The following is a 51,363-nucleotide window of genomic DNA, read 5'->3' on the forward strand; positions in this document are numbered from 1 at the left end:
GAGGCTGCGCTGCGGAGTGCGCCCGCGGGAGGCTCCGCCGCGGCGCGGCAGGCTTCGGGGTGGGCGTGTTGCACTGGGAGCGGGCCCGCAGTTCGGCGGCGCACCGCCGTCGACCGCAGATTCGCAGGGTGGTGTTGGTTTGGGTGCGCTCCCGGCATACCACGCACAGCGCCCGCGTCTTCCGCGGCGCCGCGGCCTTCTTCGCGCCGGTGGCCTTCCGGGTGGTTGCGCGCTTGGGCGCGGCTTTGCGCGCGGTGGACTTTCTGGTGGGCTTGGGCTTCCTCTTGCCGAAACCGAACATGGTGGTGGCCTTCCCGGTCTGAGGGTCAGGAACGGACACCCCCGAACCCGAAGCGCAGGCGCGGGGGCGTCCACAGTGGTCAGTCGGAACGTGAGTGGCACCGACCGAGCAGGTCCGGGCCGGGCCTCACTGGTCCGCGGGCACGGCGGTGACGGTCATGGTCGAGGTGACCGCCGGGCACGGCCACCCGCGCGTCGGGTGGGCCACCATGCCCGCACCGCCGCCGGACGGGGTCGCGGTGGCGGTCGGGGCGAGCGTGGTCGGCGGCGGGCACGTGCTGGTGCTGGGCGCCAGCGGCGCCGGGTCCGGCGGCGCGGTGACGCGGTAGCCGATCAGGTACAGCACCCACAGGGTGATGAACACGATCAGGCCGATGATGATCCGCAAGCGGCATCAGTCCTTTCGGGATGGTCAGGTGGTTGGGACGTAGAGGAACCGGAACAGGGCCTGTTGCAGATGGACGTGGTCGTCTCCGCCGTCGGACAGCGGCGGGTAGCCGTGTGCGGCCAGGACGTCGGCGACGTCGAGCACCAGGCCGATGGTGAACCGCGGGTCGTGCTCCGGTTGCGGAAGTGGGTAGATGCGGGGCGGGCGGTCCACGGGCAGTCCTCCGAGGTGTCGCGAGTAGACAGCGGGCACGGGTGGTGCCGGGTTCCGGGCGGGCATCGTGTGCGCCGCCCGGAACCCGGGGCTTGCGGCGGGGTGGTGCGGGGTTCAGCGGGAGGACTTCGTCTTGGCCTTGCCCGCGAAGAGGAACAGCAGCGACACGACCGCGACCGCACCCAGCGCGAGCGGCAGGGTGGTGCCGTAGTGGGTGGGGTCCTTCTGGTGCAGGCTGAACGCGCCGAAGGCGAGCCAGGCGGTGACGGCGGCGACGACGAACGCGATGAACTTCGACATGGTTTTCTCCAGGGTTGTTTTTGTGGCAAAGCAATTGCCGAGCGGGGGAACCGAATTCGGTTGGGATGGCCAGCGAGCGTTGTAGCTATTTTCGTGGCGGCTGGCACCGGTGGGAATGCCCTGCTGCCCCAGCGGTGCCATGGCGGTGCCCCAGTCGCCCGTTACCTGTCTGTGATCGGCGGCGCTGGGTCAGCGCCGGGCCTTGGCGTCGGACTTGGTCTTGGACACGACGCCCGCGAACAGGAACATCACCGCGACCACGGCCAGCGCGAGCGGCAGGATGAGGCCGTAGTGGGCGGGGTCCTTCTGGTGCAGGCTGCTGGCGCCCCAGGTCAGCCACGCCGAAACCAGGGCGGCAGCGAACGCGATGATCCTCATGGGATTTCCTCCAGGGTTGTTGGTGTGAAACGGGAACGTGGTGCCGGTGAAGCGCGGGCCGCGGGCAGCACGGGGCCACCCGCGGCCCGTCGAGCGGCGGAGCGGGTGAAGCCGTGGTGCGGTGGGGGTGTGGCCGGTGAGCCCGGCCACGAGCAGGGTGGTGCGGCTCAGGCGCGGCGGTAGGCGGTGGCCTGGTCCTGGACCTTGTCGACGTACCAGCCGGCGTGGTTGTAGGCGAAGATCGCCCGCCGGGTATCCCCCGCTGCGAGGCCGGAGTCGCACAGGTAGTGCGCCGCCGCGGGGATCGCGTCGGCCGGGTCGTAGATGTCCGACCCGATCCCCTGGTGGCGCTGGCGGACGCCCGCGAAGGTGGCGGGCAGGAACTGCATCGGCCCGGCCGCTCCGGCAAAGTTCGTCCCGGAGCGCACCCCGGCGGCCTTGAGCCGCCCGTGGTCGGTTTCGACTTTCCCGATCGCGGCCAGCAGCGCCCAATCGAGAGCCGGGCAGGTGCCGGCCGCCGCGCGGTACTGGCTCAGGTACGGGCCGGGAATGTCGGCCACTCCCGGCCCGGCATCGGCAGCCAGCCCGACCCCGTCACCGAAGTCCAGGCCACCGTCGCGGGTGTAGCCGACAGCGACCGCGGCGACCACGAACAGAGCAGCCGCGCCGCCGACCTTGCCCAACAGCGTCATGGGTGTTCACCTCCTCCGCTGCGTGTCGGGTGAACGGCGGTACGGCGGGCGCAGGCGGTCACGAGGCAACCTCGTCCCGCTCGCGCCCGGCCCGCACCGTCACGTCTGCCGCCCCCGTGCGCTCGCGCCGGTCCTGGCGGCGGCGCCACCAGCTGGCGATCGCCGCGGCCAAGGCGGTGATGAGCCGGGCGGACCGGCGGGTGACCGGCCACTCCCACCCGATCCGGACCAGCAGCCCCGCGGCGATCGGCCAGACCAGCCAGCCGATACCGGCCCACAGAACCAGCCCGGCCAGCGCGCCGGCGACCACCGTCTCCGGCAGCCACCACCCCACCCGGGCGATCGCCCGGTCGACGACCGGGCCGCCGCCGGTCTCGGTCACCTCGCCGCGGTCGCGGCGACGCAACGTCTTGCCTGCCATCGTGTTTCTCCCTTCACCCGGTCTCCGGAGACGCCGGAACCGCTCCGACGAAACTTGCGGTGATCCGGGCGTCCAACCCGGACTGAACGACCAGCAGCAGCCGCGCGGCCAGCAGCAGCGGCCACCGCAGCAGCGACAGCGCGCAGAACAGCAGCACCGCCAGCGCGAACCCGGCCAGCCGCCACGATCCGTGCTCCTTCGCGATCTCGAACACGCTCACGACAAACGTCCTTTCCGGACAGTGGATGAGACTGGAAGGTCAGGCGGCGGCGGGCCCTGTGAGGCGTGCCCACTCGATCGCCCAGTCGATGTACTCGTGACCGGCGGGCACCAGCGAGTCCGCGGTGTCCAGGAAGCTTTCGACGTCGCCGCGGGGCACCGCGACCTCCGCCAGCCCCGTCGGCGAGGACAGCGTGATCACCATGCGGCTGACGTCGCCGCCGGTGTCCGGGCGGACTTCGACGTCGCCGTCCCCGGTCGGCTCGTTGCAGCCCGAAGCGAGCAGGTCCCGGGCGAACAGCCATGTCCGGCCGGCGACGGTGAACCGCACGGCCCACGGGTCGGCGGTGTCGTAGACCAGCTCCAGCGCGAGTTTCACGTTCGGTCCCAGCAGCACGCCGGTGGCCGGGTGGGTCGCGGTCGTCATCGCCCACCGCCCACGCCCGGCTCCATCGGCAGGCCGAAGCGGGCCGCCGCGTCGTGCAACATCACCGCGTGGTCGAAGGCGAACCCGGCCCCGGCGGCGATCCGCGCCGCCACCCGTAGCGGTAGCCACGCCGCGAGCCGGGCGTCGTCTCCTGCGACCACCGCGGGCATGTTCTCGAGTGCGGCGCCGTAGGCGACCGACACGTACCGGCCGCGGGCGTCCCGGCCGGGGGCGTCGTAGATGCCGATGCGGTCCAGCGCGACGTCGGTCAGGTCCAGGCCGGTTTCCTCCGCCGCTTCCCGCCGGGCCGCCTCCGCCGATGTCTCGTGCGGGTCGACGTGGCCGCCGGGGAAGGCCAGCCGGCCGCGGTGCGGGGGCCAGCCGCGTTCGATCAGCAGCACGTGCCACACCCCGTCGGCCGGGGCGAACAGGACCACGTCGGCGGCGTAGAAGACGGGGTGGCGGTCGTCGAGTCGGGCGGCCAGTTTGGCCGCGAACGAACTGAGCAGGCTCATGGTCACTGTCCTTTCCGGATTTCGAGGGCGAGCCGGTACAGCTCGTCCGGAGTAACCGACTCCCGGCCTCCGGCCCGGAGGGCCACGTAGCCACGGGCGAAGTCGAACGGGATCGAGCCGTAGACCCGGATCCGGACCCCGCCGGGTCCGCGGCCGGCGAAGCTGACGTGCAACTGCTGGTCGTCGGTGTGGGTCCACCTGCCGGTGATGCCGGTCAGCTGGTGGGTCCACACCAGCAAGGTCCCCAGCGCCGCGACCGGGTCGCGCTGGTGCGGCGGCTGGAAGGTCAGCTCGTTCTGGCTGGGGTAGATCGTGATGACGCTCGGTTCGGGCGCGGGGGTGTCGCGGACGACCTGGCGGGCGACGTCGGCGAGCTTGTCCAGCCCGGTCAGCGTGTCGAGTGCGGCGCTCATGGGCACAACTCCTTTGCAGGGCAACGGGTTCAGGTCAGGTGGTCGCGGCGAGCAGCAGCGCGACCGGGGCCAGGCACAGGCCGGTGGTCAGCAAACGGATCGCGGTGTTGGTTCGGGCGTACTTGCCCACCGCGATCCGCCCCAGCACCGCGACGTCGTCGGCGACCCGGTCGGCCGACGCGGCGACGTCGGTGTGCAGCAGCGCGGCGGGGCCGTTGCGGGCGGCATCCAGCCAGGTCCCCGGGACCGGGATGTTGTTCACCCGGGCCCGCAGGGCCGACAGCAGCACCAGCACCGCCGCGAAGATCGGTGCCGCCGCCAGCCACAGCGCGACCGCCGCGGGCACCGACGCGGCCCGGGGGCTCAGCGCGATCACCCCGGCCAGGGCAGCACCGACCAGCGAAAGCAAGATCTGGGCCTTGGTGTCGGCCCGGCGGATCTCGTCCCGGGCCTGCTCGTGAGCGTCCTTGACGTGCTGAGGGACGGTGGTGGTGCTCGGTGCCGCGTGGTCGGTCGTGGCCATGCTGGTCTCCAGTTCCACAGTGGATGAGCCGGACGGGCGGGGAGGTCAGGCGGCGCGCACGGCGCCGGGGCCGGCCAACTGGCTGGTGACGTAGGAGACGAACGACCGCTGAGCGCACGGGTGCACCAGGTCGGTCTGCGGGTCCCGCAGGCTGGTCCGCAGCCACAGCGTCAGCCGCGCGACCGACCAGTGCTGGCGTCGCCGGGCGGCGATCGCGGCCACCAGCGACTCAAGGAACACCGCCCGCACCCGCGGCGCCCGGGTCGCGGCCTTCACCACCACCGGGCTCAGCGGCGCGGCGTTCGACAGCGGCGGCCGGCTGGTCCGCGGGACCGCCGTCACCGCGGCCTCGCGCTGGTCAGCGGCCAGGATTCGCAGCTGGGCGGCCACGTCTCGATAGACCCCGGCGCGGCGGTGCATCACCAGGTCACGAGTGCGGCGGACCAGCAGCCGGGCGTTGGCCGCCAGCAGACCGGCCAGCGCCTCGAACTCCCCCGCCACGCCAGCCGCCACCGCCGCCGCGTCGTCGACCGTCAGCGCCACGCTCAGGGGGTTGCCGGCCGTCTGCGGGTCCGTCTCGATCCACAGGCGCAGCTGGGCGGCCACGTCGGTGTACACCGCGGCACGCACGCCCGTCACGACCTCCGGCAGCCCCGCCCCGGTCAGCACCGCGGCGTTGCGGGTCAGCGTGTCGGCCAGGCCCGACAGCCGGGCCGCGATCACCTGAGTCAGCGTGCAAGACATGAGCGGAATCCCTTTCAGGCCAGGCGATCCGCGACCAGGAGCGGGCATAGCTCTGCCCCGGGACGAATGCCGAAGATTTGTGGATCAGGCGCGGAAACTGCGCAGAGAGCGAAGAACAGTGGTGATCAGGCGGCCGGGTTGAGTTCGGCGGCGACGTCGGCGAGTTCGGCCCGGAACACCTGGGCCAGGCGCATCGCCTCCAGCCCGTGCGGGCCGGGGAACTCCGCGCGCATCGTGCGGTAGGCGACGTCCAGCCAGTGCGCCCGGTCTGCCGCGATCGCCGACACCGGCGGCATCGTGGCCAGCACACCCGCGAACACTGCCGGGACGAACAGACGGTCAATCATCAGGCCACCTCGTCCAGCCACGCGGCGGCCCGAGCCTGCTCCGCCCGGCTCCTGCGGTCGGCACCGGAGAGCAAGTCCACCGACACGAATCGCAGCGGCACCAGCTCGCCGTCCGCGGTCCAGGCGGTGCCCGGCTGTGTGTTCAGCTCCGTGTCGAACCGCGCCAGCAGATCGCGGCAGTCGGCCAGTTCATCCACCGACACGAAGCGGGAGACGTCAGCAGCCAGGCTGCCGGTGTCGGCGAACACGTCGAAGTCCAGTTCTTCGGCGGACATCTCCACCTGGCGGCGGCTGGGGTGTGCGTACCTCATTGGGTTGGACCCTTCCTTGCGGTTGCCCTACTGACACATACCAATCTAGATCGGTATGTGTCAGTTGGCACTACGTCGTTCGGGTGATGTAGGTCAGATTGAGTCGGTCTAGCTAGACTTGCCCTATGGACGGCAGCGCGGCGGCAATGGCTACCTACGAGCGAGTGGCCGAACAGATCCGGGCGGACATCCGGCGAGGTGTTCTCAAGCCAGGGGAGAAGCTTCCCGGCAACCGGGTCCTGGCAGACAAGTACGACGTTGCGCTGGGCACAGCGCAGAAAGCGCTGCGGCTGCTACAGGACGAGAAGTGGCTTACGGCGACGCCGTCCGTCGGCGTTTTCGTCAACGAGATCCCGGCGGAGGTGGTCGACCCGTTGAGTGCGATGGCCGGCGAGCTGGCCGAGCTACGCAAAAGGGTCGACGCCTTGGAGAAGTTGGTGGGGGAGCGTTGAGGGCTGGGGTTCCGGTGCGCTGTCATGCCATAAGAGAACCGCAGGTCAGAGGACGGCAGCACCACGTTTCCGAAGATCTTTGGGGACGTCCCAGTGCCGCGAGACATCCTGAGAAAAGTCTGAGAAACGTCCCGACGGGAGGAGAGGCGAGTGGCTAACGACCGTCTGCGCACAGCGATCTTGGCTGCCAACCTGACCGTCGAAGATCTCGCCGCCAAGGTCAACGCGGACCCGAAGACGGTGGACCGGTGGATCAGGAACGAGGTCGTGCCTCACCGCAAGACTCGACACAGGATCGTCGGTGCACTGGGCGGGCGCGAGCAGGATCTTTGGCCCTCTCTCGCGACCGACGCGCGGCCCGCGCCTACCGAGTCGGAGCTAGTGCACCTGTATCCGTCCCGGTCGGCCATCACGGGGCGTGGCTGGGAGGTGTTGCTGGCCGGCGTGAAGAAGCGAATGGATGTGCTGGTCTTCTCCGGGGCGTTCCTGGTCGAGCAGTACGACCTGGTCCCGCTGATCCGCGAGAAAGCCGCGGCGGGCGTGCAATTCCGCCTTTTGGTCGGAAACGAGGCTGCGGAAGCGGTCAAGCAGCGCGCGATCGAGGAGGGCACACCGGGGGGCCTGGAAGGGCGAGTGCAGCTAATGCGTCGCTACCTTGCCGACGTTGTAGAGCTTGACGGCGTCGAGGTTCGAACACACGGTGAAATTCTGTACAACTCACTTTACCGGTTCGATGATGACCTGTTGGTCAACGGTCACACCCTTGGTGCCCTCGCCGGTCAAAGTCCGGTCATGCATTTACGTCGACAGCCAAATGGTCAGATGTGGCAGCACTACATGCGTTCATTCGAGCGGAACTGGTCCGCTGGCGTACCCGAGGAACCATCGGAGATCTCATGAGTCGGATTGACTACTTCAACGACCCGCGTGCGCCGGCCGCAAATAGCGTCGTTCCGTCTGTGACTGTAGCAATTCGCGACGACGCGGGGCGGATTCTCCTGATTCACAAAATCGATAACGGGCTATGGGCGCTGCCGGGCGGTGGGCACGATGCGGGGGAGCGGATCGCCGATACGGCAGTGCGGGAGGTGCAGGAAGAGACGGGACTGCGCATTGACGTTGTTCGCCTGATCGGCACCTACACCGACCCAAACCACGTAATGGCGTACGACGACGGCGAGGTCCGACAGCAGTTCTCGTTGTGCTTCGAAGGACGCTGGATCGGCGGTGAGCCTCGGGAAGACGGCACGGAAACAAAGGCTGTGCGATGGGTCGCCCCGGAAGAGCTGGACGCGCTGAACATTCACCCGTCAATGAGACTGCGGATTGATCACGCACTGGACCCGTCGCGAACGTCGCCCTACTTGGGGTGACTTTCGGGCAGTCGACTCGTTGTGCGGTGCACTGCCTCTTTGAGGATAGGGGCGGCCTTAACCCATGTCCGATGAACGGGGTCGGTGACCGGATATCGCTTCAAGATTTCCGCAATTCGTTCGTCGTAGGTCAAACGCTCACCGTCCGGCCCTGTTGTGAGATCCGCGGTGACTAAGGCGTCTAAGACCGGGTTGTCGGCGAACGGAAATTCGTCTAGTTGCTCGCTCATCCCTCGCTCTGCCGCTTCGAAGCGAGCCCCGGAATGGTGTGCCACGAGATTCACGACGTCAGCCGGCCAGCCGAGGTCTCGGAGGTGGCGCGCGCCGTCGAGAGGATGGAACTTGGTCAGGCCGATCTCGGGTGCGTACCCGATGTCGTGGAGCCACGCTGCCGCCACGAGGTGCTCCGCCTGATCCGGCCGCACAGCGCCGGTCAGTTCGCCCGCGCGTGCTGCCACGGCTTGCACATGCGACCAGCGACGCCCGAGCGGGCTAACGAGCTGCTCCGCAAGCCGTGCGGCGTCCTCAACGAGTGTGGCCATAGTCCTCGACTCTATCGTCCGGTGCGTGGTGCGGCGCGTGCCTCGCGTCGTGCGGTCGCTGGCCCCCGAGCAGGGGGGCCGGAGGTGCCCAAACTGGGTTCCAGTCGTCAGGGTCCGTACAAGTTCACGGACGTACAGCCGCGTCCCTGACCTGCGTCAACGCGCCTGACGAACCGGCGTGAACGAACTACCCGAGACCTGAAAAGCGGAAGGTCGCCGGTTCGACCCCGGCCCTGGCCACGCTTGTAGAAGCCGTCTTGACTCAGGTCAGGGCGGCTTTTTCCATGTCTGGGCCGATCTTGGGCGTGGCCGTCGTCGACCTAGGGTGGCCTTGGTCGACCTTGGGTGACCGCCGTAGGCCGCCGCTGGTCGCACGATGAGAGACGTCTCGGGGCGATCCGGATCTTTCCCTCGCTACGTTGCTGATCAACGGCTGGTCGCCGTTGGCGGAGCGGAATCCAGGAGGGGAAATGCATCGGTTACAGCGATCGCTGTAGTTCGTGGCGGCCTTGGTGCTGTCGTCCGGCGGGTTGGTGGCGGCGACCCAGGAGGCCGCGGCCGCGACCGGTGACGCGGCCAGTGCCGTCGTCAGCCCGGCGGATCCGAAGCCGCCTCTTACGGCCAGCAATCCCGGCCCCCAGACCGGCACCGCCGGCGTCCCGGTCACTCCGGTCCAGCTCTATTGCTACCACCAGAACTACATTTGTGACTGGAAGATCACGGGCCTGCCGCCGGGTCTGACCTACACGTCCTACGGGAACATCAGCGGCACGACGACGGTGGCCGGTTTCTACACCGTCAACGGGACGGTGAAGGACGTCATCGATCAGCGGACCGCCACCACCTCGTTCTCCTGGACCATCAACCCTTAGTCGTGGCCAGGTCGGCAGCTTGGTGCCGTCTCGGTTCGCGTCCAGGCTCCGGCTCCGACGAGAATCCGGGTGTGTACTGCCTTGAAGCGGCCATCGCCGGGTTCTGGAAGGCGCTGGAACTCCGATTTCGCAAGCGCTGCGCGCACTCGGCGTCGAGCGCGGCGCTCACCTCGACGAGTTCGACGCGGTCCGGCTCGGGCGCTTCCGGGAAACGGATCGATGGCTCACCCCGAAGGACCCACTGTGACGCCGAATCCCTGGGACACCGAAGCCGCGACCTTCGACGACCAACCCGACCACGGCCTCCGCGACCCGGTCGTCCGCGCGGCCTGGAAAGAACTTCTCCTCCCGCTGATCCCGGCCGCCCCAGCGAAGATCATCGATCTCGGCTGCGGTACCGGCAGCCTGTCCTTGCTCCTCGCCGAAGCGGGCCATGACGTCTGCGGGATCGACCTCTCGGCCCGCATGCTCGACGTCGCCAGGACGAAAGCCGCCGGGATCGACGTCGATTTCCGGCAAGGCGACGCGGCCGATCCTCCCACCACGCAGACCTATGACGTCGTCCTCGTACGGCACGTGCTCTGGGCCCTGCCCGATCCGGACGCCGCCCTGGGGAAGTGGGTGGGGCTGCTCAATCCCGGGGGACGGCTCGTCCTCGTCGAAGGTCGGTGGTTCACCGGTGCCGGACTCACGCGGGACGAATGCCGGACCCTTGTCGCAGCTCACCGGCAGGAGACAGTCGTCCGCCCGCTTGACGACCCCGCCTTGTGGGGCAAGGACATCGACGATGAGCGGTACCTGCTCCTGAGCCGCTGTTAGGCCGAACGAGTGAACCCCGAAAGCCGGTGTCCGGACGCTGCGGCCGGCGCCGACCACCCGGCGAAAGGCAGCCCATCCGGGGCCGCCGCCCATACCGGGGAGCCGACGTGCGATACCTCCTTACCCTCCACATGAACCCGACCCTCTGGGCCACCCTCACCGACGACCAGAAGAACGGCGTCTACGAAGGCCACGGCGACTTCATCAAGCTCGTCACCGGCACCGGTGAAATGGTCGAGACCAAGGCGCTCGCCGAAGCGTCCGAAACCAAGACCGTCCGCGTCAAGGACGGCGTGACCGACGTCGGCGACGGCGCCTTCGTCGAGTCGGAGGCCTTCCTCTGTGGCTACTACATCGTCGACGTCGCAACCGAAGCGCGCGCTGTCGAGCTGGCCGCGATGATTCCCGATGCGCAGTACACCGCCGTCGAGGTGCGGAAGATCGTCCACGAAGGTTGACCTCCAGCAAGGTCGAGGGTGCACGCTGAACCCATGACCAGCGAGTGGGGCTCCGACGCCGTCGACCTGGACGCCTACCTGACCAGGATCGGGCAACGACGACGGCCGCCGTCCGAAGAAGCGCTCGGGGACCTCGTGCGCGCGCACGTCCGGGCGATCCCGTTCGAGAACGTCGACGTCGTTCTCGGGCAGCACCAAGGGATTTCTCTCGACGTCGTGAGCGCGAAGCTCGTCGGACGGCGGCGGGGCGGCTACTGCTACGAGCAGAGTGGCCTCTTCGCCGCCGTCCTCGAGCAGCTCGGCTACACCGTCCACCGGCTCGCCGCGCGCGTCCAGCCGCGGCGGCCGGGGCCGTACACCCACATGACGCTCGTCGTCGAAGCCGACGGCAACCGCTTTCACGCCGACGTCGGGTTCGGGGCCGGGATCCTCGCCCCGATGCCGCTCGTCGACGGCCAGGAGACCGACCAGGCCGGCTGGCCGCACCGGCTGACCGAGCGGAACGGCTGGTGGACGCTGAAGAAGGGCGACGAGGACCTGCTCGACTTCCGGCTCGACGGCATGCACCCGATCGACTTCGAGGTCTACCACCACTACACCTCGACGCACCCGAAGTCGCCGTTCACCGGGCGGCTGGTGGTCATGACGCTCGAGCCGGGCGTCAGCCGGAAGCTGCTGGGCCGCGAGCTGACCGTCGAAAAGCCCGACGGCAGCAGCGAAACCACCGTCATCGCGCCGGACGAACTCGACGCCACCCTCAAGGACCTCGGCATCGAGCTGACGCCGGACGAGCTGGAGCGCCTGAAAGCCGGCTACTGACCGAACAGCTCGGCCGCCGCGACCGGGCGGCCGAGGTGGTAGCCCTGGGCCTGGTCGCAGCCCAGCGAGCGCAGCAGGTCCACCTGCTCCGCGGTCTCGACTCCTTCGGCGATTACCGTCAGGTCGACGGCGTGGGCCATCGCGATGATGCTCGTGACGATCGCCGCCGCGTCGCGGGATTCGGCGATGCCGGTGATGAACGAGCGGTCGATCTTGAGCGTGTCCAGCGTCAGCCGGCGCAGCTGCGCGAGCGACGAATACCCGGTGCCGAAGTCGTCGATCGCCAGCAGGACACCCAGTGAGCGCAGGGAAGCCAGCACTTCGGCGGCCGCTTCCTGGTCGCGCATCAACGCGCTTTCGGTGACCTCCAGGCAGAGCGCGCCGGCCGGCAGCCCGGTGTTGGCCAGCGCGTCCTGCACCGCGGGCACCAGGTGCGGGTCGTCGAGCTGGCGGGTCGAAAGATTGACCTTCAGCGTGAGGTCCAGACCCTGGTCACGGCGGCGCGCGGCCAGCTCGCGCGTCGTCGCGCGGAGCATCTCCTTGCCGATCACGTTGATCAGGTCGCTCTCTTCGGCGAGCGGGATGAACTCCACGGGCGAGATCGCGCCGTGGCGGGGGTGGGTCCAGCGCAGCAGCGCCTCGACCGCGACCATGTCGCCGGTCTTCAGGTCGACGACCGGCTGGTACGCGGGCCAGAGCTGGCCGTCGTGCACCGCGTCGCGCAGGTCCTGCTCCATCCGCAGCCGCCGCTGCATCCGCTCGCGCAGGCCGACGTCGAAGAAGTGGTGCCGGCCCCGGCCGAGCGTCTTGGCCTGGTACATCGCGACGTCGGCGTCGCGCAGCAGGTCCTCCGCGCTGCGGCGGTCGGCACTGCCGACGAGCACGACACCGATGCTGGCGTCGAGGTGCAGCTGACGGCCGAGCACGCCGATCGGCTCGGCCAGGGCGGCCCGCAGGTGCTCGGCCAGCGCCCGGACCTCGGCGGGTTCGGTGACTTCGCCGGTGACGACGACGAACTCGTCGCCGCCGAGCCGCCCGACCAGGTCGTCCCGGCCGGAGCAGCGGCGCAGGCGCTCGCCGACGATCCGCAGCACCTGGTCGCCGACCGAGTGCCCGAGCGAGTCGTTGATGACCTTGAACTTGTCCAGGTCGAGGAACAGCACGGTGAGCGCGCCGCGTCCGGTGCCGTCGAGCCGGTCGAGCACCAGGGTCCGGTTGGCCAGCCGGGTGAGCGGGTCGTGGGTCGCGTCGTGGGCGAGCCGCGCGCTGATCGCGCGGGTTTCGGTGATGTCGGTGAACGACGTGACGACGGCCAGCGCCGCCGGGTCGTCGGGGTTGAGCAGCCGCGAGGTCAGCGACACCCAGACGTCGCGGCCGTCCGGCCGGCGCAGCCGCACGACCAGGCCGTTGTGCGAGACGCCGGTCCGCCGCGTCTGCACCGACGGCGTCTCGTCCGGCGGGATCCAGTGCCCGGCCTCGGTGAACAGCACGAGCGTGTGGCACGGGACGCCGACCAGCTCGGCTTCGGTGACGCCGATGATCCGGCACGCCGCCGGGTTCGCCGCTTCGATGAGCCCGCCCGGGCCCATCACCAGCACGCCTTCGTCGAGGGACGCGACGACCGTGCGGTAGTTCTGCTCGGCCCGCCGCCGCGCGGTTTCGTCCGCGCAGACGAGCACGTACCCGTCGTTCATCTCAGCTGCCGAAACGCGGACCGTCAGGGGAGCGCCGTCCCGTCGCCGGTGCAGCGCTTCGGTGACCCCGCCGCCGCACAGGTCGAGCGGCGCGCCGACCAGCTCGCTCGCCCGCCGTCCGACGGCTTCGGCCGCGGTCCAGCCGTACACGGCTTCGGCGGCCGGGTTCCAGCTGGTCACGACGCCTTCGCCGGTGGTCGCGATCAGCGCGTCGCTGACGTGCGACACGAGCGCGGCCTGGTAGCGAAGGGCGTCCGCGGCCGCCTTCTTCGCCGTGATGTCCCGCATGACGACCTGGTAGGCGTCCCCGCCGAGGTGCACCGACACCGTCTCGACGGCGAACTTGCTGCCGTCCAGCCGGGACATCAGGGCTTCGACCGGCTCGCTCGCCTGGCCGGGCTCGGTCAGCAGCGCGAGCTTCCCGACCACCGCGGCACGCGAGTCCTCCGCGACGAAGTCGGTGAACCGGCGGCCGACGACCTCGGCCGCCGACCGCGCGGCGAACGTCTCGAGAGCCGCGCGGTTGGCGTAGGTCAGGACGCCGTGCTCGTGGACGCAGATCGCGTCCGGACTCAGCTCGACCAGTGCGGCGAGGGAGCCTGCCTGCATGAGCGTCGTCCCCCCGGCAGTCGGCGTGTGGCTCGGTCGATTACACCACCGACTCCGGCCCCTGCCTACCCGCCGGAATCCGGGTCCGGCCTGCGGCTGCGCCACGCAGCCGCGGTCCCCAGAACAGCAGCCCGAAGTGCGCCGCGACCGCGTGGCCGAGCAGCGTGACGACCGAGTCGAGGGCCAGCGGGTCGTCGCTCAACCAGATCGCCGCGATGAACGCCTCCATGACGGCCAGCGCGACGAGCCGGGACCGGCCGCGCAGCAGGAAGACGAGGGCGCCGGCGGTGGTGAAGAAGCCGTAGCTGACGCCGATGTCGAGCCAGTGCCCGGCCGAGTTCGGCAGGACGCGGGCGCTGATCAGGGCCATCACCGGCAGCTCGGTGACGAGCGTGGCCAGCACGTGGCCGGAGAAGAACACGGTCACCGCGCGGCGGGCGCCGAAGCGGCGTTCCAGCGGGGCGACGGCGATCGTGAAGATCACGACGTAGGCGAGCCAGCCTTCGTCGGACAGCCAGATCGCGCTGGTCAGCAGCGAGGTCAGCGGCCGCCGCCACAGGTTGTGGGCGTCGGTGCTGGACAGCTGGAGCAGCCGGTTCGCCAGCTCCGGGTCGGCGAACTTGAGCAGCAGCGTCGTGCCCAGCAGGAGAACGAGGTAACCGAACGTGAAGGGGGTCACCTTCGGATGGGGGACGGCCTTGGCGAACGCCGTCAGGCTGCGACGCGGAACGGCGAGCCGGGGGACCGGCCGATCGGCTTTCAGCAGCATGGTTCGAGCTTCGCCCGTCATGCTGGGAGTCTCCCGAACCGCAGCTGTGAATCCGCTGTGGAATGTCACCCACCGTCAAACCCAACGTTACGTGACGAATTTTTGCCAAAAACTCACCCTTTTGGGGGGCTTGTGCGGTAAAAATACGGTCAATATGTCGGCCGAGAGGCCTTTCGGGAGGGTCTGCCGGGGTGAACGACGAGATATCGGTCGGCGAGCTGCTCGTGCGCGAGGGCTGGGGCGAACGTTCGGCACCGGGCCAGTCGCGCTGGCGCGTGCTGGCGGTGATGCTCGCCGTCGTCATCGGCTGCGGCGCCGCGGCGGTGCTGGTCGGCCTCGGCGGCAAGGGCACCGACAACGCGTCCCCGGTCGACCAGATCCAGGTCATCCCGTTCCCCCAGCGCACCACCGGCCTGGGCGGCGCCGATCAGGCCACGGACTCGCCCCCGGAGGGCGGCACCGGCGGCGGCGACGTCGTCCCGGGTGTCGGCGTCCCGCGGGAGACCGTCACCGAGGTGCCGGGCACGGATCCGACCACCGAGAGCAGCACGGGCTCGACAACGCCGACCACCACGCCGACCAGCGGTGGCCCTAGCGGCTCGGTCACCTCGACCTCGACTCCGCCGCAGGGCCCTCCGCCGACCCCCACCCCGACACCCACGCCGACCAAGAAGACGACGTGCGTGCTCGTCATCTGCTGGTGATCAGGCCAGCTTCTCCGCGAGGTCGCTGAAGTCCGACGTGTTCCACCGCTCCGGGCGCATCACGATCGCGATGTTGCTCCCGTGGGTGTCGTCGGTCGCGTCGGTGTACGCCTCGCTGACGCCCGGGGGCAGGTAGCGCGCGGCCATCTCGTGCCGCTGCGCCTTCGTCATCGGCCACGACTCCACCACCGGGCCTTCGACCGAGGCGTACTTGTAGACGCCGTCCTGCTGCTGGACGCACAGCGCGAAGCGGCCGGCCGCCTCGATCAGCCGGGACTTGCGCGAGCCGGGCGAGGTCATCACGACGACGTCGCCGCCCGGCTCGTAGCGGTACCAGATCGGCGTGGTCAGCGGCGCCCGGCCGGGCTCGGCCGCCACGCTGAGCACGCCGACCTGCGGCCGGGCGAGGAACGCTTCGCGCTCGTCCTTGGTCATCTTCCGGGCCATCTCGGCTCTCCTTAAAGCAATCTGATTTGACTTAAGGCTAGCCACGGGCGGACCACAAAAGCAAGTGTCATTGCTTTAAGGTGGAGTCATGACCCGACCCGGTGGCCGCAGCGCCCGCGTCCGCGACGCGGTGCACGAAGCTGTCGTCGAGCTGCTCGCCGCCGGCGAGATCGACGCGGCGATCCCGAAGATCGCCGAGCGCGCGGGCGTGAACCCGACGAGCATCTACCGGCGCTGGGGCAGCCGTGACCACCTGCTGCTCGATGCCGCCGTGACGCGCCTGCGGGCGAAGTCGCCGATCCCGGACACGGGTTCCCTGCGCGACGACCTGCTCGGCTGGGCCGAGGGCGTCGAACGCTCGATGCGCGACCGCCGCGGCCAGATCCTGCTCCGCGCGCTCGTCGCGACCATGGCTCCGGACGAGGAACCGGTGGAGTACCTCAGGGCCCGCGGGGACGACCTCCAGGCCGCGCTCGACAGGGCTGCGGCGCGCGGCGAAGCCGTGCCGACGGTCGACGACGTGCTGGACTTCGTCCTGGCCCCGCTCTACCTGCGGGTGCTGTTCCGGCGTCCGGTCGAGCCGGGCACCGCGGCCCGGCTCGTCGGACGGCTGCTCACGGCGCTTCCAGCAGATCCGGCTCCGCGCTCCGGCCGAGGTGGTTGAACAGGAGGTTCAGCGCGAACGCCAGCACCGCCGCCACCGTGATCGAGCTGCCGCCGATCGTCTGCAGCCAGGCCGGGAAGTGTTGGAAGATCTTCGGCGCGAACGCCGGCAGCAAGCCGACGCCGAGGGCGACCGCGACGATGAAAGTGTTGTGGTTGCCGGAAAACTCCACCTTCTTGAGGTTCTGCGCGCCGACCGCGGCGACCATCGCGAACATGACGACCGCGACCCCGCCGACCACCGGCTGGGGGATGGCCGCGATGAACGCGCCGATCTTCGGCACCAGGCCCATCAGCACCAGGATCCCGCCGGTCACCGCGACCACCCAGCGGCTGCGCACGCCGGTCATCCGCACCAGGCCGACGTTCTGCGCGAACGCCGTGTCGGGGAAGGAGTTCAGCACGCCGCCGAGCACGGCCGAGAAGCCGTCGGTGGCCAGGCCGCGCGCGAGGTCGGAGTCGGTCGGCGGGCGCCCGGTGATCTCGCCGACGGCGATCATGTCGGCGGTCGACTCGGTGAACGTCACGAGCATGACGACGCACATCGACAGGACCGCGGCGACCGGGAACGTCGGTGCCCCGAAGTGGAACGGCGACGCGAGCCCGAACCAGCCGGCCGCGCCGACGCCGTCCCAGTGCACCAGTCCCATCGGGATGGCGATCACCAGCCCGATCGCCAGCGCCAGCAGCGGCCCGATCTGGTTGGCGAACCCGCGCAGCACCCGCGTGAACAGGATCAGCAGCGCGAGCACGCCGAACGCGAGCAGGATGTGCGACAGGGCCGCGTAATCGGACGCGGTGGGGTCGTTGCCCGCGATCAGCCCGGCGCCCGGGCCGAGCAGCGAGACGCCGATGACGAGCAGGAGCGTCCCGGTGACCAGCGGCGGGAAGAACCGGATCAGCTTCGCGAACGGCTTCGCGATGATCAGCCCGAAGACGCCGGACGCCAGCATCGCGCCGTAGACCGCGGTCAGGCCGTACTGGGACGCGATCAGGATCATCGGGTTGACCACGCTGAACGTCGCGCCCGCGACCACCGGCAGCCGGATGCCGAGGAGCTTCCCGATGCCGATCGCCTGGATCAGCGTCGCGATGCCCGCGACGAGCAGGTCGGCGTTGACCAGCAGCCCGATCGTCGCCGTGTCCAGCTTCAACGCGCTGCCGACGATCAGCGGTACGGCGACCGCGCCCGCGTACATGATCGACATGTGCTGGAGGCCGAGCAGGGCGAGCCGTCCGGCCGGCAGGCCCTGGTCGACCGGGTGCACCGCGGGTTCCGTCATGATCAAGCCCCTTCCCGGCGCCCAGCCAACGCCCCGCGCGTGACCGTAGCAAGTCCCCGGGGTCATGATCTTGTTTCAGGGGGCGGCGCGACGGCCGCGAATGTGTGACCATCGGTGCATGACTTCGGGTGGTATTTCCCAGGTGGGCCCGCCGTTTCGCGCCGATCACGTCGGGAGCCTCCTGCGGCCCCCGGTGCTGCGCGACGCGCGGCGGCGGCGTGAAAGCGGTGAGATCAACGCGGAGCAGCTCCGCGCGGTCGAGGACGACGCGATCCGCGACGTCATCAAGATGCAACGGGTGGCCGGGCTCAGCTCGGCGACCGACGGCGAGTTCCGGCGCGCGTCGTGGCACATGGACTTCATCTACGCGCTCGGCGGCATCTCGAAGAGCGACGAGCGGCTGCACGTCAAGTTCCACAACCTGGCGGGCGACCTCGAGTTCAGCCCGCCGGGCCTGCAGGTCGACGGCAAGGTGCGGCTCGACGAGCCGATCTTCGCCTCGCACTTCGAGTTCCTGAAGTCCCATGTGGACCCCGGCGTGACGCCGAAGCTGACCATCCCGTCGCCGAGCATGGTCTACTACCGCGGCGGCCGGGCGGCGGTCAGCGAGACCGTCTACCCGGACCTCGAGGAGTTCTTCGCCGACCTGAGCGCGGCGTACGCGGCGCAGGTTTCCGCGATGCACGGGCTGGGCTGCCGGTACCTGCAGCTGGACGACACGAGCCTGGCGTACCTCAACGACCCGGCGCAGCGGGAGCTCGTCGCGCGGATGGGCGGCGACCCGGACACCCAGCACGTGCGCAACATCGCGACGATGAACGCGGCGCTGGCCGGCCGGCCCGACGACCTCACGGTGACGACCCACCTGTGCCGCGGCAACTTCCGGTCGTCGTGGGTCGCGTCCGGGAGCTACGAGTTCGTCGCGGAGGCGCTGTTCGGCGAGCTGGCCGTCGACGGGTTCTTCCTGGAGTTCGACGACGAACGTTCCGGCGGCTTCGAGCCGCTGCGGTTCGTGCCGAAGGACAAGAAGGTCGTCCTCGGCCTGGTCACGACGAAACGACCCGAGCTGGAGGATCCCGACGTCCTGGTGCGGCGGATCGAGGAGGCGTCGCAGTACGTCGACATCGACCAGCTTTGCCTTTCGCCGCAGTGCGGGTTCTCCTCGACCGAGGAGGGCAACGACCTCACCCCGGACGACCAGCTGCGCAAGCTGGAGCTGATCGTGGCGACGGCCGACCGCGTCTGGGGCGGCCACTGATGATCACCTGCGTCGTCGACTACGTCATCGATCCCGCGAAGCTCCCCGACTTCGAACGCTTCGCCGCCGCGTGGATGCGGCTGGTGCAGCGCGAAGGCGGGATCCACCACGGCTACTTCCTGCCGTCGGAGGGCGCGAGCGACGAAGCCCGGGCGCTGTTCAGCTTCGAGAGCTTCGCCGCGTACGAGCGCTACCGGACGCTGTTCGGCGTCGACCCGGAGTTCATCGAGGCCGACAAGATCCGCGAGGAAAGCGGCTGCGTGGTCCGGTACCGGCGGTCGTTCATGCGCCCGTTGCTGCCGGACGACGACCTCTGACGTGCGACACAGCGCGCGGCGGCCGCCGTCGGTCGTGGATCGTGTTCTTGATCTGCTGGGCGCCTTCACGGCCGAGCGGCCGCGGCTGACGCTGTCCGAGCTGAGCCGCCGCGTCGGGCTTCCGCTGTCGACCACGCACCGGCTGGCCGGCGAGCTGACCCGGCGCGGCGCGCTCGTGCGCGACGAAGCGGGCGTCTACCGCGTCGGGCTGTGGCTGTGGGAAGTCGCTTCGCTCGCTCCGCACGGCGCCGAACTGCGGGAGAGCGCGATGCCGTTCCTGGAGGACCTTTACGAGGCCACGCACCAGAACGTGCAGCTCGCGGTGCTCGACGGCGCGGAGGTCGTCTACGTCGAGCGCATCTCGGGCCGCGGTGCGGTCAACGTCTTGACGCGCGTCGGCGGGCGGCTGCCCGCCCACGCGACCGGCGTCGGCCAGGTGCTGCTCGCGCACTCCCCGGTTGAGGTCCAGGAGGAAGTCCTGTCCGCGCCGCTGAAAACCTTCACCGAGAAGACGATCGGCTCGGCTTCGCAGCTGCGGCGGGTCCTCGCCGATGTCCGTCGCGACGGTTACGCGATCAGCGACGGCCAGATCGAGCTGATCTCCCTGTCGGTGGCCGCGCCGGTCCGCGACTCGACGGACGAGGTCGTCGCGGCGATCTCGGTGGTCGTCCCCGCCGAAGGGACGGACCCGCGGACGCTGGTCCCGGCGGTCCGGGCCGCGGCGCGGGGGATTTCGCGCGTGCTGGGGGCCCCGCGCGTCCTGCGGCCGAGCGGTGGTTCCTCGACGGCTTGAGCCTCTTGTGATCGGATGGCGGGCATGGGTGCACAGAACACCGTCCTCGTCGTCGGGGCGGGTCAGAGCGGTTTTCAGGCCGTCGCGTCGCTGCGGGATCGGGGCTTCGACGGCCGGGTCGTGCTGGTCGGGGACGAGCCGGGCGTGCCGTACCAGCGGCCGCCGCTGTCGAAGGCCTATCTGGCCGGGACCGCGGGGCTCGAACAACTGCACCTGCGCGGTGAAGACTTCTTCGCCGAGAAGGACATCGAGCTGCTCGCCGGCCGCGTCGCGGAGATCGACCGCGAAGCCGCAAAGGTGCGTCTCGAGGACGGCACCGAGCTGGCGTACGACCACCTCGTCCTGGCCACCGGCTCGCGCAACCGGACACTGCCCGTCCCCGGCGCGGACCTGCCGGGCGTGCTGACCCTGCGCACCCGCGACGACGCCGACCGGCTGCGTGCGTCCCTCGTGGAGGCCCGGGACGTCGTCGTGGTCGGCGGCGGCTTCATCGGGCTCGAGTTCGCTTCGCACGCCGGGCGCCCGGTGACGATCGTCGAGGCGCAGGACCGGCTCCTCAACCGCGTCGCGACGCCGGAGATCTCCGCGTACTTCGCCGCGCTGCACCGGGAAGCCGGGCACACGGTGCTGCTCGGCCAGGGTGTCTCGGCGCTCCACGGTGACGACCGGGTGCGCGAGGTCGAGCTGTCCGACGGCCGCCGGCTGCCCGCCGACCTGGTCGTCGTCGCCGTCGGCGTCGTCCCGGAGACGACGCTCGCCGCGGAGGCCGGACTCCCCGTCGACAACGGCGTGGTCGTCGACGCGCACCTGCGCACGACCGACGAAAAGATCTTCGCGATCGGCGACTGCGCGAACTTCCCGTGCGTGCAGGCGGGTGCCGCGACCCGGCTCGAGTCCGTCCAGAACGCCGTCGACCAGGCCCGGTGCGTGGCCGCGGCGATCACCGGCACGCCCGAGCCGTACGCGAGCCTCCCGTGGTTCTGGACCGACCAGTCCGGCGCGAAGCTGCAGATCGCCGGGATCCTTTCGGGCGCCGACAAGACGGTCGTGGCGGGCGATCAGGACGCGGGCAAGTTCTCGGTGCTGTCCTTCCGCGACGACGTCCTCATCGCGGTCGAGTCGGTGAACCGGCCCGCGGACCACATCGCCGCGCGCCGCCTGTTCACGGCCGACCCGCACCCGCGGTACGCGGACCTGCGGGCGAGCGAGTTCAACCTGAAGGAACATCTGAAGGCAGCGTCAACTCGCGGTTGACGACTGAAGATCGTCAACCTAAAGTTGACGGCATGACCCCACCGACCACCATCAAGCTCGACGACCTCATCAGCGCGATCAAGAGCAACCACGACCAGGACGCCCTCGCCCAGCTGACCGACGCGGTCTACGTGGGCCAGCACCTCGGCGAAGTGGCCGACCACCTGATCGGCCACTTCGTCGACCAGGCCCGCCGGTCCGGGGCGTCCTGGACCGAGATCGGCCAGAGCATGGGCGTCACGAAACAGGCCGCCCAGAAGCGGTTCGTGCCGAAGGTCGATCCCGGCGGCGACCCGAGCGGCGCCATCGAGCGCGTCTACGGCCGCTACACCGACCGGGCCCGGCACGTGATCGTCGAGGCCCAGAAGGCCGCCGTCGCGCACGCCAGCCCGGAGATCGAAACCGTGCACATCGTGCTGGGCCTGCTCACCGAGCCCGCCGCGCTGGCGGCCGGGGCGATCCTGGCCCAGGGCGTGCAGCTGGACGCCGTCCGCGAAGCCGCCGAAGCGCGGCTGCCCGAGCCGATCGACCCGGTGCCGAACGTGGTCCCGTTCTCCGGGGCCGCCAAGAAGACCCTCGAGCTGACCATGCGCGAAGGCCTGCGGCTGGGGCACAACTACATCGGCACCGAGCACCTGCTGCTGGCGCTGCTGGAACAGGGCGAAGGCAGGGGCTTCGAGGTGCTCGACGGCCTGGGCGTCAAGAAGGACAAGGCCGAGGCGAAGATCCTGGAGGTGCTGGCGGAGATCCTCGCCGCCCGCGGGCAGTGAGACCGCTCCTGGCGGCCGCGCTCCTCGCGTTGGTGCTGGTGACGCTGCTCTGATCGGGATGAACCAGGGGGTTTTCCCGATCAGAGCAGCACCGGCTCAGGCTTCGGACTCCGGGCGGCCGTCGGCGGCCCAAGCCGTGTGGAACGAGCCTTCGCGGTCCACGCGGCGGTACGTGTGGGCCCCGAAGAAGTCACGCTGACCCTGGACCAGCGCCGCCGGCAGCCGGTCCGCGCGGAGGCCGTCGTAGTACGCCAGCGCCGTGGAGAAGCCCGGCGTCGGGATGCCGAGCTGGACCGCCGTCGAGATCACCGAACGCCACGAGTCCTGCGCGTCCTCGACCGCCTTGCGGAAGCCGCCCGAGGTGAGCAGCGTCGGCAGGCCCGGCTCCTCGGCGTAGGCCGAGGTGATGTCGTTGAGGAACTTCGCGCGGATGATGCAGCCGCCGCGCCAGATCGAGGCGACCTTGCCGAGGTCGATGTCCCAGCCGTACTCCGTCGCGCCGGCCTGGATCTGGTTGAAGCCCTGCGCGTACGCGACGACCTTCGACGCGTACAGCGCCTGCTCGACGTCGTCCGCGAAGCGCTCCAACGAGGAACCCGTCAGCGGCGCCCGCGAAGGACCGCCGAGGCCACGGGCCGCCGCGCGCAGCGACTTCGACCCGGACAGCGAACGCGCGAAGACGGCTTCGGCGATGCCCGAGATCGGGACGCCCAGGTCGAGGCCGATCTGCACGGTCCAGCGGCCGGTGCCCTTCTGCTCGGCGGCGTCCTCGACGACGTCGACGAACGGCTTGCCCGTCGACTTGTCGACGTGCGCCAGCACCTCGGCGGTGATCTCGATGAGGTACGAGTCCAGCCGTCCGGTGTTCCAGGTGCGGAACACGTCGGCGATCTCGGCCGGGGAGTAGCCGCCCGCGCCGCGCAGCAGGTCGAACGACTCCGCGATCAGCTGCATGTCGGCGTACTCGATGCCGTTGTGCACCATCTTGACGAAGTGCCCGGCGCCGTCCGCGCCGATGTGCGTGCAGCACGGCTCGCCGTCGACCTTCGCCGAGATGTCCTCGAACAGCGGGCCGAGCGACTCGTACGACTCCTTCGAGCCGCCGGGCATGATGCTCGGCCCGTGCAGCGCGCCTTCCTCGCCACCGGAGACGCCGCTGCCGACGAAGTGCAGCCCGCGCTCGCGCAGCGCCTTCTCGCGGCGGCGCGTGTCGGCGAAGTGCGCGTTGCCGGCGTCGATGATCACGTCGCCCTCTTCGAGCAGCGGCGCGAACTCGTCGATGACGGCGTCGGTCGGGCCGCCCGCCTTGACCATGATCACGACCTGCCGGGGCCGCTCCAGCGCGTTGACGAAGTCCTGCGCCGAGTACGCCGGGATGAAGTCGCCTTCGTCGCCGAACTGCTCCACCAGCGCGCGGGTCCGCTCCTCGGACCGGTTGTGCAGGGCCACCGTGTGGCCGTGCCGCGCCAGGTTGCGGGCCAGGTTGCGGCCCATGACCGCCAGGCCGGTGACCCCGATGCTCGCCTTCTTGCTCATCCGCATCCTTCCGAAGACTCTCTCGATTCAGACACTAGTCCGATCGACGCCTCAAGGGAGGGCACGGAGGAGCAGCTCACTCAGTTCAGGAGAAGCAGCGGATCGGGCCGCGGTTGATCGCGAGCATGTCGGTGATCGCCGCGACCAGGTCGATGTCCGCACCCCACTCGGCGCCGTCCAGCTCGGCGTACGCCCGGTGCAGGTTCCCCGGCAGCCGCTCCTGCTCGCTCAGCGACGCGAACTCGCCGAGGTCGGTCTCCTTCGCGACCTCCAGCGGCGACAGCCCGGCCGCCTTCCCGCGCTCCGCCGTCTCCTGGACGAACTTCAGGTACGCGTCCACTGTGTCCACCACCGAGAGGTCGCACGGGCCGCCGTGACCAGGCAAGATCACTTCCGGGTCGAGTTCGCGGATGACGTCGAGTCCCTTGCGCCACCCGGCCACCGAGCCCATCAGCGCGAACGGGCTGCCGCCGTTGAACACCAGGTCGCCGGCGTAGAGGACGCGCTGCTCCGGCAGCCAGACCAGGACGTCGTTGGTGGTGTGGGCCGCGTGGCCGGGGTGGATCAGCTCGAGGGTGACGTCGCCGGCGTGCACGGTCAGCCGGTCGTCGAACACGACCTCCGGCGGCCGCGACCGCAGCTCGCCCCAGTCGCTGCCGACGAAGATCCCCTCGAACGTCTGGATGCCCTCGGCGACCATCAGCTCGCGCGTCTTGCGGTGCCCGATGATCGTCGCGGCCCCGACGAGGTAGTTGCCGTTGGTGTGGTCGCCGTGGTGGTGGGTGTTCACCAGCGTCGTCACCGGGCTGCCGGTCGCGGCTTCGACCGTCTCGAGCAGCGCGCGCGTGCGGCGCTCGGTCGAGCACGTGTCGATCAGCACGGTGTGGTCGCCGGCGTCGACGAAACCGCAGTTGTTGATGTACCAGGAGCCGTCCGGCTGGACGTACCCGTGGACCCGGTCGGCCAGGCGGGTGACGGCGGCGGCGGAGGGCGAGCGATCGGTCACCGGCCCAGTCTGCCCGAGACCGGGCTCCGCCGGTTGGCCGAATAATTCGGAATTTCACTGGTCCAGGCGAGTGATAGCGCAGGTGACTGGCATTCTGCGGCGTTTCCTGGAACGCTGCGCGATGTCATCATCGAGATCCGCAAGGTGAAGCACTAACCTGGGTGGGTTCGGTAGTTCGTGTGTGACGGCGGCCGGTGGCCGCCGTCGCTTGTAGTGGTCCGGGAGAGCAGGGCGATGGCCAGCACCGTCACCTCGCGCCGGAAGCAGCTCGGGAACGAGCTCCGGCATGCCCGCACCGCGGCGCGGATGACACAGCAGCAGGTCGCCGAGGTCCTCGGCTGCACCCAGGGCAAGGTCAACAAGATCGAGTCCGGTGCCGTCGGGGTGAAACTCGGGGATGTGCGATCCATGCTGAACGCATTCGGGATCAACGGCGAAGAAGCCGACACGCTGATGAACCTGGCGCGCGCGGCCGCCGGGCAGCGCGGCCACTGGTCCGGCTACCGCTCGGTGGTGCCGCACTGGTTCCGCACCTTCACCGACCTGGAGCCCGCGGCCGCGGAGATCCTCACCTGGCACGGCGAGCGCATCCCGGGCCCGCTGCAGTCCGAGCACTACATGCTCAAGCAGTTCACCGAGGCCGGCGCGACGGACGTGACGTCGCTGGTGCGCAACCGGCTCGACCGCAAGGCGGTGTTCGAGCAGCAGCAGCCGCCCTACTACCGGTTCATCATCAGCGAGGGCGCGCTGCGCCGGGCTCCCGGCGGGTACGCGCCCGCGGTGATGCTCGACCAGGTCGAGCACCTGCTCTCGCTCGAACGGCACCCGCGGGTCTACGTCCACGTGCTGCCGTTCGGGGCGCGGCTGGCCGCGGTGCCCAACGACTTCACGATCATGCGCTTCCCGGACCGCACCCGGGACTTCGTCTACATCGAGCACTCCGCCGGCGGGCTGTACCTCGACGACGTCAAGGACTTCAACATCTTCGTCGACTCGTGGGACCGGCTGCGGGGAGCGGCGCTGGAGCGGCAGGAGACCCGGCAGTTCCTGAAGGAGCTCGCGGAGGGTTACCGCGGCCAGATGCAGCAGCTCCAATAGGGCGAACGGCGGCCTGAAGGGTCCCGAGTGGTGAACAACTGTCGGTAGAGTGGCTCTGTTGTGCCCTAAGCCACCGGAAGTGCCGCCCGAAGGGGACATCGTGGACCCCGACTTCCTCCCCGACGCCGTCGACCTCGACCGGCCGAACGTGGCGAGGATCTACGACTGGGCGCTCGGCGGCACCGCGAACTGGGCGGTCGACCGGCAGTACGGCGAGCTGGCCGTGAAAGCGTTCCCGCTGGCGAAGACCCTGGCGCGCGGCAACCGCGACTTCCTCGGCCGGGCCGTGCGCCACTGCGTCGCCGAAGGCATCACGCAGTTCCTCGACCTCGGGTCCGGCATCCCCACCGCCGGCAACGTCCACGAGGTGGCCGACGAGTACGCCGAAGACAGCCGCTGCGTCTACGTCGACAACGAGCCGGTGGCCGTCGCGCACGGCCGGATCCTGCTCGAAGAGGAGGGCGATCCCGAGCGGCACGCCGTGCTGCACGCCGATCTCCGGGACGCCGAGGAGGTCTGGGAGGCCGCGCTCGCCACCGGCGTGCTCGACCCCGAGCGGCCGATCGGCCTGCTCAGCGTGGCCGTGCTGCACTTCCTGCCGGACGTCACCGGTGTCCGCGAAGCCATCCGCGACTACCGGACGCTGCTGGCGCCGGGGTCGGCGTACGTCCTCTCGCACGCGACCGAGTCCGGTGTCGAAGGTGACGAGCTGGCGCAGATCCGGCGGCTCGTGCAGCTGTCCGAACGGTCGAGCTCGCCGGCGGTCTCCCGGTCGCTCGACGAGATCGCCGCGTTCTTCGGTAACTTCGAGGTCGTCGACCCCGGGATCGTGCCTGTGGGAGAGTGGCGCCCCGAGCCCGGCACCGCCCCGGTCCCCCTCGCGAGCGTGGTCGGCGGTGTCGGCCGCAAGCCTGGAGGAAGCGCATGACCACGCAGGACCCCGAAGCCCCCGAAGGCGTCGACCTCGAGCGGCCGAACGCGGCCCGCATCTACGACTGGTTCCTCGGCGGCGACGCCAACTGGGCCATCGACCGCCAGTTCGGCGAGCAGGCGGTCAAGACGTTCCCGATGATCAAGACGGTCGCCCGTGTCGGCCGCGACTTCCTCGGCCGGGGCGTCCGGTACCTGGCGCGCAACGGCATCGACCAGTTCCTCGACCTCGGATCGGGCGTGCCGACGGTCGGGAACGTCCACGAGGTCGCGGCGGAGGTGAACCCGAACGCGCGGTGCGTGTACGTCGACAACGAGCCGGTCGCGGTGGCGCACTCGCAGGTGCTGCTGGAGAAGGAGGGCGTCGCGGACCGGCACGCCGTGCTGCAGGGCGACCTGCGCGACCCGGCCGACATCTGGAAGCGGGCGCTCGAGACCGGGGTCCTCGACACGAACCGGCCGATCGGCCTGATCATGGTCGGTGTCCTGTACTTCCTCGGCCCGGACGAGCCGGTGGCCCAGACCATCCAGAAGTACCTGTCGCTGCTGCCCGCCGGCTCGTACTTCCTGTCCTCGCACCTGACCACCGAAGGCCTCGACGCGATGGCCGACGCCGAAAGCCGCGAGTCGATCGTGGCGCAGTACCAGCGGTCGAGCACCCCGCTGCACCTGCGCAGCAAGGCGGAGTTCACGACGTTCTTCGAGGGCCTTGAGCTCGTCGAGCCGGGCATCGTCTACCTGCCGGAGTGGCACCCGGAGGAGATCGAATCCCGCGCCACGAAGAAGATGGCGAACGACCCCTCGTTCGTCGGCCACATCTGCGGCCTCGGCCGCAAACCGTGACAGCGGCCTACGACGCGGTCGCCGTCCAGTACGCGGAGTTCGTCCGCGGGATCTGGGACGGCGACCCGCTGGACCGGGCCGCGTGGGCCGCGTTCGCGGACTTCGCGCGCGGCCGCGGCCCGGTCGCCGACCTCGGCTGCGGGCCCGGCCACCTGACGGCGCACCTGCGTTCGCTCGGGCTCGACGCGTTCGGCGTCGACGTGTCGCCGGAGATGGTTTCACTGGCGCGGGCCGCTCAGCCGGAGCTGCGGTTCGAGGTGGGTTCCATGGCGGCGCTGGACCTGCCCGACGAGTCGCTCGCCGGGATCCTGTCGTGGTATTCGGTGATCCACGCGCCGCCGTCGGAGGTGCCGGGGTACTTCGCCGAATTCACCCGGACGTTGGCGTCCGGTGGTCACGTTCTGTTGGGGTTCTTCGAGGCCGGGGACGGCCCGGTTTCGGAGTTCGACCACAAGGTGACGACGGCGTACCGGTGGCCCCTCGGCGAACTGGTGGACATCGCGGCGGCCGCGGGGCTCGCCGAGGTGGGGCGGATGTACCGCGAGCCCGTCGAAGGGGAACGCCCCTTCCGTCAGGGCCGGCTGCTGCTGCGGAAACCGTAGCCGGAGACAGCGAGAGCCCCGGTCCGCGCTGGACCGGGGCTCTTCTCGTGGTGGGACAGCAGTTCAGACGCGGGAACCGATTCGCCCGCGCAGGAGCGGGGTCAGGTCGATCGCGGCCTCCAGCGGGCGGGTGGTCCGGAACCCGTCGGAGTGGCGCTGCAGCGGCAGGTCCTGGTCGGCGGCCCACGTCGTCGTCTTGCGCAGCGGCGCCTGGATCAGGCTGAAGCCGAAGCGGTTCCTCAGCTCGTCGCCGATCCCGCGGCGGCCGCGGTGCTCTTCTTCCTCGCGACGGAAGAGCGAGTTCAGCCGGACGGCCATCGTCTACACCCCCAGCTCTCGTCGCGGTGACCTGGCGCGTTCGCCGCCGGTCAGTCCGAGACAGGGTTCACACGGCATGCCGGCCCCGGGGGCCAGCCACTCCACTTGGGCGCGGGAAAGCGCTTCCCCGCACTTGGTTCGGACCAGCTCGCTCGTGCTCCCGGCGACGTCCAGCCCGAAGACGTGGACGACCCGGCGGGCCTCACCGGCGGTTCCCCTGGCGAGCCTGCCCACGATCAGAACGCCCGGTGGCGCACTGTCCTCGACGATCACGCTGTCCTCCCCCATGAGGTCCTGCGGTGGTGGTTGGCCGGTCGTCAGCCAGTGGTCCGCGGTCGGGGACCGCCCGCCGCATGCAGGCAGTCATTCACCGACACCAGCGCCCCGGCCGATGCGATTAATCCTACTCCTGGAATAATCTTCATGTCGAGGCCGGACCTAGTTGATCACCCGCTTGGCCGTGCGGCGTACTCCATTGAGACACTGAGTAGCCGGACGCGGGTACTTTTGACCTGGTCCCGGCCGCGCCCCCCATCGATCCTCGGAGGTACGACCCATGGCGGATTATCCGTCGTTCGCGGATTACGATCCGAACACGGCCGTGTCCCTGTTCCAAGAGGCTGCCTGGGAGAAGTCGTTCGCCAGCGAGCCCAACGGTGGGAGCTGCGTCGAGGTCAACCTCGGCCGCGAAGGCCTGATCGGTGTCCGCGACACCAAGCTCGCGACCAGCCCCGTCTTCGTTTTCGACAGCGCCGAATGGGAAGCGTTCCTGGTCGCCGTGAAAGCCGGGCAGTTCGACCTGCCCGCTTGATCCATCCCCCGCGGCGGTGATCGTGATCACCCGCCGGTGCACAGCTGCGTCCGATAAAAGATGGCGAAGGCCCCCTTCCCGTTCTCTGGAGAAGGAGGCCTTCGCGACGACGCGGATACGCGTGGACGCCGATTGTGAGGGCAATCTCACCCGATTGCCGGAAGCTCACCCCCGCGCAGCCGGCCCCGGGTCCGCCGCCAGGCCAGCACGACCAGCACCACGAGCCCGATCAACGGCAGCGTGCTGATCGCCCAGCTCAATCCCATCGGCGGCCCCGGTTGTTCGAGCACCGGCAGGGCGCGCAGGTCGCCGGTGCCGGACCCGGCCGGACCGTTGACCGCGAAGCGGAACGTCCATTCCCCCGGCCGCGGCATCGAGCGGACGTCGAGCCCCCACACGTCGAGCTTGCGCGGGTGCCGGACCAGCGGCTGCGTGCGGTTCTTCCCGCCCTCCGGGTTGATCATCGTGAGCGTGCCGGACTTGTCCTCGATCCCGCCGTCGGGGATGAACGTGAAGTCCAGCGACTGCATGGCTTTCAGCGGCCAGGTGCTGAACCCGATCGTCATCCCGTACGGCCCGGCCTGCACGTGCTCGGTGTGCACGATGTTGACCGGCTCGTAGGCGTTCGCCGGTGCCGCGGTGGCGAACAGCAGCCCGGCGACGGCGGCGAGAGCCAGAAGTGTCTTACGCATCAGCGGTTTCCCCCTTCTTCGCGGGCGTCAGCAGGCAGAGCATCCCGCCGAACCGCCACCCGGCGAAGCCGCCGAGCAGCCCGAGCAGGCCGCTGAACACGGCCGTCGTCGCCAGGTACCAGGCCGGTGGCAGGTGCGCGCCGGTGTAGAGCAGGAAGCGCTGCACCGGCAGGCTCAGCCCGATCAGCAGCCCGGCGATCCCGCCCGCGACCACGGACACGCGGCCCGCGGACCACCCCCGGCGACGGCCGGCGAGGTAGGCCAGCTCCATCAGCGCGGACACCGGCAGCAACGCCATCGGCGTCAACGACGGCATTTCCGGCACCCCGGAGATCGCGTCGCGCATCGGCAGGCCGACGAGGTTCGCGTAGGCCTGGGCCGCCCAGGGCGAGAACCACCAGAAGACCGCCTGCACGGCCGCGACCATCGCCGCGGTGCCGATCGCGCCGCCCGGCCGGCGCAGGAACCCTGCGCCGACCGCGACGAGCAGCACCGCCATCATCGAGCAGCCGATCGCGACGGCGTCGGCGTAGTCGTCGGGCACCTGCTGCAGCCCGAGCGCCAGCACCGGCCCGAACGTGAGCAGCACGGTCAGCGAAGCCAGCGTGCCGAGCCGGCCCCACCGGTGCTCCCGCGCCGCGGCGAACACCGCGGTCGTGCCGATCAGCGACACCGTGATCGACAGCAGCAACCCGATGTGCGGCGGCGAGTCGATGACCGCGTCGAAGCCGTAGAGCCCGTGCCACCACTGGTCCCACAGGCCGTACAGCAGGAACGTCGCCGCGCCGACCCCCGAAACGAGGTAGCCCAGCGGCGCCGCGAACGTCTTGCCGAACACGTTGACGACGCGCCCGCCGATCCGCGGGTCGACTTCGCGGCCCGCGCGGCGCGCCGCCGTCGTCAGCAGCACGACGGCGAGGCTCGCCAGGCCGACGACCGCGCTGCCCGAGTACAGGAACAGGTGCGGCAGCGTGAAGAACGTGTCCGGCCCGACGTCACTGTGCCACTGGATGTCCCAGGTCAGCCCGACCAGTGACAGCAGTGACCCCCCGAGCACGACGTTCGCGGGCAGCAAGCCCGTTCGCGCCGGTTTCGCGACCGCGGTCGTCCTGACCCCGGATGCGGTGAGATCCATTCCCCCGACCCTTTCTACTTGACGAGCAACGGAAAAACGACTTGGGCGGGCCCGCCGGGCCCGTGCAGGGACACCGTGATCTCCCACTGCCCGGACATCGGCAGCCCGACGCCGGTGGCGCGGAACCGGCCGGAACCGTCCGGCACGGCGAGCACCGGCGCGAACGCGTGCCCCATCTGCGCCATGACCGGCTCGACCGAAACGCTGTCGGGCGCGGGTCCGGTGACGGCCACCGCGAACGTGTTGCCGCCGATGCGTGGTGGGTCGGCGGAGAACTGGACCGTGTAGGGCCCGGAAACCGCTTGCTGCGTAGTGGCCTTGGCGTCGCCGGCCGGCCAGAGCAGCCAAGCGACACCGGCCACGACCACCAGCGCGACGACCGCGATCAGCACCTTGGGGCGTTTCATCGTCCGGCTCCTGTCGTCGGGACGTCGACCACGGCGGGGATGGTGAGCACGCGGTAGCCGCGTTCGGCCTGCAGCCAGATCCGGTACCGGCCGGGCGCGGCGAAGGTGTAGGTGAAGCCGACGTCCGGCCCGTACGCGGCGACGGTCTCGTCGGGGCGGTCGGCCTGGCCCGCGACGGGCGGGATCATCGCGTGGACGTGCGCCCAGGTCGGTGCCTTCGCGGCGCTCTCGCCGACCGGCCCGTCGATCGGGCCCGCGATGATCAGGTGGCCGAGCATCCCCAGCCACGGCTGGAGGTCCTGGGTCTTGAAGTGCGCGGTGACGGTCGTCGGCGTGCCCGGGGTGATCGTGAGGTCGACCGGGGTGCCGTCGACCGTCCGCGGCCCGGCGCCGGCCGGCTCGGGCGCGGGCGCGGCGGTGCCAGCCAGGTCCACAGTGGACCGGAGTAGCTGCGTCCCGCCGCCGCGCCGGACGAGCTCCGCGGCGACGGCGTACGTCCCCGCCTCCGGATCGGCGACGGCGACGCGGTAGTCGCCGGGGGCGACCCGCACCGGGTGCAGGTGGCTCAGCCGGCCGGACGGCGACACCAGCACCAGGTGCACGAGCGCGTTGTCGTGGACGAGCAGGTCGTCGACCGGGCGGCCGGTGGCGCCGTCGGTGAGGCCCAGCCGCAGGCCACCGGGCTCCGCGCGCGCCGCGAGGTTCACCGGCGGCCGCGTGTAGTCCATTGTGGACAACTGCGCGTTCGCGTACGGGTCGGTGACGTTGTCGTACGTCGGGTCGAGCTGGCTGCCGGGCGCGGGCGGCGGGGGAGTGTTCGCCGACAGCAGGGCGCCGGTGACGGCGACGGCGAGCGCGGCGACCACGCCGCCGGCCGGGATCAGCGCGAAGGCGGTTCGTCTCGCCCGCATGCCGACCACGAGCGCGAGCAGCAGGAGCACGCCCGCGGCGACGAACCCGCCGTAAGTCGCCTTCTCCCAGGGCGGCACCACCCGCGCGGGGACGAGGAACGGGATGGTCGCGGTGGTTCCGCTGCCGTCGTTCAGCGAAAGCTCCCACGGCCCCGGCTTGTCGACTTGGAGATTTCCCGGGTACACGCCCGGTTCGGCACCGAGGACGACGTCGCCCCGCGACGTCACGATGCCGTCGGCCGCGACGGCCAGGTGCAGCGTCCCGGGCGCGGTGCCCTGGTGCGTCACGACGTCGACCCGCAGCGGCGACGGCGTGACGTCGACCCGGCGGATGATCACGGTCAGCTCACGCGCGCCGAGTGTCTGCGCCACCTGGACGTCGGTGCCGGACGGCGCGCCGTCGGCGTGTGCGGTCCCGCCGCCCAGTGCGATTCCCAGCACGGCCAGCAGCATCAGCAGCGCGGCTTTCGATTTGGTCCCCATCGTGGTCCGAACCTAGCGACGGCGGGCCGTGGCGGGCGTCACGGCGGGGAGGGAACTCCGGTCCCCAGCGCGGGGGACCGGAGCCCCCGGTGGTCTCAGGGGTCGAGGAACTTCCGCAGGTGGGAGACGACTTCGTCCGGCTGTTCCTCGGGCAGGAAGTGGCCGCATTCGGCCAGGGCCGTGCCCGTGACGTCGTGCGCGTACTCCTGCCAGATCTCCAGTGTCGGCAGGGTGCCGAGCAGGCCGTTCGCGCCCCAGAGAGCGAGAAGTGGCTGGGTGACGCGCTTTCCGGCGGCGAAGTCGGCGTCGTCGAGCTCGGCGTCGTCCGGGAAGGAGGCGCGGTAGTCGTCGAAACCGGCGCGGAGGGCGCCGGGCTGGGAGAAGGCGCGGACGTACTCGGCGACGGCCTCGGGGTCGAGGCTGTGGCGCTGGTAGGTCCAGCGTTCGTAGAAGTAACCGAGGTAGGCGGCGATGTTCTGGCCGGCGAGCAGCTCCGGGAGATCGGGCTGGAGGTGGAAGAGCCAGTGCCAGTAGGCCTGCGCGACGCCGGTGTCGAGGCGCTGCCACATCGCGCGGGTGGGAGCGATGTCGAGGACGGCGACGCGTTCGACCTGGTCCGGGCGGTCGAGGGCCCAGCGGTGGGCGACGCGGCCACCGCGGTCGTGCCCGGCGACGGCGACCTTCGGGTACCCGAGGTGCTCGGCGAGGGCGGCGATGTCGGCGGCCATCGTGCGCTTGTCGTAGCCGGTGCGGGGCTTGTCGGTGCGGCCGTAGCCGCGCAGGTCGGGGGTGATGACGGTGTGCGTCTCGGCGAGCGGCCCGACGACCCGGTGCCAGCAGTGCGATGTCTGCGGCCAGCCGTGGAGGAGGAACAGCGGCGGCCCCTCGCCGGCCTTGACGAAGTGCATCCGGATGCCGTTGACCGTGGCCATGCTTTCTAACCTGTCCATGCGGTTAGAAGGTAGCGGTTCCTCTAACCGTTCGCAACGGTTAGGGTGAAGGCATGGAGTGGGCTTTCGACGGCGGACGGCCGTGCCTCGACCTGGTCAACACGCTGCGCTCCCGGTACGCCGAGGGTGTGGAGCTGCTGACCGGGCCCGACGCGCTGGCGGAGTGGTTGTCCCTGGCGGGCTTCACGACGGGCCCGGTGCCGGTGACGGCGGGGAACGTGCTGGCGGCGAAGGCGTTGCGGGAAGCGGTGGACCGCGTCCTGCTCGCGGACGGGCTGCCGGCCGAGATGGACGTCGACCTGGTCAACAACGCGGCGGCCGCGGCGCCGGCGCCCCCGCCCCGCCTGGTCACGGCGGGCGGCCGCCTCCGCCGCGAGGTCCCGGCGGCGAAGGACCCGGTGGCGGTGGCGTTCGCGGCCCTGGCGGCGGACGCGATCGACCTGGCGGCGAGCGATGCGGCGGTTCGCATCTGCGCCGCGGACGACTGCGGGATCCGGTTCTGCGACGCTTCGCCGCGGCGCAACCGGCAGTGGTGCTCGATGGCCCGCTGCGGGAACCGGGCCAAGGCCCGCGCGCACTATGCCCGGGTCAGCGGCCGCGACGTCCAGGCGTGAAAGCTACGGCCTCGAGCCGGGGCCGTTGCCGCCCACCAGGCGCTCGTAGACCTTCGGGTGGGCGCGGAGCCAGACGTTGAGCTTGCCGATCCACCGCATGTGCGCCGTTCGCAGTCCCGCTGGCAGCGGGGTGGCGAGAGTCCGCACCACCCGGGCGAAACGCCGGAAGCGCCGCTGGTCGCGGAGAGTCCACTGGAGACCCAGGCGGTCGCGGAGTCCGGGTGGCAGCGTCGCCCGGATCAGGAACATCTGGGTCCGGGCGTGCCACCGCCACCACGAGCCGGGCAGCCATCGCACCGGCTTCGGGACGGTGTGGATCGTCTCGAAGAGCTCCTCGATCGCCGGATTCCCCGCGAAACCGGCCACCATGTCGTCGTAGTAGCGTTCGAAAGCCGCCCAGTCCGGCGGCAGGTCGCGTTCGCGCACGCCGAGCAGCCGTCCGACGTCGCACATCTGCGCGTAGTACTCCTCAAGCTCCACATCGGACAGTGGGCGGCCGAAGAACTGTTGCGCGTCAACGGGAACCTTCACCAGGGTCGCGTGCACCCAGGCGTAGGCCGCCGGGTTCAGCGCGCTGTACCGTCGTCCGTCCAGAGAACCCGTGAACGTGCGGTGCAGGGCACGCAACCGTTCCGCCTCCACCCGGGCCCCGGCCGGACCGCCGTAGACGTAGATCGACAGCGACGCGCCCGTCCGCATCAGCCGCGTCCAGGGATCCGACGTGTAGTCCGAGTGGTCGCGCACCCCCGCCGCGACGACCGGGTGCGCCACCTGCAGCACCAGCACCTGCCCGGCCAGCAGCCCGTCGCGGAAGTCGCCGAAGTACTTCCACGCCGCCGTGCCGCGGACGATCGGCCGCGCCATCAAGCCCCGCGGAGCAGCATCATCAGCGGTTCGGCCACCGGCGTGTCCGTCTCGCCGGTCGCCAGCCGCCGCAGCTGCAGCCCGGCGATCAGCGCGACCACGGGCCCGGCCAGCCGCTGCGGCTCCGGCACGCCGACCGCCGACAGGATCGTCACGGCCAGCTCGTCGTACGCGGCGAAGCAGCGTGACGACGCTTCCTGCAGCTCGGGATCCCGGGCGGACTGGAGGTACAGCTCGTGCGCGCCGAGCTCGTCGGCGCCGAACGGCAGCTGCGCGATCACGTGCTCGACGACCGACGCCGCCTGCTCGACGCTGAGGCCTTCCGAGCGGTAGCCGTCGACGATCGCGCCCAGCTTCGCCGTTTCTTCTTCGACGAACAGCAGCATCGCTTCGCGCAGCAACGCCGTCTGGCTGGGGAAGTGGTAGGTGAGCGTGCCGAGCGAAACGCCGGCGGCGGCCACGATCCGGCGGTTCGTCAGACCGCCGACGCCGTGCTCGCCGACGACCGTCAGCGCGCCGCGCAGGATGGCGTCCCGGGTGCTTACCAGCTTGTCTCGGGATGCCGCTCCGGCCACCGTTCGACCTCTTCCAGTTGCGCGGCGAGCGAAACCAGCCGCTCCTCGGCGTGCGAGGGGCCGAGCAGCTGCGCGCCCAGCGGCAGCCCGTCTTCCGTCAGCCCGGCCGGGACGTTGACCCCCGGCCAGCCCAGCACGTTCCACGGCCAAGCGTACGGGCAGGCGGCAATCATGGCCTGGTCGGTCTCCCAGCCGGACAGCCCGTCGAACGTGCCGATCGGCGGCGGCGGGGTCGCGGTGGTCGGGGTCAGCAGCACGTCGACGCGGCCGAACACCGAGCCGATCCGGCGGTGCAGCCCCGGCTCCAGCGCGCGGGCGAGCCGCAGCGCGGGCCCGGCCAGCAGGCGGCCGTGGCCGGCGTTGCTGCGCGTACGCGGGTCGAGGCCGGTGCGGTCGGGCACGCGCAGCGTCCAGTCGCGGACGCCGGTGAGCGAGCGCGGCAGGAACGTGAGGCCGATCAGCCCGTAGTCCGGCTCGACCTCGACGATCTCGTGGCCCAGCCCGGCGAGCGACTCGGCGAGCCGCCGCACGTTCGCCTCGACGACCGGGTCGAGGCGCGTCTTCGTTGCGGTGAAGGGAATCCGCGTCGACAGCCCGATCCGCAGCCGGCCGGGTTCACGCGCGGCGGCGGTCCGGAAGGTGGTGCCGGTGTCCGCGACGACGTCCAGCAGCAGGGCGGCGTCTTCGACGGTCCGGGCGAGCGGGCCGAGCACGGTCAGGCCGTGGAACAGTTCGCTTTCGGTCGGGATCCGGCCGCGCTGGGTCTTGATGCCGACGAGCCCGGTCCACGCGGCCGGGATGCGCACCGAGCCGGCGCCGTCGGAACCGAGCGCGGCCGCGATGGCCCCCGACGCCACCGCGGCCGCGCTCCCGCCCGAAGAACCCCCGGGGGTGTGGCCGGTGTGCCACGGGTTGCGCGTCACGCCGAAGGCCGGGCCCTCGGTGAACGGCCACTGGCCCAGCTCGGGGGTGTTCGTCTTGCCGATGATGATCGCGCCGGCCTCGCGCAGCAGCGCGACGGCGGGGGCGTCGGTGGTCGCGCAGGGGAACTCGCCGACGCAGCCGAACGACGTGGGCAGGCCGGTGAGGTCGACGTCGTCCTTGATCGCGACGGGCACGCCGAGCAGGGGTTTCCGGTCGCCGGTCCGGAGCCGCTGGTCGGCTTCGGCCGCTTCGGCGAGGGCCGCGTCGTCGCGCAGGTGCCGGAACGCGTTGAGCGTGGGCTGGCTGGCGTGCGCGCGTCCGAGGGCGGTGGCGGTCAGCTCGGCGGACGTGACTTCGCCGGCGGCGAGCTGCGCGGCCTGCTGGGCGAGACCGGTGAAGTCCAGGCTCGTAGCTGTCATGTCGGCCCCCGGAGGTCCTCGTTCGTTCGAACGAACGTTACCGGATACCCGCGGTCTTTGGCCACCCCGGTCGTGAGTGGGAGACCGGGTTGGAACCCGGTTTCCCACTCACGACGGCTGCGGCAGACTGGGCTCATGACGTTCGACTTCGCCGGATTCCCCGCTGCCGCTCTCGACGCGGTCCCCCGCGTCGACCTGGGCGGCTGGCCGACGCCGCTGCACGAGGCACCCCGGCTCGGCGAAGCCCTCGGCCTGCGGAACCTGTGGCTCAAGCGCGACGACGTCCACCCGCTCGGCGCCGGCGGCAACAAGCTCCGCAAGCTCGAATTCCACCTCGGCGCGGCCCGGGAAGCCGGCGCGGACACCGTGATCACCTTCGGTGCCCTCCAGACCAACCACGGCCGCCAGACCGCCGCCGCGTGCGCGAAGCTCGGCCTGCGCTGCGAACTCGTCCTCACCGCGAAGGTCCCGCGCGACGGCGAAGCGTACGAGCGTGGCGGAAACGTCCCGCTCGACAAGCTCTTCGGCGCGACGGTCCACGTCTGCGAAGACGGCGAGGAGACCGGCCGCACCTACGACCGGCTCGTCGCCGAAGCCGCCGCCGAAGGCCGGAAGGTCGCCACCGTCCCGGTCGGCGGCTCCAACGACCTCGGCGCGCTCGGTTACGTCCGCGCCACGTACGAACTCGCGAAGCAGCTCGAAGAACGCGGTGTCGAGCGCGCCCACCTGATCGTCCCGCACGCCAGCGGCGGCACGGCGGCCGGCGTGGCGCTGGCCGCCGGGCTCCTCGGGAACCTCGGCGTCGGCATCGCCTGCGTCAGCCACCCGCTCGACGAGGCCACGGAGAACCTCCACGACCTCGTCGCCGGCGCGGCCAAGCTGCTCGGCGTCGAACCGCCGCCGCTCACGCACACCAAGATGAGCGACTCCACCCTCGGCCCCGGCTACGGCATCCCGACCGACGCGGTCTGGAACGCGCTACGGCTTTTCGGCCGCACCGAGGGGGTTGTGCTCGATCCGGTTTACACCGGCAAGGTGGCCGCCGCGCTGATCGAATGGGCGGGCCACTTCGCCCCGGACGACCACGTGGTGTTCCTGCACACCGGCGGGATGCCCGGCCTGTACGGCTACACGCCCGAATTCGCGGCGGCCGTCGAAAGCTGACTCGAGCCGCGTCGCGACCTGAAGCAGCGTGAGCAGCAGCACCACGTCGGCGAGCAGCAGCAGCCGCTGCATGACGCCGATCGGGAACGCGTCCGAAACCTCCGGGAACGGCCCGACACCCGCCTCGCTCAGCCGCACGAACACGAAGCTGACCGCGAACAGCCCGAACGCGCCCGCGCTCAGCCGGATCGCGCGCACGACGGCGAGCCGCTCCGGCCGTCCCCGCAACGGTTCCAGCAGCGAGATCGCCGCGCCGGGCAGGCTCAGGAACGCGACCAGGCACGCGTAGAGGTGGATCTCGCCGCTCACCGGGTCGGGCGCCTCCGGGTAGCTCGCCGGGAACACCGCGGCCGCGGCCATCCCGAGCGACCAGAGCGTGAGCAGCAGCCGGGTCGTGCGCGACAGCGGGACACCGGCGGCGTGCAGCGCGCCGAGCACCGCCAGCGAGCCGATGGCCAGCGACAACACGCTCGCGGCGAGCATGCCTTCGCCCCGGTCGGTCACGGTGTAGCTCGACAGCGTGTCGTACACCGGGTCGTGCGAGCTGATGATGTGCAGCACCACGGCCGTGAACAGCCCCCAGCCGATCGCGCCCAGCGCCACGAGCCGCCACGGTCTCGTGCGCTTCCCCTGTTCCATCCCCATGCCATCCAGGTTCTCGAAGAACCGGACGGCCGTGATCAGGGAAGACCCTGAATTCCCCCGGATGCGAAGTCGATCAGCACCAGGGCCTGGTCGTCGTGGCGCTTCGGACGCGGCCAGCGCTCGCCGTCCGGGTCCTGCTTTTCCGCGGTCCGGACGGCGTCCAGCACGGCGTCCGGACCGTCGGCGCGGGTGATCGCCAGCACTTCCCGCCAGTCGAACAGCTCGTACTGGTCGACGCCGATGGAGACACCGTCGCTGGCGAGCACGACGGCGTCGACGTCGGTTCTCCGCCAGCTCCGGCGGACGGCGTGCGCGGCGGCGCCGGGGTCGGCTTCGGCGACCCAGAAGCCGTCGTGGGCGTTGCGCCGGCGCCGGACGTCGGCGCCGGTCTGGAGCATCCCGCGCCGCCGCAGCCGCGCGAGCCGGTCGTCCGAGACGACATCGACCCCGAAGTCACCGAAGCCGACGACCGGGCTGTCGGCCAGCACCAGCGCTTCGACGCGGTCTTCGAGCCACCGAACGGCGGCGACGGTGCTCGACGGCGACTGCTGCGGACGCAGGGCGTTCTCGGTCGTCACGACGGCGATCGCGCTGGTCAGGAGGTCGGTCAGGTCGGCTTCGGGGGCTGCGCCGAGGTCCTCGGCGAGACGCTGGGCCAGCCGTTCGGCGTACCAGCCGCCCGGGGGCAGCGCGGGGTCCGGCGAGGTGGCGCCGTCGAGGAGGAGCACGGCGTTGTCGAGGACGACGACGTGGTCTTCGGTCGGGCGGGGGTGGCCGTCGGCGCCCACCCCGGCCCGCTCGGCGATCACGATCTCGGGCATTGCCCGACTGTACGTCGCCCGTCCGGGAGCTTCGCGCTGGAGACTGTCAACTCAGGTTGACAACACCGCACCTGTCAACGTAGGTTGACAAGCATGACAGAAGCGACGGACCTGGCCGCCCGGGCCGGCGACCGCGATCCCCGAGTGGGGCTTCGCGCGGTCGCCGCGCTCCGGCGGCTGGTGGAACAACTGGAGGCCGTGCAGGTCCGCAGTGCGCGGATCGACGGCTGGTCGTGGCAGGAGATCGCCGCCGAGCTGGGGGTCAGCCGGCAGGCCGTGCACAAGAAGTACGGGAGGCACTGATGTTCGAGCGGTTCACGGCGGACGCGCGGCTCGCGGTCGTCGAAGCGCAGATGACGGCGCGGCAGTCCGGCTCGGTGGAGGTCGGGCCGGTGGACCTGCTGGCCGGGTTGCTCAAGACCGGGGTCCCCCTGCTCACCGAGCTGGGCGTCGCCACCGACGACCTGGCCGCGGAACTGGAGCGGACGCGACGGCGGGGCGGGGTCAGCGACGCCGACGCCGAGGCGCTCACCGAGTTCGGCATCGACGTCGAGCAGATCGTCGAAAGCGTCGAGCGGACCCACGGCGAGGGCGCGCTGGCCGGCCGGCTGGGCCCGGCCAAGCGGGGGCACGTCCCGTTCACGTCCCAGTCGAAGAAGACCCTGGAGCTGAGCCTCAAGGAGGCCGTCCGGCTGGGGGACAAGCACCTCGGGCAGGAGCACATCCTGCTCGCGCTGGCCCAGCAGCGCGGCACCGACGACGTCCTCGCCCGGCGCGGCGCCGACTACCTGACGCTGCGCCGGGCGGTGCAGCAGCGCAAAGCGGGTTAGCTCTCACGCCAGGTGGTCAGCGGCAGCAGCGCCTGGGTGAGCGGACCGATGGCCAGCGCGTAGAGCACGGTGCCGATGCCGACGGTCCCGCCGAGCAGGAAACCGATGCCGACCACGGTGACCTCGATGCCGGTGCGCACCAGCCGGACCGACCAGCCGGTGCGTCCCGCGAGCCCGGTCATCAGGCCGTCGCGGGGGCCCGGGCCGAGCCGCGCGCCGACGTACGTGGCGGTGGCGACGCCGTTCAGGAGCACTCCGCCGGCCAGCAGCGCGATCTGCCACACCAGGTCGTGCTGGTCCGGGAGGAAGGCCCGGACGACGTCGACCATCACCGAGATGACCACGACGTTCGCGATCGTGCCGATCCCGGGGCGCTGGCGCAGCGGGATCCACAACAGGAGCACGACCACGGAAATCAGCCCGGTGATCGTGCCGAACGTCAGCCCGGTGTGCTTCATGACGCCTTCGGCGAGCACGCTCCACGGCTCGAGGCCGAGGCCCGCGCGAGTCACGAAGGCGACGCTGGTGCCGTAGAGGGCGAGGCCCACGAGCAGCTGGGTACTGCGGCGGACGGGGTCGCGGGAGATCCGGACGGGCCGGAGATCGATCTGAGCCACATCTCCACTATCAGGGCAAGGTGGTCTGGTAAACCATAGCCACTTCGAGGATATTGGTCTTATGGAATCCGTCATCCCGGTAGGTGGACGCATCTCCGGTCCTCGATTGGCCGTCATGCTGGGCTCGTGGCGGCAAGGATCGCGGCAGGGGGCGGCCGACCTGGCCGGGGCCATCGAGCTGCAGGTGCTGGACGGCCAGCTCCCGCTCGGCACCCGGCTGCCCGCCGAGCGCGAGCTGGCCGACGCGCTCGGCGTCAGCCGGACGCTCATCGGCGCGGCCCTGGACCGGTTGCGGGAGAACGGGTTCGTCGCGAGCCGCCGCGGCGCGGGGTCGTGGATCGCCGCGCCCGGACGTCGTCGCCGCGGACCGCTCGCGCCGGTGCACGACGGTTCGATCGACTTCACCCACGCGTCTTCGCCGGCCATCGCGGGCATGGCCGCGGCGGTCGACGCGGCCCGCGTCGGGCTCGCCGACCACCTCGGTGACCACGGCTACCAGGAACGCGGCCTGCCCGGCCTGCGGGAGAAGGTCGCGCGGCGCTACACCGAACGCGGCCTGCCGACGACGCCCGCGCAGGTCATGGTCACCAACGGCGCGCACCACGCGTTCGTCCTGGTCCTGCGGATGCTCGCGGGCCCCGGCGACCGCGTGCTCGTCGAGCAGCCGACGTACCCGAACGCGCTCGAGGCGATCCGGGCCGCGCACGCCATCCCGGTGCCGGTGGCGCTCGACCCGAGCGGGGAGCGCGGCTGGGACATCGCGGGCGTCGACGCGGCGCTGCGCCAGGCGTCCCCGCGGTTCGCCTACCTCGTCGTCGACTTCCAGAACCCGACCGGCCTGCGCCTGGACGCCGAAGGCCGCGCCCGGCTCGGCACCGTGCTGGCCCGCGCGCGGACGCCGGTCGTGGTGGACGAGACGCTCGTCGAGCTGGACCTGGAGGGCGACCCCCTGACCGGGCCGCCGCCGCTGGCCGCGTTCGCCGGCGACCTGGCGATCTGCGTCGGCTCGGCGTCGAAGACGCACTGGGGCGGGCTGCGGCTCGGCTGGATCCGCGCGTCGGAAGACCTGCTCGGCCGCCTGGTTTCGGCGCGCTACGCGGTCGACCTCGGGTCACCGGTGTTCGAGCAGATCGTGCTGACCGAGCTGCTGGCCGACGAGGCCGCTCTGGCCCGGCGGCGGGAGGAGCTGCGTGGCTACCGCGACGCGCTGGCCGGCGCGGTGCACCGGTACCTGCCGGACTGGACGTTCACGCTGCCGGAGGGCGGCCTGTCGCTGTGGTGCCGCATGCCGGAGCCGGTGAGCTCACGGCTGGCGGTGGCGGCGGCGAGCCACGGCGTCCAGGTGGCGCCCGGCTCCCGCTTCGGCGTCCACGGTGGTCTGGAGCGGTGGATCCGGCTGCCGTTTTCCTTGCCACCGGACAAGATCGACGAGGCGGTCCGGCGGCTGAGTGCCGCCGCGGCGTCGGTCAGCGGCACCCCGGAATCACTGGCGGCGCCGATCGCCTGAAACGGACGAACCGGTGCGCTGGATGCGAGCCTGCTCCCAGGGATGGGCGGCGTTCATGTGCATCCAGCGCACCGGTTCATTCGTACACACCCCCGTTCGCGGACGTGACCCCGCTCGCGGGTAACCGCTGGCTTCCCGGCACAGCCCCTCGACGTGCCGGGAAGCCCGCGGTTCAGGCGCGCTCTCGGTACTGCGAGATCTCGCTCGGCGCGGTGAGCGAAAACTCCCGGAGCACGCCCGGTGTGGGTCCCGGCGCCACGGGGGCAGCGCGGCGCCGGGACCGGGATCCGACCCGGCCGGGCGCGGTCGGCCGGTCGGAAAGACTGTGGTTTCGCATGGGTTTACGCCCCTGGGGTACGTCGGACGCGGGTGAGCGTCACGAGACGTGAAAGAGTCACGAATTTCGTACTGGAACTGGGGAATCGTCACGCGATCACCGCGTGGCCGTGCGTCGAGTTGATCTTGTTTTGGACGCAGTTCTCCCCGGCTGCCCGGTTTGGGGTCAGTCGGGAGAGGTGGTGGGCAGGGCGGCTTCCCTGCCCGCGCCGTCGACGTCGTGGTCGCGGCTGGCGCCGATGAGCTTCAGCTGGGTGGTGGTGGCGTCGTCGGTGTGGACGGCGAACTGGTGGCGGACGCCACCGGGGCCGTCGTGGCCGGGAGCGGCGGTCGGGGCCGGCGCGCTCGGGGCGCTGGTGCCGCCGGGCAGGCCCGGGGTGCTGTCGCCGCCGCCGTTGCGGGCGTGCACGCCGGAGTCGCGCGGCTGCTCCTGCTGGGCGGGCCGGGTGTTCTGCACCTCGACGAGGTGCACGACCGCGACCCGGGAGGTCTGCTGGGTCGTCGCGGGCGTCTCGGTGGACGCGGTCTCGGCGACGGCCGGGGTGGTGGTCTGCTGGGTAACGGTCTCGCCGGCGACAACGCCGGGCACGGTGACCGTGACGCCGCCCGAGTTCGAGCTGCCGCCCAGGATCGGGTCGAGGATGTCGTCGAGGGGGAGCAGGACGGGCGCGTCCGGGTTGTTCGCGGGCGGCTGGGTGAGCGGCGCGAGAACGGTGTGGGACAGCGTGTCCGTGACGGTGCTGACCGTCTGCAGGGTCCCGCTGACGGTCGTGGTGACCGTGTTCAGCGTGCCGCCGACCACGTTGACGACGCCGCCGAGGAGCCCGCCGAGCAGGCCGTCGCCGGAGGAGGAGGTCTTGGTGGTCGTCGACTTGGCTGCGGGTTCGGTGACGAGCTTCGTCGCGGACGTGACGGTGCCGACCAGCCCGTTCAGCAGTCCGCCGCCGGAGGAGGTGGCCTTCGTCGTGGTCGCGGGTTCGGCCGCCGGCTCTTCGGCGGGCTGAGTGTCCTTCGTGGACTCGGTCGCGGTCGTTCCGGGTGCCGCGGCGGTCTTGTCGGCCACTGTCGCGTCGGCCACGGTCGCGTCGGACTGGGTCTCGTCGGACTGGGCCTTGTCGGACGGCTGCGCGCACCGGTCGGCGGCTTCGCGGTGGCTCTTGTGGTGCTTGCCGTGCGCGAAGAGCTTCGCGGAGTGGTCCACAGTGGAGGAGGCGGCGGGGGCGGCCGGGCAGCTCGCCGTCTCGGCGGCCGAAGCGGCGCTCCCGGACAGCGCGCCGGTGAGCAGCCAGCCCGCCAGCGTCAGGCCGCCGGCGATCACGATCTTGGCCGCGGGACGCTGCAGGGCCGCAGTCCACGGGCGGGGCGTGCGTACGCGCGAACGAGGGGACTCACCCGCTGTGAGCGCGGGCCGTGCGAGGACGCTGCGGCACGCGTTCGCCGTGCTCCCCACCGCCACCACCACCGTCCGCGCCTGAAACTCTCGCGATGCCCGCTCGAGTCTGTTCTTGCTGGGGTCTTTCTCCGGCCAGGTCGCAGTTCCCTCGGGGCTGCACTCTTTCTAGCACCGCTCGGGAGTCTTTCATCTCTCCCGCTTTCGATCCAGCCCGTAAGGCGGAACGGCCCTACCGGGCAAGGTATCTGCGGCCGACAAGTTGATCACTCTCAGTGCCGTTCGGGTGCTCCGCTACGGCCATTCGGACGAGTACTGCAACTTGCACATTCGAGCGTTGACCTGATGTTTCCGGCGCCGCGGTCGCTTTCCGTGCCGACACAGTGGCTTTGGGTGCGCGCACCGCTTTTCGGCCGGATGGCCGGGAAGACGTCCGGAGGGTGCGACCCGCATTGGGCCGAATGGGTCCACAGTGGTCGGTCCACCGGCATCCGCGCCGGTCGGGCCACTCCGGTCCGTGATCGTCGACGGCCGGATGCTCGCTGGTCCGGACCGGGCTCGCCAGGCGGCGCCGCAGACACGGAATCGCCTTCATGATCGCGGAGCGTGACTGCCCGCTACGGCAACCGGTCGACCCCCACCCCGCGTGCCGGACCGGTCACCGGACGCGCTCGGCCTCGGCGCGCGCGGTTCGCCGGCTTTTCTCTCCCGAATTCCCCGCCGGAAAGTTTCCGCCTCGTCGCCGCGGTCGTCAGACCAGTTTGCGCAACCGGGTGACGCCTTCGTCGATGACGTCGTTGCGCTTGCAGAACGCGAAACGCAGGAGGTGTTTCCACTCGTCCGGGTGATCGGTGAACACCTTCACGGGGACCGCGGCGACGCCGACCCGGCCGGGCAGCTCCCACGCGAGGTCGGCGGCGTCGGTGAAGCCCAGCGGCCGCACGTCGACGCAGACGAAGTACGTGCCCGCCGTCGGCCGCACCGCGAACCCGGCGTCGGCCAGCCCGGCCGACAGCCGGTCGCGCTTCTCCTCCAGCGACGACCGCAGGCCGTCGACCCAGGCCAGTTCGTGGTCGAGCGCGTGCGCGACGGCCGGCTGCAGCGGCCCGCCGGACACGAAGGTGATGAACTGCTTCGCCGCCTTCACCGCCGCGACCAGCTCCGGTGTCGAGCAGACCCAGCCGATCTTCCAGCCGGTGCAGTTGAACGTCTTCCCGGCGCTGGAGATGCTGACCGTCCGCGGCCGCATGCCGGGCAGCGTGACCAGCGGGATGTGCTCGTTGTCGTCGAAGACCAGGTGCTCGTAGACCTCGTCGCAGATCGCGATGAGGTCGTGCTCGACGCACAGCGCGGCGAGCGACTCCAGCTCGGCGCGGGTGAACACGGTGCCGGTCGGGTTGTGCGGCGAGTTGACCAGGATCGCCCGCGTCCGCGGCGTGACGGCGGCGCGCAGGCCCTCGACGTCCAGGCCGAACCGGCCGTCTTCGCCCTCGACCAGCCCGACGACCTTGCGTTCGGCGCCCGCCATCGCGACCGCGGCGGCGTAGGAGTCGTAGTAGGGCTCGATGACGATGACCTCGTCGCCGGGCTCGGTCAGCGCGATGAGCGTCGCGGTGATGGCCTCGGTGGCGCCGGCGGTGACCAGGATCTCGGTGTCCGGGTCGTACTCGGTGCCGTAGCGCTGCCGGTGCCGCGCGATCGCCGCGCGCAGCTCGGGCCGCCCGGGCCCCGGCGGGTACTGGTTGGCCCCGCCGAACAGCGCGTTCTTGGCCGCTTCGAGCATGCCGGCCGGGCCGTCGGTGTCCGGGAAGCCCTGGCCGAGGTTGACGGCGTCGTGCTTGACCGCGAGCGCCGTCATCTCGGCGAAGATGGTCGAGGTGAACGGCCGGAGGCGGGGGACGAGAGCAGGTTCGCGCACGATCACCGATCCTCGCGGACAATGGCAGGGTGGAGCAACTGACCCCCGCCAAGGTGACGCCCGCCGACCCGCCGGGCGGCGCCGCCGGCGAAGAGGAAAAGCGGCGCGCGCTGCGCAAGATGAAGCTGGTCGCGCTGTCGTTCCTGATCGGCGCCACCGTCGTGTTCCTGCTGACGAGCTGGGCGCAGTCGGCCGGCTGGCCGGGCTGGGTCGGCTACGTGCGAGCCGCGGCCGAGGCCGGCATGGTCGGCGCGCTGGCCGACTGGTTCGCCGTCACGGCGCTCTTCCGCCACCCGCTCGGGCTGAAGATCCCGCACACGGCGATCATCCCGAACAAGAAGGACGCGCTGGGCAACAGCCTCGGCGACTTCGTCGGGTCGAACTTCCTGTCCGAGGAGGTCGTCCGCGACAAGCTGAAGCGCGTCGAGCTTTCGCGGCGTCTCGGCGGCTGGCTCGCGCAGGAGGACAACGCCGAGCGCGTGACGTCCGAGCTGGCGACGATGGTCCGGGCGGCGGTCCGGGTCCTGCGCGACGAGGACGTCCAGGCGATCATGGAGCAGGCCGTCGCGCGCCGGATCATCGACAAGCCGTGGGGCCCGCCGCTGGGCAAGATCCTGCAGGGCGTGTTCGCCGACGGCGCGCACCACAAGCTGGTCGACCTCATGTGCGACCGCGGCTACGAGTGGGTCCGCGACAACCACACGACGATGCTGCGCGTGGTGTCCGACCGCGCGCCGAGCTGGTCGCCGAAGTTCGTCGACGAGATGCTCGCGGACAAGGTGTACGGCGAGGTGCTGTCGTTCGCGTGGGCGGTCAAGACCGACGTGAACCACCCGATGCGGCTGGCGCTGGACAAGTTCCTCGGCGAGTTCGCGCAGGACCTGCAGACCGACCCGGAGGTGATGGCCCGCGCCGAGCAGGTGAAGGGCCAGATCGTGCACCACGAGGAGGTCCAGCGCCTGATCGGCTCGGCGTGGAGCACGGCGAAGGAGATGCTGCTGACGGCGGCGGAGGACCCGTCGAGCGAGCTGCGCCGGCGCGTCCGCCTCGGCCTGACCTCCCTGGGGACGCGCCTGGTGTCGGACGACCAGCTCCGAGCGAAGGCCGACGGCTGGGTCGAGGGCGCGGCGGCGTACCTCGTGAAGAACTACTCCCACGAGATCACGACGATCATCACGGACACGGTCGAGCGCTGGGACGCCGAGGAGACGTCGCGCAAGATCGAGCTCCAGGTGGGCCGTGACCTGCAGTTCATCCGCATCAACGGCACGGTGGTGGGTGCGCTGGCGGGGCTGGTCATCTACGCGGTGGCGGAGCTGCTGTTCTGACGGCTGAGGCGTATACCACAGCCGGGGGAGGTTCAAACGAGTTGTCCACAGGAAGCTGAGTTATCCCCGGGGTTATCCACAGGTTTTCACGGTGATGGCCTAATGGGTGTCCACAACGTATGGGGGCGGGGCTCTCTGGGGCGTGGATATGTGGGGGGTTGCGGCTGAGTTGTCCACAGCCGTTCGTGGGTCCGCCGCTCGGATGAGAGGAACTTGGCGGGGGGCTTGAGGGGGCTTGAGGCCGCCGCTTGGCCGCCCCGCCCGCTACCCCGCCCTGGCGGCTCGCACCGGCTGCTTGCCCGCGCCGCCCGCCGTCCCTCGTGTTGCTCGCTGCCCAGCGCCTCAGCCCGCCGCGGTCTCCGCCGCCCGGGCTCGCCAGCCGCGGGCCTTCTCGCGGTTTCCGCACACCCTCATCGAGCACCACGTGCGGGACCTGTTCCTGGACTCGTCGTAGAACGCCCACAGGCACGTGTCGGCCGGGCAGATCTTCAGCCGGATCCACTCGCCGCGGACCACCAGGCGGGCGCAGGCCGCGAACACCGCCCCCACCACGTCGTCCGCGACCAGCTCCGGGCCGTCGTCCGTCAACGAGATTCGCGTGCCCACGTCGAGGCTTCCGCCGGGCAGCCGGGGGTCGCCGACAGCGGCTCGCAGCGCGTCTCGGGCCGCGCGGGCCTCGGGGGCCGGATTGGCCGTCAACGCCCTCCCGGCCGCCCACCTGTGCCACTGCCCGGGATCTTCGAGCAGGTCAGTGCCCTCTTCGACGTTGACCGTGTTGAGGAACTCCACGACGAGAGACGCGTCGGTGTGCACCCACCCAGTGTACGGCGGTCGGTGGTTGCTCCCGCGCGTAGTAACCCACATACTACGAACAATGGTTACTCGCGATCGAAGGGAGCGACGATGAGTGCGGTACCGACGCTGGGTGTGGTGGCGCTGGACTGCCCCGACCCGGTGGCACTCGCCGGGTTCTACCGGGCCGTGCTGGAGTGGGACGCGCCCGATGTCGCCGACGACGGCCACTGGGTCACGCTCGCCAACCCGCTCGGGGGCGCCGGCCTCGCCTTCCAGCGGGTGGCCGACTACCGGCCGCCGGCCTGGCCGTCCGCCGAGAACCCGCAGCAGCTGCACTTGGACCTCAACGTCACCGATCTCGAAGCGGCGCACGAGCGCGTCCTCGGTCTCGGCGCGAAACTGCTGGACGACGCGCCGGAGACGTTCCGCGTCTACGCCGATCCGGCGGGCCACCCGTTCTGCCTCTGCGCCTGCTGACCGATTTGTGCGTAGGCTCGCATGTGTGATTTGTCCGAAGTGTCAGAACCAGATGCGGACCGTGGACAAGAACGGCGTCCACATCGAGCAGTGCGAGGGCTGTCGCGGGATCTTCCTGGACCGCGGTGAGCTCGAAGCGATCGCCGGTGCGGAAAGTTCGTTCTACGGCCGCCAGCCACCGCCCTACCAGGGCGGCCACGGCCGTCCCGACTCGCCGCGCCCCTACCGCGGCGGCCATCCGGACTCGCCCAAGGCGTACCGCGGCGGGTACGCGGACTCGCCGCGGCCGCATCGCGGGTACTCGGATTCGCCGAGGCCGTACGGGCACGGCAACCGCAAGCGCGGCTTCCTCGAGAACCTCTTCGACTGAGGTGGGTCTCGACCTGCGGATCTGCCCGGCGTGCGGCGATCTGGCGGAGCGTCCCATCGTCGCGGGCACGGTCCTCACGTGCCGCCGGTGCGGCCACGAGTGGCCGTTCCGGAAGCTGCCGCTGTTCGCGCTGACCGGCCCGAGCGGAGCCGGGAAGTCGACGGTGGGGCCGCTGCTGGCGGCCCGGCTCGGTGGTGACGTCGTCGTGCTGGACCAGGACATCCTCTGGGTCGGTGCCCTGCGCGACGAGGTCGGCACGTTCCGGTCGGTGTGGCTGCGGATGGCGGCGATGCTCCACCAGAACGGCCGGCCGGTCGTGCTGTGCGGCACGGTCGCGCCACCGGAGTTCGAGCCGCTGCCGGAGAGGGCGTTCTTCAGCGAGATCCACTACCTGGCGCTGGTCGGCACGCCGGAGTCGCTGGGCAGGCGGCTGCGGGCGCGCCCGGCGTGGCGGGAGTGGGACGAGCCGCGGATCGAGGAGATGCTGGAGTTCACCGAGTGGCTCCGGAAGTCGGCACCGGAGCTGGGCGTCGACCTCTTCGACACCACGGACGTCTCGACGGAGGCGACGGCCGACCACGCCGAGAAGTGGATCCGCGACCGGCTGCCTTAGCCGAGCGGCCAGGTGCGGCCGCCCGGTTCGTCGAGCCAGAACTCCTGGCGTTCGGCGGTGACCGTCACCCCGAACCGGTCGCGGTCCGGCTTGTCCAGCTCGCACCACTCGACGTAGGCCGCTTCGGCGAGCTCCCACAGGGCTCGCGGGCCGCCCTGGGCCACCTCGTCCGCGCCCGCGCGCTTGCGGTGGCGGACCCACGAGCCGTCCGGGTGGACGAGCGCGACGCCGCTGTCGCCCGGGCCGCCCGCCGCGTGCGGGTCCGTGCCGTCGCCGTCGCGCACCGGCCGCACGCCCGGCATCGCCAGCCCGGCGAAGAACTCGAACTGCCGGCGCGGCTGGAGCACCGACGCCATCGGCAGCCGCGTCTGCTCCCAGTCGTCGCGCGACGGCATCGGCAGCGGATCGGCCTGCGCCAGCCGATGCGCGCGAAGCGGCATGAAACGGCCGTCGCGCGCGAGGACGCGGCCCTGCGCGGTGCCGTCCTCGCCGGCGACGAGCCGGACCAGCCCGGCGCCGATCGGCCGGTTCAGCGTCGTCACGATCAGCCCGTCCGGGGTGGTCTGCGCCAGCCACGCGAGCGGGATCGAAGAAACCGAAGCGGTGCACAGCACCCGGTCGAACAGCGTGCCCGCCGGGAAGCCGAGCGCGCCGTCGCCCACCGCGCACGTCGGCCGGTAGCCCGCCGCGGCCAGCCGCTCGCGCGCCTCGCCGGCGATCACCGGGTCTATGTCCACAGTGGACACCAGGCCGGCGCCGCAGCGGTGGCTCAGCAGTGCGGCGTTGTAGCCGGTGCCGGTGCCGATCTCGAGCACGCGCTGCCCGTCCCGGACCCGCAGCTCCTCGAGCATGATCGCCATGATCGACGGCATGCTCGACGAGCTGGTCGGCGTGCCCGCCACCGGCCCGGTGCGCCGGGCGAGCTCCCAGCGGTCCGGGTCGTCGTCCAGCTGCGTGACCAGCACCTCGCGCGAGTAGACGGTCTCCAGCCAGCCCGGGTCGTCCCGGTCGACCGCCGCCCACAGCCCGCCCGCGGGTGCGAAGAACCGCGGCAGGAAGACGTGGCGCGGTACCGCCCGGAACGCGGCGATCCATTCCGGGGCGTGCAGGACGTCCTCGTCGAGCAGGTGCTCGACGAGGCGCCGCCGCAGCCGGGCCGAGCGCGTCATGCGACCACGTTAGCGGGTGAGGACGGCCACAGCGGCTATTGCAAGCAGAGTGCTTGCAATAGCTAGCACCCGCGCGTACCGTCGAAAGGGTCGCGAGGAGGTGACCGGATGGCAGAGACCGGTGGGACGTCAGGATCCGGCAGCCCCATGGACAAGGTCGCGGACATCGCCTCCGACA

67 protein-coding genes and 1 pseudogene (1 of these 68 only partly in view) are annotated in these 51,363 nt (G+C 70.9%); 30 read left to right on the top strand and 38 right to left on the bottom strand.

The features are described 5' to 3' along the window. A partial coding sequence (locus ABZ342_RS32020) for a hypothetical protein (RefSeq protein WP_360480835.1) occupies window positions 1–323 on the top strand: 323 nt, incomplete at its 5' end. A gap of 104 nt (window positions 324–427) precedes the next feature. On the opposite strand, the gene ABZ342_RS32025 is transcribed toward ABZ342_RS32020, so the two are convergent. The 14 genes from ABZ342_RS32025 to ABZ342_RS32090 all read right to left on the bottom strand — a co-directional run bounded on the left by ABZ342_RS32025 (window position 428) and on the right by ABZ342_RS32090 (window position 6,191). Further along, on the bottom strand, window positions 428–688 hold the full coding sequence (locus tag ABZ342_RS32025; protein ID WP_360480838.1) for a hypothetical protein: 261 nt from the start codon (window positions 686–688) through the stop codon (window positions 428–430). 24 nt (window positions 689–712) lie between these two features. Beyond that, on the bottom strand, window positions 713–901 hold the full coding sequence (locus ABZ342_RS32030) for a hypothetical protein (protein WP_360480841.1): 189 nt from the start codon (window positions 899–901) through the stop codon (window positions 713–715). 114 nt (window positions 902–1,015) lie between these two features. Further along, the gene (locus tag ABZ342_RS32035; protein WP_360480844.1) at window positions 1,016–1,201 is read right to left on the bottom strand and encodes a hypothetical protein; all 186 of its coding nucleotides are present in this window, start codon (window positions 1,199–1,201) and stop codon (window positions 1,016–1,018) included. A 189-nt stretch (window positions 1,202–1,390) separates the two neighbouring features. Beyond that, entirely contained in the window at window positions 1,391–1,579 is a 189-nt protein-coding gene (locus ABZ342_RS32040; RefSeq protein ID WP_360480847.1) for a hypothetical protein, read from the bottom strand. A gap of 167 nt (window positions 1,580–1,746) precedes the next feature. Next, window positions 1,747–2,271, bottom strand: coding sequence for a transglycosylase SLT domain-containing protein (locus tag ABZ342_RS32045; RefSeq protein ID WP_360480850.1), 525 nt, complete (start codon window positions 2,269–2,271; stop codon window positions 1,747–1,749). Between the two features lie 58 nt (window positions 2,272–2,329). Further along, window positions 2,330–2,692 carry a hypothetical protein gene (locus ABZ342_RS32050; RefSeq protein ID WP_360480853.1) on the bottom strand — a complete coding sequence of 121 codons (363 nt, stop codon included), beginning with the start codon at window positions 2,690–2,692 and terminating at the stop codon, window positions 2,330–2,332. A gap of 13 nt (window positions 2,693–2,705) precedes the next feature. After that, on the bottom strand, window positions 2,706–2,912 hold the full coding sequence (locus tag ABZ342_RS32055) for a hypothetical protein (protein ID WP_360480856.1): 207 nt from the start codon (window positions 2,910–2,912) through the stop codon (window positions 2,706–2,708). A 39-nt stretch (window positions 2,913–2,951) separates the two neighbouring features. Then, a complete protein-coding gene (locus ABZ342_RS32060) occupies window positions 2,952–3,338 on the bottom strand; it encodes an SsgA family sporulation/cell division regulator (RefSeq protein WP_360480859.1) in 387 nt (128 codons plus the stop codon). After that, complete coding sequence (locus ABZ342_RS32065) at window positions 3,335–3,853, bottom strand: NUDIX domain-containing protein (RefSeq protein ID WP_360480862.1); 519 nt, start codon at window positions 3,851–3,853, stop codon at window positions 3,335–3,337. Before ABZ342_RS32065 ends, ABZ342_RS32060 begins: the two co-directional genes overlap by 4 nt. Window positions 3,854–3,855: 2 nt before the next feature. Further along, window positions 3,856–4,266 (bottom strand): hypothetical protein, encoded by a 411-nt coding sequence (locus ABZ342_RS32070; protein WP_360480865.1) that lies wholly within the window; start codon window positions 4,264–4,266, stop codon window positions 3,856–3,858. 34 nt (window positions 4,267–4,300) lie between these two features. Further along, window positions 4,301–4,789: a hypothetical protein gene (locus tag ABZ342_RS32075; protein WP_360480868.1), complete on the bottom strand. Its 489-nt coding sequence runs from the start codon at window positions 4,787–4,789 to the stop codon at window positions 4,301–4,303. Window positions 4,790–4,834: 45 nt separating this feature from the next. Then, window positions 4,835–5,533, bottom strand: coding sequence for a hypothetical protein (locus tag ABZ342_RS32080; protein ID WP_360480875.1), 699 nt, complete (start codon window positions 5,531–5,533; stop codon window positions 4,835–4,837). A 125-nt stretch (window positions 5,534–5,658) separates the two neighbouring features. Then, window positions 5,659–5,880, bottom strand: coding sequence for a hypothetical protein (locus tag ABZ342_RS32085; protein WP_360480878.1), 222 nt, complete (start codon window positions 5,878–5,880; stop codon window positions 5,659–5,661). Next, entirely contained in the window at window positions 5,880–6,191 is a 312-nt protein-coding gene (locus tag ABZ342_RS32090; RefSeq protein WP_360480881.1) for a hypothetical protein, read from the bottom strand. The genes ABZ342_RS32085 and ABZ342_RS32090 overlap by 1 nt, the downstream gene beginning before the upstream one ends. Before the next feature lie 125 nt (window positions 6,192–6,316). On the opposite strand from ABZ342_RS32090, the gene ABZ342_RS32095 reads away from it, so the two are divergent. From ABZ342_RS32095 to ABZ342_RS32105, 3 genes are all read left to right on the top strand, one after another. Further along, entirely contained in the window at window positions 6,317–6,643 is a 327-nt protein-coding gene (locus ABZ342_RS32095) for a winged helix-turn-helix domain-containing protein (protein ID WP_360480884.1), read from the top strand. Between the two features lie 150 nt (window positions 6,644–6,793). Next, complete coding sequence (locus ABZ342_RS32100) at window positions 6,794–7,543, top strand: XRE family transcriptional regulator (protein WP_360480886.1); 750 nt, start codon at window positions 6,794–6,796, stop codon at window positions 7,541–7,543. Further along, the gene (locus ABZ342_RS32105) at window positions 7,540–8,016 is read left to right on the top strand and encodes an NUDIX domain-containing protein (protein WP_360480889.1); all 477 of its coding nucleotides are present in this window, start codon (window positions 7,540–7,542) and stop codon (window positions 8,014–8,016) included. The genes ABZ342_RS32100 and ABZ342_RS32105 overlap by 4 nt, the downstream gene beginning before the upstream one ends. Here the strand turns inward: ABZ342_RS32105 and ABZ342_RS32110 are convergent. Further along, window positions 8,004–8,558: an HD domain-containing protein gene (locus tag ABZ342_RS32110; protein ID WP_360480892.1), complete on the bottom strand. Its 555-nt coding sequence runs from the start codon at window positions 8,556–8,558 to the stop codon at window positions 8,004–8,006. The genes ABZ342_RS32105 and ABZ342_RS32110 overlap by 13 nt on opposite strands. Window positions 8,559–9,058: 500 nt before the next feature. On the opposite strand from ABZ342_RS32110, the gene ABZ342_RS32115 reads away from it, so the two are divergent. From ABZ342_RS32115 to ABZ342_RS32130, 4 genes are all read left to right on the top strand, one after another. Then, window positions 9,059–9,430: a hypothetical protein gene (locus ABZ342_RS32115; RefSeq protein ID WP_360480895.1), complete on the top strand. Its 372-nt coding sequence runs from the start codon at window positions 9,059–9,061 to the stop codon at window positions 9,428–9,430. Window positions 9,431–9,673: 243 nt separating this feature from the next. Next, window positions 9,674–10,249 carry a class I SAM-dependent methyltransferase gene (locus tag ABZ342_RS32120; RefSeq protein WP_360480898.1) on the top strand — a complete coding sequence of 192 codons (576 nt, stop codon included), beginning with the start codon at window positions 9,674–9,676 and terminating at the stop codon, window positions 10,247–10,249. 107 nt (window positions 10,250–10,356) lie between these two features. Further along, window positions 10,357–10,707, top strand: a complete 351-nt coding sequence (locus ABZ342_RS32125) for a YciI family protein (RefSeq protein ID WP_360480901.1) — start codon at window positions 10,357–10,359, stop codon at window positions 10,705–10,707. A 33-nt stretch (window positions 10,708–10,740) separates the two neighbouring features. After that, the gene (locus tag ABZ342_RS32130; protein WP_360480904.1) at window positions 10,741–11,526 is read left to right on the top strand and encodes an arylamine N-acetyltransferase; all 786 of its coding nucleotides are present in this window, start codon (window positions 10,741–10,743) and stop codon (window positions 11,524–11,526) included. Here the strand turns inward: ABZ342_RS32130 and ABZ342_RS32135 are convergent. Beyond that, window positions 11,520–13,829 (bottom strand): EAL domain-containing protein, encoded by a 2,310-nt coding sequence (locus ABZ342_RS32135; protein ID WP_360480907.1) that lies wholly within the window; start codon window positions 13,827–13,829, stop codon window positions 11,520–11,522. The genes ABZ342_RS32130 and ABZ342_RS32135 overlap by 7 nt on opposite strands. A 40-nt stretch (window positions 13,830–13,869) precedes the next feature. Continuing rightward, window positions 13,870–14,619, bottom strand: coding sequence for a rhomboid-like protein (locus tag ABZ342_RS32140; protein ID WP_360480910.1), 750 nt, complete (start codon window positions 14,617–14,619; stop codon window positions 13,870–13,872). 170 nt (window positions 14,620–14,789) lie between these two features. Between ABZ342_RS32140 and ABZ342_RS32145 the strand changes: the two genes are divergently transcribed. Further along, window positions 14,790–15,302 carry a hypothetical protein gene (locus ABZ342_RS32145; protein WP_360480913.1) on the top strand — a complete coding sequence of 171 codons (513 nt, stop codon included), beginning with the start codon at window positions 14,790–14,792 and terminating at the stop codon, window positions 15,300–15,302. On the opposite strand, the gene ABZ342_RS32150 is transcribed toward ABZ342_RS32145, so the two are convergent. Then, the gene (locus tag ABZ342_RS32150) at window positions 15,303–15,749 is read right to left on the bottom strand and encodes a pyridoxamine 5'-phosphate oxidase family protein (protein WP_360480916.1); all 447 of its coding nucleotides are present in this window, start codon (window positions 15,747–15,749) and stop codon (window positions 15,303–15,305) included. Window positions 15,750–15,837: 88 nt separating this feature from the next. Here ABZ342_RS32150 and ABZ342_RS32155 point away from each other — a divergent pair, with 88 nt between their 5' ends. Then, the gene (locus tag ABZ342_RS32155) at window positions 15,838–16,413 is read left to right on the top strand and encodes a TetR/AcrR family transcriptional regulator (protein ID WP_360480919.1); all 576 of its coding nucleotides are present in this window, start codon (window positions 15,838–15,840) and stop codon (window positions 16,411–16,413) included. Here ABZ342_RS32155 and ABZ342_RS32160 read toward each other — a convergent pair. Continuing rightward, a complete protein-coding gene (locus tag ABZ342_RS32160; protein WP_360480922.1) occupies window positions 16,364–17,695 on the bottom strand; it encodes a nucleobase:cation symporter-2 family protein in 1,332 nt (443 codons plus the stop codon). The genes ABZ342_RS32155 and ABZ342_RS32160 overlap by 50 nt on opposite strands. A gap of 118 nt (window positions 17,696–17,813) precedes the next feature. On the opposite strand from ABZ342_RS32160, the gene ABZ342_RS32165 reads away from it, so the two are divergent. From ABZ342_RS32165 to ABZ342_RS32185, 5 genes are read left to right on the top strand one after another with little or no spacing between them, the layout of a single operon-like run. Continuing rightward, window positions 17,814–18,953 (top strand): 5-methyltetrahydropteroyltriglutamate--homocysteine S-methyltransferase, encoded by a 1,140-nt coding sequence (locus ABZ342_RS32165; RefSeq protein WP_230863064.1) that lies wholly within the window; start codon window positions 17,814–17,816, stop codon window positions 18,951–18,953. After that, a complete protein-coding gene (locus tag ABZ342_RS32170; protein WP_155548658.1) occupies window positions 18,953–19,270 on the top strand; it encodes an NIPSNAP family protein in 318 nt (105 codons plus the stop codon). Before ABZ342_RS32165 ends, ABZ342_RS32170 begins: the two co-directional genes overlap by 1 nt. Before the next feature lies 1 nt (window position 19,271). After that, a complete protein-coding gene (locus ABZ342_RS32175) occupies window positions 19,272–20,063 on the top strand; it encodes an IclR family transcriptional regulator (RefSeq protein WP_360480926.1) in 792 nt (263 codons plus the stop codon). Window positions 20,064–20,087: 24 nt separating this feature from the next. Continuing rightward, window positions 20,088–21,317 carry an FAD-dependent oxidoreductase gene (locus ABZ342_RS32180; protein WP_360480929.1) on the top strand — a complete coding sequence of 410 codons (1,230 nt, stop codon included), beginning with the start codon at window positions 20,088–20,090 and terminating at the stop codon, window positions 21,315–21,317. A 32-nt stretch (window positions 21,318–21,349) separates the two neighbouring features. Continuing rightward, window positions 21,350–22,087 carry a Clp protease N-terminal domain-containing protein gene (locus ABZ342_RS32185; protein WP_360480932.1) on the top strand — a complete coding sequence of 246 codons (738 nt, stop codon included), beginning with the start codon at window positions 21,350–21,352 and terminating at the stop codon, window positions 22,085–22,087. Between the two features lie 96 nt (window positions 22,088–22,183). Here ABZ342_RS32185 and gndA read toward each other — a convergent pair whose 3' ends face one another. Together gndA and ABZ342_RS32195 are read right to left on the bottom strand one after the other, a co-directional pair. Next, window positions 22,184–23,623, bottom strand: coding sequence for an NADP-dependent phosphogluconate dehydrogenase (gene gndA, locus ABZ342_RS32190; RefSeq protein WP_155548663.1), 1,440 nt, complete (start codon window positions 23,621–23,623; stop codon window positions 22,184–22,186). Window positions 23,624–23,708: 85 nt separating this feature from the next. After that, window positions 23,709–24,629 carry an MBL fold metallo-hydrolase gene (locus ABZ342_RS32195; RefSeq protein ID WP_360480936.1) on the bottom strand — a complete coding sequence of 307 codons (921 nt, stop codon included), beginning with the start codon at window positions 24,627–24,629 and terminating at the stop codon, window positions 23,709–23,711. Window positions 24,630–24,863: 234 nt separating this feature from the next. On the opposite strand from ABZ342_RS32195, the gene ABZ342_RS32200 reads away from it, so the two are divergent. From ABZ342_RS32200 to ABZ342_RS32215, 4 genes are all read left to right on the top strand, one after another. Continuing rightward, window positions 24,864–25,727: a helix-turn-helix transcriptional regulator gene (locus ABZ342_RS32200; RefSeq protein ID WP_155548665.1), complete on the top strand. Its 864-nt coding sequence runs from the start codon at window positions 24,864–24,866 to the stop codon at window positions 25,725–25,727. 100 nt (window positions 25,728–25,827) lie between these two features. After that, window positions 25,828–26,655: an SAM-dependent methyltransferase gene (locus tag ABZ342_RS32205; RefSeq protein ID WP_360480939.1), complete on the top strand. Its 828-nt coding sequence runs from the start codon at window positions 25,828–25,830 to the stop codon at window positions 26,653–26,655. Continuing rightward, window positions 26,652–27,500: an SAM-dependent methyltransferase gene (locus ABZ342_RS32210; protein WP_155548667.1), complete on the top strand. Its 849-nt coding sequence runs from the start codon at window positions 26,652–26,654 to the stop codon at window positions 27,498–27,500. The genes ABZ342_RS32205 and ABZ342_RS32210 overlap by 4 nt, the downstream gene beginning before the upstream one ends. Further along, window positions 27,497–28,102 carry a class I SAM-dependent methyltransferase gene (locus ABZ342_RS32215; RefSeq protein WP_360480942.1) on the top strand — a complete coding sequence of 202 codons (606 nt, stop codon included), beginning with the start codon at window positions 27,497–27,499 and terminating at the stop codon, window positions 28,100–28,102. The genes ABZ342_RS32210 and ABZ342_RS32215 overlap by 4 nt, the downstream gene beginning before the upstream one ends. Window positions 28,103–28,165: 63 nt before the next feature. Here the strand turns inward: ABZ342_RS32215 and ABZ342_RS32220 are convergent, their stop codons facing one another. After that, the gene (locus ABZ342_RS32220; protein ID WP_155548669.1) at window positions 28,166–28,420 is read right to left on the bottom strand and encodes a hypothetical protein; all 255 of its coding nucleotides are present in this window, start codon (window positions 28,418–28,420) and stop codon (window positions 28,166–28,168) included. A gap of 3 nt (window positions 28,421–28,423) precedes the next feature. Beyond that, complete coding sequence (locus ABZ342_RS32225; protein WP_155548670.1) at window positions 28,424–28,708, bottom strand: hypothetical protein; 285 nt, start codon at window positions 28,706–28,708, stop codon at window positions 28,424–28,426. A gap of 268 nt (window positions 28,709–28,976) precedes the next feature. Here ABZ342_RS32225 and ABZ342_RS32230 point away from each other — a divergent pair, with 268 nt between their 5' ends. Then, window positions 28,977–29,231: a DUF397 domain-containing protein gene (locus tag ABZ342_RS32230; RefSeq protein WP_155548671.1), complete on the top strand. Its 255-nt coding sequence runs from the start codon at window positions 28,977–28,979 to the stop codon at window positions 29,229–29,231. A gap of 146 nt (window positions 29,232–29,377) precedes the next feature. Here ABZ342_RS32230 and ABZ342_RS32235 read toward each other — a convergent pair whose 3' ends face one another. From ABZ342_RS32235 to ABZ342_RS32255, 5 genes are all read right to left on the bottom strand, one after another. Then, the gene (locus ABZ342_RS32235) at window positions 29,378–29,923 is read right to left on the bottom strand and encodes a hypothetical protein (protein ID WP_360480947.1); all 546 of its coding nucleotides are present in this window, start codon (window positions 29,921–29,923) and stop codon (window positions 29,378–29,380) included. Beyond that, the gene (locus ABZ342_RS32240; RefSeq protein WP_360480950.1) at window positions 29,916–31,058 is read right to left on the bottom strand and encodes a hypothetical protein; all 1,143 of its coding nucleotides are present in this window, start codon (window positions 31,056–31,058) and stop codon (window positions 29,916–29,918) included. The genes ABZ342_RS32235 and ABZ342_RS32240 overlap by 8 nt, the downstream gene beginning before the upstream one ends. Window positions 31,059–31,072: 14 nt before the next feature. Then, window positions 31,073–31,465, bottom strand: coding sequence for a FixH family protein (locus tag ABZ342_RS32245; protein WP_155548674.1), 393 nt, complete (start codon window positions 31,463–31,465; stop codon window positions 31,073–31,075). Next, window positions 31,462–32,859, bottom strand: a complete 1,398-nt coding sequence (locus ABZ342_RS32250; protein ID WP_360480953.1) for a hypothetical protein — start codon at window positions 32,857–32,859, stop codon at window positions 31,462–31,464. Before ABZ342_RS32250 ends, ABZ342_RS32245 begins: the two co-directional genes overlap by 4 nt. A gap of 95 nt (window positions 32,860–32,954) precedes the next feature. Then, window positions 32,955–33,809, bottom strand: coding sequence for an alpha/beta hydrolase (locus tag ABZ342_RS32255; RefSeq protein ID WP_360480956.1), 855 nt, complete (start codon window positions 33,807–33,809; stop codon window positions 32,955–32,957). Between the two features lie 53 nt (window positions 33,810–33,862). Between ABZ342_RS32255 and ABZ342_RS32260 the strand changes: the two genes are divergently transcribed. Continuing rightward, window positions 33,863–34,423: a CGNR zinc finger domain-containing protein gene (locus ABZ342_RS32260; protein ID WP_360480959.1), complete on the top strand. Its 561-nt coding sequence runs from the start codon at window positions 33,863–33,865 to the stop codon at window positions 34,421–34,423. Between the two features lie 3 nt (window positions 34,424–34,426). Here ABZ342_RS32260 and ABZ342_RS32265 read toward each other — a convergent pair whose 3' ends face one another. The 3 genes from ABZ342_RS32265 to ABZ342_RS32275 are packed head-to-tail and all read right to left on the bottom strand — an operon-like array spanning window position 34,427 to window position 37,205. Further along, complete coding sequence (locus tag ABZ342_RS32265) at window positions 34,427–35,287, bottom strand: oxygenase MpaB family protein (RefSeq protein ID WP_360480962.1); 861 nt, start codon at window positions 35,285–35,287, stop codon at window positions 34,427–34,429. Then, window positions 35,287–35,862 (bottom strand): TetR/AcrR family transcriptional regulator, encoded by a 576-nt coding sequence (locus ABZ342_RS32270; protein WP_155548678.1) that lies wholly within the window; start codon window positions 35,860–35,862, stop codon window positions 35,287–35,289. Before ABZ342_RS32270 ends, ABZ342_RS32265 begins: the two co-directional genes overlap by 1 nt. Then, entirely contained in the window at window positions 35,829–37,205 is a 1,377-nt protein-coding gene (locus ABZ342_RS32275; protein WP_360480965.1) for an amidase, read from the bottom strand. Before ABZ342_RS32275 ends, ABZ342_RS32270 begins: the two co-directional genes overlap by 34 nt. A gap of 135 nt (window positions 37,206–37,340) precedes the next feature. Between ABZ342_RS32275 and ABZ342_RS32280 the strand changes: the two genes are divergently transcribed. Further along, window positions 37,341–38,369 carry a D-cysteine desulfhydrase family protein gene (locus ABZ342_RS32280; protein ID WP_360480968.1) on the top strand — a complete coding sequence of 343 codons (1,029 nt, stop codon included), beginning with the start codon at window positions 37,341–37,343 and terminating at the stop codon, window positions 38,367–38,369. Window positions 38,370–38,453: 84 nt separating this feature from the next. On the opposite strand, the pseudogene ABZ342_RS32285 reads toward ABZ342_RS32280, so the two are convergent. Both ABZ342_RS32285 and ABZ342_RS32290 read right to left on the bottom strand, forming a co-directional pair. Next, a pseudogene (locus tag ABZ342_RS32285) lies at window positions 38,454–39,014 on the bottom strand (DUF998 domain-containing protein); the annotation flags it as partial. Window positions 39,015–39,049: 35 nt separating this feature from the next. Next, window positions 39,050–39,835 (bottom strand): hypothetical protein, encoded by a 786-nt coding sequence (locus tag ABZ342_RS32290; protein ID WP_360480971.1) that lies wholly within the window; start codon window positions 39,833–39,835, stop codon window positions 39,050–39,052. Window positions 39,836–39,928: 93 nt separating this feature from the next. On the opposite strand from ABZ342_RS32290, the gene ABZ342_RS32295 reads away from it, so the two are divergent. Both ABZ342_RS32295 and ABZ342_RS32300 read left to right on the top strand, forming a co-directional pair. Continuing rightward, entirely contained in the window at window positions 39,929–40,138 is a 210-nt protein-coding gene (locus ABZ342_RS32295; RefSeq protein WP_086675674.1) for a sigma factor-like helix-turn-helix DNA-binding protein, read from the top strand. Beyond that, window positions 40,138–40,665 carry a Clp protease N-terminal domain-containing protein gene (locus ABZ342_RS32300; protein WP_086675675.1) on the top strand — a complete coding sequence of 176 codons (528 nt, stop codon included), beginning with the start codon at window positions 40,138–40,140 and terminating at the stop codon, window positions 40,663–40,665. Before ABZ342_RS32295 ends, ABZ342_RS32300 begins: the two co-directional genes overlap by 1 nt. Here the strand turns inward: ABZ342_RS32300 and ABZ342_RS32305 are convergent. After that, entirely contained in the window at window positions 40,662–41,282 is a 621-nt protein-coding gene (locus ABZ342_RS32305) for a hypothetical protein (protein ID WP_155548682.1), read from the bottom strand. The genes ABZ342_RS32300 and ABZ342_RS32305 overlap by 4 nt on opposite strands. Window positions 41,283–41,343: 61 nt before the next feature. On the opposite strand from ABZ342_RS32305, the gene ABZ342_RS32310 reads away from it, so the two are divergent. Beyond that, complete coding sequence (locus ABZ342_RS32310; protein ID WP_360480976.1) at window positions 41,344–42,789, top strand: PLP-dependent aminotransferase family protein; 1,446 nt, start codon at window positions 41,344–41,346, stop codon at window positions 42,787–42,789. A gap of 502 nt (window positions 42,790–43,291) precedes the next feature. Here ABZ342_RS32310 and ABZ342_RS32315 read toward each other — a convergent pair. Together ABZ342_RS32315 and ABZ342_RS32320 are read right to left on the bottom strand one after the other, a co-directional pair. Then, window positions 43,292–44,575 carry a hypothetical protein gene (locus ABZ342_RS32315; protein ID WP_360480979.1) on the bottom strand — a complete coding sequence of 428 codons (1,284 nt, stop codon included), beginning with the start codon at window positions 44,573–44,575 and terminating at the stop codon, window positions 43,292–43,294. A 691-nt stretch (window positions 44,576–45,266) separates the two neighbouring features. Then, entirely contained in the window at window positions 45,267–46,433 is a 1,167-nt protein-coding gene (locus tag ABZ342_RS32320) for a pyridoxal phosphate-dependent aminotransferase (protein WP_360480982.1), read from the bottom strand. Window positions 46,434–46,462: 29 nt separating this feature from the next. On the opposite strand from ABZ342_RS32320, the gene ABZ342_RS32325 reads away from it, so the two are divergent. After that, complete coding sequence (locus tag ABZ342_RS32325) at window positions 46,463–47,761, top strand: DUF445 domain-containing protein (RefSeq protein ID WP_155548685.1); 1,299 nt, start codon at window positions 46,463–46,465, stop codon at window positions 47,759–47,761. A gap of 342 nt (window positions 47,762–48,103) precedes the next feature. Here the strand turns inward: ABZ342_RS32325 and ABZ342_RS32330 are convergent, their stop codons facing one another. Next, the gene (locus tag ABZ342_RS32330) at window positions 48,104–48,574 is read right to left on the bottom strand and encodes a CGNR zinc finger domain-containing protein (RefSeq protein WP_155548686.1); all 471 of its coding nucleotides are present in this window, start codon (window positions 48,572–48,574) and stop codon (window positions 48,104–48,106) included. Window positions 48,575–48,664: 90 nt separating this feature from the next. Here ABZ342_RS32330 and ABZ342_RS32335 point away from each other — a divergent pair, with 90 nt between their 5' ends. The 3 genes from ABZ342_RS32335 to ABZ342_RS32345 are packed head-to-tail and all read left to right on the top strand — an operon-like array spanning window position 48,665 to window position 50,016. Beyond that, window positions 48,665–49,033, top strand: a complete 369-nt coding sequence (locus ABZ342_RS32335; protein WP_360480987.1) for a VOC family protein — start codon at window positions 48,665–48,667, stop codon at window positions 49,031–49,033. A 25-nt stretch (window positions 49,034–49,058) separates the two neighbouring features. Further along, on the top strand, window positions 49,059–49,403 hold the full coding sequence (locus tag ABZ342_RS32340; RefSeq protein WP_277875473.1) for a zf-TFIIB domain-containing protein: 345 nt from the start codon (window positions 49,059–49,061) through the stop codon (window positions 49,401–49,403). A gap of 1 nt (window position 49,404) precedes the next feature. Further along, window positions 49,405–50,016: a nucleoside kinase gene (locus ABZ342_RS32345; RefSeq protein WP_360480990.1), complete on the top strand. Its 612-nt coding sequence runs from the start codon at window positions 49,405–49,407 to the stop codon at window positions 50,014–50,016. Here ABZ342_RS32345 and ABZ342_RS32350 read toward each other — a convergent pair. After that, on the bottom strand, window positions 50,013–51,185 hold the full coding sequence (locus ABZ342_RS32350; RefSeq protein WP_360480993.1) for a methyltransferase domain-containing protein: 1,173 nt from the start codon (window positions 51,183–51,185) through the stop codon (window positions 50,013–50,015). The genes ABZ342_RS32345 and ABZ342_RS32350 overlap by 4 nt on opposite strands. Before the next feature lie 147 nt (window positions 51,186–51,332). Between ABZ342_RS32350 and ABZ342_RS32355 the strand changes: the two genes are divergently transcribed. Further along, on the top strand, window positions 51,333–51,363 hold the start of the coding sequence (locus ABZ342_RS32355) for a helix-turn-helix transcriptional regulator (RefSeq protein ID WP_360481076.1). It continues 407 nt past the right edge of the window; only the first 31 of its 438 coding nucleotides appear in the window; it begins with the start codon at window positions 51,333–51,335; its stop codon lies beyond the right edge, outside the window.

The sequence above is a fragment of the Amycolatopsis sp. NPDC005961 genome (assembly GCF_040629235.1).
Taxonomy (GTDB): domain Bacteria; phylum Actinomycetota; class Actinomycetes; order Mycobacteriales; family Pseudonocardiaceae; genus Amycolatopsis; species Amycolatopsis camponoti.

What these genes read in the sequence shown, in the direction of transcription:
- ABZ342_RS32280 (WP_360480968.1), top strand. Translation starts at nt 37,341, where the DNA reads ATGACGTTCGACTTCGCCGGATTCCCCGCTGCCGCTCTCGACGCGGTC.
- ABZ342_RS32250 (WP_360480953.1), bottom strand. Translation starts at nt 32,859, where the DNA reads ATGGGGACCAAATCGAAAGCCGCGCTGCTGATGCTGCTGGCCGTGCTG.
- ABZ342_RS32240 (WP_360480950.1), bottom strand. Translation starts at nt 31,058, where the DNA reads ATGGATCTCACCGCATCCGGGGTCAGGACGACCGCGGTCGCGAAACCG.
- ABZ342_RS32180 (WP_360480929.1), top strand. Translation starts at nt 20,088, where the DNA reads ATGGGTGCACAGAACACCGTCCTCGTCGTCGGGGCGGGTCAGAGCGGT.
- ABZ342_RS32185 (WP_360480932.1), top strand. Translation starts at nt 21,350, where the DNA reads ATGACCCCACCGACCACCATCAAGCTCGACGACCTCATCAGCGCGATC.
- ABZ342_RS32200 (WP_155548665.1), top strand. Translation starts at nt 24,864, where the DNA reads ATGGCCAGCACCGTCACCTCGCGCCGGAAGCAGCTCGGGAACGAGCTC.
- ABZ342_RS32255 (WP_360480956.1), bottom strand. Translation starts at nt 33,809, where the DNA reads ATGGACAGGTTAGAAAGCATGGCCACGGTCAACGGCATCCGGATGCAC.
- ABZ342_RS32095 (WP_360480884.1), top strand. Translation starts at nt 6,317, where the DNA reads ATGGACGGCAGCGCGGCGGCAATGGCTACCTACGAGCGAGTGGCCGAA.
- ABZ342_RS32230 (WP_155548671.1), top strand. Translation starts at nt 28,977, where the DNA reads ATGGCGGATTATCCGTCGTTCGCGGATTACGATCCGAACACGGCCGTG.
- ABZ342_RS32090 (WP_360480881.1), bottom strand. Translation starts at nt 6,191, where the DNA reads ATGAGGTACGCACACCCCAGCCGCCGCCAGGTGGAGATGTCCGCCGAA.
- ABZ342_RS32140 (WP_360480910.1), bottom strand. Translation starts at nt 14,619, where the DNA reads ATGACGGGCGAAGCTCGAACCATGCTGCTGAAAGCCGATCGGCCGGTC.
- ABZ342_RS32265 (WP_360480962.1), bottom strand. Translation starts at nt 35,287, where the DNA reads ATGGCGCGGCCGATCGTCCGCGGCACGGCGGCGTGGAAGTACTTCGGC.
- ABZ342_RS32350 (WP_360480993.1), bottom strand. Translation starts at nt 51,185, where the DNA reads ATGACGCGCTCGGCCCGGCTGCGGCGGCGCCTCGTCGAGCACCTGCTC.
- ABZ342_RS32155 (WP_360480919.1), top strand. Translation starts at nt 15,838, where the DNA reads ATGACCCGACCCGGTGGCCGCAGCGCCCGCGTCCGCGACGCGGTGCAC.
- ABZ342_RS32290 (WP_360480971.1), bottom strand. Translation starts at nt 39,835, where the DNA reads ATGCCCGAGATCGTGATCGCCGAGCGGGCCGGGGTGGGCGCCGACGGC.
- ABZ342_RS32065 (WP_360480862.1), bottom strand. Translation starts at nt 3,853, where the DNA reads ATGAGCCTGCTCAGTTCGTTCGCGGCCAAACTGGCCGCCCGACTCGAC.
- ABZ342_RS32060 (WP_360480859.1), bottom strand. Translation starts at nt 3,338, where the DNA reads ATGACGACCGCGACCCACCCGGCCACCGGCGTGCTGCTGGGACCGAAC.
- ABZ342_RS32105 (WP_360480889.1), top strand. Translation starts at nt 7,540, where the DNA reads ATGAGTCGGATTGACTACTTCAACGACCCGCGTGCGCCGGCCGCAAAT.
- ABZ342_RS32040 (WP_360480847.1), bottom strand. Translation starts at nt 1,579, where the DNA reads ATGAGGATCATCGCGTTCGCTGCCGCCCTGGTTTCGGCGTGGCTGACC.
- ABZ342_RS32275 (WP_360480965.1), bottom strand. Translation starts at nt 37,205, where the DNA reads ATGACAGCTACGAGCCTGGACTTCACCGGTCTCGCCCAGCAGGCCGCG.
- ABZ342_RS32085 (WP_360480878.1), bottom strand. Translation starts at nt 5,880, where the DNA reads ATGATTGACCGTCTGTTCGTCCCGGCAGTGTTCGCGGGTGTGCTGGCC.
- ABZ342_RS32160 (WP_360480922.1), bottom strand. Translation starts at nt 17,695, where the DNA reads ATGACGGAACCCGCGGTGCACCCGGTCGACCAGGGCCTGCCGGCCGGA.
- ABZ342_RS32245 (WP_155548674.1), bottom strand. Translation starts at nt 31,465, where the DNA reads ATGAAACGCCCCAAGGTGCTGATCGCGGTCGTCGCGCTGGTGGTCGTG.
- ABZ342_RS32220 (WP_155548669.1), bottom strand. Translation starts at nt 28,420, where the DNA reads ATGGCCGTCCGGCTGAACTCGCTCTTCCGTCGCGAGGAAGAAGAGCAC.
- ABZ342_RS32075 (WP_360480868.1), bottom strand. Translation starts at nt 4,789, where the DNA reads ATGGCCACGACCGACCACGCGGCACCGAGCACCACCACCGTCCCTCAG.
- ABZ342_RS32080 (WP_360480875.1), bottom strand. Translation starts at nt 5,533, where the DNA reads ATGTCTTGCACGCTGACTCAGGTGATCGCGGCCCGGCTGTCGGGCCTG.
- ABZ342_RS32225 (WP_155548670.1), bottom strand. Translation starts at nt 28,708, where the DNA reads ATGGGGGAGGACAGCGTGATCGTCGAGGACAGTGCGCCACCGGGCGTT.
- gndA (WP_155548663.1), bottom strand. Translation starts at nt 23,623, where the DNA reads ATGAGCAAGAAGGCGAGCATCGGGGTCACCGGCCTGGCGGTCATGGGC.
- ABZ342_RS32295 (WP_086675674.1), top strand. Translation starts at nt 39,929, where the DNA reads ATGACAGAAGCGACGGACCTGGCCGCCCGGGCCGGCGACCGCGATCCC.
- ABZ342_RS32130 (WP_360480904.1), top strand. Translation starts at nt 10,741, where the DNA reads ATGACCAGCGAGTGGGGCTCCGACGCCGTCGACCTGGACGCCTACCTG.
- ABZ342_RS32050 (WP_360480853.1), bottom strand. Translation starts at nt 2,692, where the DNA reads ATGGCAGGCAAGACGTTGCGTCGCCGCGACCGCGGCGAGGTGACCGAG.
- ABZ342_RS32110 (WP_360480892.1), bottom strand. Translation starts at nt 8,558, where the DNA reads ATGGCCACACTCGTTGAGGACGCCGCACGGCTTGCGGAGCAGCTCGTT.
- ABZ342_RS32170 (WP_155548658.1), top strand. Translation starts at nt 18,953, where the DNA reads ATGATCACCTGCGTCGTCGACTACGTCATCGATCCCGCGAAGCTCCCC.
- ABZ342_RS32310 (WP_360480976.1), top strand. Translation starts at nt 41,344, where the DNA reads ATGGAATCCGTCATCCCGGTAGGTGGACGCATCTCCGGTCCTCGATTG.
- ABZ342_RS32165 (WP_230863064.1), top strand. Translation starts at nt 17,814, where the DNA reads ATGACTTCGGGTGGTATTTCCCAGGTGGGCCCGCCGTTTCGCGCCGAT.
- ABZ342_RS32235 (WP_360480947.1), bottom strand. Translation starts at nt 29,923, where the DNA reads ATGCGTAAGACACTTCTGGCTCTCGCCGCCGTCGCCGGGCTGCTGTTC.
- ABZ342_RS32045 (WP_360480850.1), bottom strand. Translation starts at nt 2,271, where the DNA reads ATGACGCTGTTGGGCAAGGTCGGCGGCGCGGCTGCTCTGTTCGTGGTC.
- ABZ342_RS32260 (WP_360480959.1), top strand. Translation starts at nt 33,863, where the DNA reads ATGGAGTGGGCTTTCGACGGCGGACGGCCGTGCCTCGACCTGGTCAAC.
- ABZ342_RS32070 (WP_360480865.1), bottom strand. Translation starts at nt 4,266, where the DNA reads ATGAGCGCCGCACTCGACACGCTGACCGGGCTGGACAAGCTCGCCGAC.
- ABZ342_RS32210 (WP_155548667.1), top strand. Translation starts at nt 26,652, where the DNA reads ATGACCACGCAGGACCCCGAAGCCCCCGAAGGCGTCGACCTCGAGCGG.
- ABZ342_RS32300 (WP_086675675.1), top strand. Translation starts at nt 40,138, where the DNA reads ATGTTCGAGCGGTTCACGGCGGACGCGCGGCTCGCGGTCGTCGAAGCG.
- ABZ342_RS32335 (WP_360480987.1), top strand. Translation starts at nt 48,665, where the DNA reads ATGAGTGCGGTACCGACGCTGGGTGTGGTGGCGCTGGACTGCCCCGAC.
- ABZ342_RS32135 (WP_360480907.1), bottom strand. Translation starts at nt 13,829, where the DNA reads ATGCAGGCAGGCTCCCTCGCCGCACTGGTCGAGCTGAGTCCGGACGCG.
- ABZ342_RS32035 (WP_360480844.1), bottom strand. Translation starts at nt 1,201, where the DNA reads ATGTCGAAGTTCATCGCGTTCGTCGTCGCCGCCGTCACCGCCTGGCTC.
- ABZ342_RS32150 (WP_360480916.1), bottom strand. Translation starts at nt 15,749, where the DNA reads ATGGCCCGGAAGATGACCAAGGACGAGCGCGAAGCGTTCCTCGCCCGG.